Annotated in this window: 49 protein-coding genes and 3 pseudogenes (1 of these 52 cut by a window edge); 22 read left to right on the plus strand and 30 right to left on the minus strand. The window is 73.2% G+C overall.

All coding sequences use genetic code 11. The features are described from left to right. Window positions 1-88, minus strand: a pseudogene (locus ACZ6C6_RS33385) (IS5/IS1182 family transposase); the annotation flags it as partial. Between the two features lie 129 nt (window positions 89-217). Then, on the minus strand, window positions 218-688 hold the full coding sequence (locus ACZ6C6_RS33390; protein WP_469208389.1) for a hypothetical protein: 471 nt from the start codon (window positions 686-688) through the stop codon (window positions 218-220). A 147-nt stretch (window positions 689-835) separates the two neighbouring features. Between ACZ6C6_RS33390 and ACZ6C6_RS33395 the strand changes: the two are divergent. Further along, window positions 836-2,037, plus strand: a pseudogene (locus ACZ6C6_RS33395) (IS701 family transposase). 161 nt (window positions 2,038-2,198) lie between these two features. Here ACZ6C6_RS33395 and ACZ6C6_RS33400 read toward each other — a convergent pair. From ACZ6C6_RS33400 to ACZ6C6_RS33425, 6 genes are all read right to left on the minus strand, one after another. Continuing rightward, window positions 2,199-3,476 carry a cytochrome P450 gene (locus ACZ6C6_RS33400; RefSeq protein ID WP_469208391.1) on the minus strand — a complete coding sequence of 426 codons (1,278 nt, stop codon included), beginning with the start codon at window positions 3,474-3,476 and terminating at the stop codon, window positions 2,199-2,201. Beyond that, the gene (locus ACZ6C6_RS33405) at window positions 3,473-4,273 is read right to left on the minus strand and encodes an alpha/beta fold hydrolase (RefSeq protein ID WP_469208523.1); all 801 of its coding nucleotides are present in this window, start codon (window positions 4,271-4,273) and stop codon (window positions 3,473-3,475) included. The genes ACZ6C6_RS33400 and ACZ6C6_RS33405 overlap by 4 nt, the downstream gene beginning before the upstream one ends. 138 nt (window positions 4,274-4,411) lie before the next feature. Further along, window positions 4,412-6,466 carry an ATP-binding protein gene (locus ACZ6C6_RS33410; RefSeq protein ID WP_469208392.1) on the minus strand — a complete coding sequence of 685 codons (2,055 nt, stop codon included), beginning with the start codon at window positions 6,464-6,466 and terminating at the stop codon, window positions 4,412-4,414. Next, window positions 6,463-7,212, minus strand: a complete 750-nt coding sequence (locus ACZ6C6_RS33415; protein WP_469208394.1) for a Pvc16 family protein — start codon at window positions 7,210-7,212, stop codon at window positions 6,463-6,465. Before ACZ6C6_RS33415 ends, ACZ6C6_RS33410 begins: the two co-directional genes overlap by 4 nt. Before the next feature lie 16 nt (window positions 7,213-7,228). Then, window positions 7,229-9,289 (minus strand): HYR domain-containing protein, encoded by a 2,061-nt coding sequence (locus tag ACZ6C6_RS33420; RefSeq protein WP_469208396.1) that lies wholly within the window; start codon window positions 9,287-9,289, stop codon window positions 7,229-7,231. Between the two features lie 155 nt (window positions 9,290-9,444). Then, window positions 9,445-10,071 (minus strand): helix-turn-helix transcriptional regulator, encoded by a 627-nt coding sequence (locus ACZ6C6_RS33425; RefSeq protein ID WP_469208398.1) that lies wholly within the window; start codon window positions 10,069-10,071, stop codon window positions 9,445-9,447. A gap of 207 nt (window positions 10,072-10,278) precedes the next feature. Here ACZ6C6_RS33425 and ACZ6C6_RS33430 point away from each other — a divergent pair, with 207 nt between their 5' ends. Beyond that, window positions 10,279-11,610, plus strand: coding sequence for a COG1470 family protein (locus ACZ6C6_RS33430; RefSeq protein WP_469208400.1), 1,332 nt, complete (start codon window positions 10,279-10,281; stop codon window positions 11,608-11,610). Window positions 11,611-11,640: 30 nt separating this feature from the next. On the opposite strand, the gene ACZ6C6_RS33435 is transcribed toward ACZ6C6_RS33430, so the two are convergent. Further along, window positions 11,641-12,483 carry an eCIS core domain-containing protein gene (locus ACZ6C6_RS33435; RefSeq protein WP_469208402.1) on the minus strand — a complete coding sequence of 281 codons (843 nt, stop codon included), beginning with the start codon at window positions 12,481-12,483 and terminating at the stop codon, window positions 11,641-11,643. A gap of 225 nt (window positions 12,484-12,708) precedes the next feature. Here ACZ6C6_RS33435 and ACZ6C6_RS33440 point away from each other — a divergent pair, with 225 nt between their 5' ends. After that, window positions 12,709-13,119, plus strand: a complete 411-nt coding sequence (locus ACZ6C6_RS33440) for a VOC family protein (protein WP_469208404.1) — start codon at window positions 12,709-12,711, stop codon at window positions 13,117-13,119. An 81-nt stretch (window positions 13,120-13,200) separates the two neighbouring features. Next, window positions 13,201-14,310, plus strand: a complete 1,110-nt coding sequence (locus ACZ6C6_RS33445) for an NAD-dependent epimerase/dehydratase family protein (protein WP_469208406.1) — start codon at window positions 13,201-13,203, stop codon at window positions 14,308-14,310. Here the strand turns inward: ACZ6C6_RS33445 and ACZ6C6_RS33450 are convergent. Then, window positions 14,267-15,373 carry a sensor histidine kinase gene (locus tag ACZ6C6_RS33450; protein WP_469208408.1) on the minus strand — a complete coding sequence of 369 codons (1,107 nt, stop codon included), beginning with the start codon at window positions 15,371-15,373 and terminating at the stop codon, window positions 14,267-14,269. The genes ACZ6C6_RS33445 and ACZ6C6_RS33450 overlap by 44 nt on opposite strands. Beyond that, window positions 15,370-16,143 (minus strand): response regulator transcription factor, encoded by a 774-nt coding sequence (locus ACZ6C6_RS33455; RefSeq protein ID WP_469208410.1) that lies wholly within the window; start codon window positions 16,141-16,143, stop codon window positions 15,370-15,372. The genes ACZ6C6_RS33450 and ACZ6C6_RS33455 overlap by 4 nt, the downstream gene beginning before the upstream one ends. 124 nt (window positions 16,144-16,267) lie before the next feature. Here ACZ6C6_RS33455 and ACZ6C6_RS33460 point away from each other — a divergent pair, with 124 nt between their 5' ends. Genes ACZ6C6_RS33460 through ACZ6C6_RS33470 form a run of 3 tightly spaced genes read left to right on the plus strand, consistent with a single transcriptional unit; the run spans window position 16,268 to window position 18,554 of the window. Continuing rightward, window positions 16,268-16,972: a glycosyltransferase family 2 protein gene (locus ACZ6C6_RS33460; RefSeq protein WP_469208412.1), complete on the plus strand. Its 705-nt coding sequence runs from the start codon at window positions 16,268-16,270 to the stop codon at window positions 16,970-16,972. Next, a complete protein-coding gene (locus tag ACZ6C6_RS33465; protein WP_469208413.1) occupies window positions 16,969-17,637 on the plus strand; it encodes a TIGR04282 family arsenosugar biosynthesis glycosyltransferase in 669 nt (222 codons plus the stop codon). Before ACZ6C6_RS33460 ends, ACZ6C6_RS33465 begins: the two co-directional genes overlap by 4 nt. Next, window positions 17,634-18,554: a class I SAM-dependent DNA methyltransferase gene (locus ACZ6C6_RS33470; RefSeq protein ID WP_469208415.1), complete on the plus strand. Its 921-nt coding sequence runs from the start codon at window positions 17,634-17,636 to the stop codon at window positions 18,552-18,554. Before ACZ6C6_RS33465 ends, ACZ6C6_RS33470 begins: the two co-directional genes overlap by 4 nt. Before the next feature lie 325 nt (window positions 18,555-18,879). Here ACZ6C6_RS33470 and ACZ6C6_RS33475 read toward each other — a convergent pair whose 3' ends face one another. Continuing rightward, complete coding sequence (locus ACZ6C6_RS33475) at window positions 18,880-20,181, minus strand: molybdopterin-dependent oxidoreductase (protein WP_469208417.1); 1,302 nt, start codon at window positions 20,179-20,181, stop codon at window positions 18,880-18,882. Window positions 20,182-20,346: 165 nt separating this feature from the next. On the opposite strand from ACZ6C6_RS33475, the gene ACZ6C6_RS33480 reads away from it, so the two are divergent. Next, window positions 20,347-21,741, plus strand: a complete 1,395-nt coding sequence (locus ACZ6C6_RS33480; RefSeq protein ID WP_469208419.1) for a hypothetical protein — start codon at window positions 20,347-20,349, stop codon at window positions 21,739-21,741. A gap of 12 nt (window positions 21,742-21,753) precedes the next feature. Here ACZ6C6_RS33480 and ACZ6C6_RS33485 read toward each other — a convergent pair whose 3' ends face one another. From ACZ6C6_RS33485 to ACZ6C6_RS33515, 7 genes and pseudogenes are all read right to left on the minus strand, one after another. Then, window positions 21,754-22,362 (minus strand): endonuclease, encoded by a 609-nt coding sequence (locus ACZ6C6_RS33485; RefSeq protein WP_469208421.1) that lies wholly within the window; start codon window positions 22,360-22,362, stop codon window positions 21,754-21,756. 19 nt (window positions 22,363-22,381) lie between these two features. Then, window positions 22,382-22,732 (minus strand): annotated as a pseudogene (gene ligD, locus ACZ6C6_RS33490) (non-homologous end-joining DNA ligase LigD); the annotation flags it as partial. A gap of 18 nt (window positions 22,733-22,750) precedes the next feature. Further along, the gene (locus tag ACZ6C6_RS33495; RefSeq protein WP_469208423.1) at window positions 22,751-23,755 is read right to left on the minus strand and encodes an SDR family oxidoreductase; all 1,005 of its coding nucleotides are present in this window, start codon (window positions 23,753-23,755) and stop codon (window positions 22,751-22,753) included. After that, window positions 23,752-25,542, minus strand: coding sequence for a glycoside hydrolase family 15 protein (locus ACZ6C6_RS33500; RefSeq protein ID WP_469208425.1), 1,791 nt, complete (start codon window positions 25,540-25,542; stop codon window positions 23,752-23,754). The genes ACZ6C6_RS33495 and ACZ6C6_RS33500 overlap by 4 nt, the downstream gene beginning before the upstream one ends. A gap of 25 nt (window positions 25,543-25,567) precedes the next feature. After that, window positions 25,568-26,695: an enolase C-terminal domain-like protein gene (locus ACZ6C6_RS33505; RefSeq protein WP_469208427.1), complete on the minus strand. Its 1,128-nt coding sequence runs from the start codon at window positions 26,693-26,695 to the stop codon at window positions 25,568-25,570. Beyond that, window positions 26,692-28,497, minus strand: coding sequence for a thiamine pyrophosphate-requiring protein (locus ACZ6C6_RS33510; RefSeq protein ID WP_469208428.1), 1,806 nt, complete (start codon window positions 28,495-28,497; stop codon window positions 26,692-26,694). The genes ACZ6C6_RS33505 and ACZ6C6_RS33510 overlap by 4 nt, the downstream gene beginning before the upstream one ends. 11 nt (window positions 28,498-28,508) lie before the next feature. Continuing rightward, window positions 28,509-31,622, minus strand: a complete 3,114-nt coding sequence (locus tag ACZ6C6_RS33515; RefSeq protein ID WP_469208430.1) for an FAD-binding and (Fe-S)-binding domain-containing protein — start codon at window positions 31,620-31,622, stop codon at window positions 28,509-28,511. Between the two features lie 295 nt (window positions 31,623-31,917). Between ACZ6C6_RS33515 and ACZ6C6_RS33520 the strand changes: the two genes are divergently transcribed. Together ACZ6C6_RS33520 and ACZ6C6_RS33525 are read left to right on the plus strand one after the other, a co-directional pair. Beyond that, window positions 31,918-32,244: a plasmid stabilization protein gene (locus ACZ6C6_RS33520; RefSeq protein ID WP_469208525.1), complete on the plus strand. Its 327-nt coding sequence runs from the start codon at window positions 31,918-31,920 to the stop codon at window positions 32,242-32,244. 84 nt (window positions 32,245-32,328) lie between these two features. Continuing rightward, window positions 32,329-32,862 carry a DUF6328 family protein gene (locus ACZ6C6_RS33525; protein WP_469208432.1) on the plus strand — a complete coding sequence of 178 codons (534 nt, stop codon included), beginning with the start codon at window positions 32,329-32,331 and terminating at the stop codon, window positions 32,860-32,862. 13 nt (window positions 32,863-32,875) lie between these two features. On the opposite strand, the gene ACZ6C6_RS33530 is transcribed toward ACZ6C6_RS33525, so the two are convergent. Continuing rightward, window positions 32,876-33,841: an LLM class F420-dependent oxidoreductase gene (locus ACZ6C6_RS33530; RefSeq protein WP_469208434.1), complete on the minus strand. Its 966-nt coding sequence runs from the start codon at window positions 33,839-33,841 to the stop codon at window positions 32,876-32,878. A 128-nt stretch (window positions 33,842-33,969) separates the two neighbouring features. Here ACZ6C6_RS33530 and ACZ6C6_RS33535 point away from each other — a divergent pair, with 128 nt between their 5' ends. After that, complete coding sequence (locus ACZ6C6_RS33535) at window positions 33,970-34,344, plus strand: VOC family protein (protein WP_469208435.1); 375 nt, start codon at window positions 33,970-33,972, stop codon at window positions 34,342-34,344. Here the strand turns inward: ACZ6C6_RS33535 and ACZ6C6_RS33540 are convergent. From ACZ6C6_RS33540 to ACZ6C6_RS33560, 5 genes are read right to left on the minus strand one after another with little or no spacing between them, the layout of a single operon-like run. Further along, window positions 34,341-35,045, minus strand: a complete 705-nt coding sequence (locus tag ACZ6C6_RS33540; RefSeq protein WP_469208436.1) for an HAD family hydrolase — start codon at window positions 35,043-35,045, stop codon at window positions 34,341-34,343. The genes ACZ6C6_RS33535 and ACZ6C6_RS33540 overlap by 4 nt on opposite strands. A 34-nt stretch (window positions 35,046-35,079) precedes the next feature. Beyond that, entirely contained in the window at window positions 35,080-35,616 is a 537-nt protein-coding gene (locus ACZ6C6_RS33545) for a cysteine hydrolase family protein (protein WP_469208527.1), read from the minus strand. 48 nt (window positions 35,617-35,664) lie between these two features. Further along, window positions 35,665-36,702, minus strand: coding sequence for an NAD-dependent epimerase/dehydratase family protein (locus tag ACZ6C6_RS33550; RefSeq protein WP_469208438.1), 1,038 nt, complete (start codon window positions 36,700-36,702; stop codon window positions 35,665-35,667). Window positions 36,703-36,724: 22 nt separating this feature from the next. Continuing rightward, entirely contained in the window at window positions 36,725-37,915 is a 1,191-nt protein-coding gene (locus ACZ6C6_RS33555; protein ID WP_469208440.1) for an alcohol dehydrogenase catalytic domain-containing protein, read from the minus strand. Window positions 37,916-37,955: 40 nt separating this feature from the next. Next, window positions 37,956-38,135, minus strand: a complete 180-nt coding sequence (locus tag ACZ6C6_RS33560; RefSeq protein ID WP_469208442.1) for a hypothetical protein — start codon at window positions 38,133-38,135, stop codon at window positions 37,956-37,958. A 442-nt stretch (window positions 38,136-38,577) separates the two neighbouring features. Between ACZ6C6_RS33560 and ACZ6C6_RS33565 the strand changes: the two genes are divergently transcribed. Continuing rightward, window positions 38,578-39,459: an SDR family oxidoreductase gene (locus tag ACZ6C6_RS33565; RefSeq protein WP_469208444.1), complete on the plus strand. Its 882-nt coding sequence runs from the start codon at window positions 38,578-38,580 to the stop codon at window positions 39,457-39,459. A 51-nt stretch (window positions 39,460-39,510) separates the two neighbouring features. Then, window positions 39,511-40,983 carry an aminotransferase class I/II-fold pyridoxal phosphate-dependent enzyme gene (locus ACZ6C6_RS33570; protein WP_469208446.1) on the plus strand — a complete coding sequence of 491 codons (1,473 nt, stop codon included), beginning with the start codon at window positions 39,511-39,513 and terminating at the stop codon, window positions 40,981-40,983. Window positions 40,984-41,005: 22 nt separating this feature from the next. On the opposite strand, the gene ACZ6C6_RS33575 is transcribed toward ACZ6C6_RS33570, so the two are convergent. Together ACZ6C6_RS33575 and ACZ6C6_RS33580 are read right to left on the minus strand one after the other, a co-directional pair. Then, entirely contained in the window at window positions 41,006-42,097 is a 1,092-nt protein-coding gene (locus tag ACZ6C6_RS33575; protein WP_469208529.1) for a glutamate--cysteine ligase, read from the minus strand. Window positions 42,098-42,244: 147 nt separating this feature from the next. After that, window positions 42,245-43,375, minus strand: a complete 1,131-nt coding sequence (locus ACZ6C6_RS33580; protein ID WP_469208448.1) for a PAS domain-containing protein — start codon at window positions 43,373-43,375, stop codon at window positions 42,245-42,247. A gap of 111 nt (window positions 43,376-43,486) precedes the next feature. Between ACZ6C6_RS33580 and ACZ6C6_RS33585 the strand changes: the two genes are divergently transcribed. Beyond that, the gene (locus tag ACZ6C6_RS33585; RefSeq protein ID WP_469208449.1) at window positions 43,487-44,194 is read left to right on the plus strand and encodes a GAF and ANTAR domain-containing protein; all 708 of its coding nucleotides are present in this window, start codon (window positions 43,487-43,489) and stop codon (window positions 44,192-44,194) included. 57 nt (window positions 44,195-44,251) lie between these two features. Here ACZ6C6_RS33585 and ACZ6C6_RS33590 read toward each other — a convergent pair whose 3' ends face one another. After that, window positions 44,252-45,223 (minus strand): iron-containing redox enzyme family protein, encoded by a 972-nt coding sequence (locus ACZ6C6_RS33590; RefSeq protein ID WP_469208451.1) that lies wholly within the window; start codon window positions 45,221-45,223, stop codon window positions 44,252-44,254. Between the two features lie 161 nt (window positions 45,224-45,384). Here ACZ6C6_RS33590 and ACZ6C6_RS33595 point away from each other — a divergent pair, with 161 nt between their 5' ends. Continuing rightward, the gene (locus ACZ6C6_RS33595; RefSeq protein WP_469208453.1) at window positions 45,385-45,942 is read left to right on the plus strand and encodes a type 1 glutamine amidotransferase domain-containing protein; all 558 of its coding nucleotides are present in this window, start codon (window positions 45,385-45,387) and stop codon (window positions 45,940-45,942) included. A gap of 45 nt (window positions 45,943-45,987) precedes the next feature. Here ACZ6C6_RS33595 and ACZ6C6_RS33600 read toward each other — a convergent pair whose 3' ends face one another. Next, window positions 45,988-46,821, minus strand: a complete 834-nt coding sequence (locus ACZ6C6_RS33600) for a class II glutamine amidotransferase (protein ID WP_469208455.1) — start codon at window positions 46,819-46,821, stop codon at window positions 45,988-45,990. A 177-nt stretch (window positions 46,822-46,998) separates the two neighbouring features. After that, window positions 46,999-47,361, minus strand: coding sequence for a YrdB family protein (locus tag ACZ6C6_RS33605; protein ID WP_469208530.1), 363 nt, complete (start codon window positions 47,359-47,361; stop codon window positions 46,999-47,001). 318 nt (window positions 47,362-47,679) lie between these two features. Between ACZ6C6_RS33605 and ACZ6C6_RS33610 the strand changes: the two genes are divergently transcribed. The 7 genes from ACZ6C6_RS33610 to ACZ6C6_RS33640 all read left to right on the plus strand — a co-directional run. Further along, window positions 47,680-49,956, plus strand: coding sequence for a catalase (locus ACZ6C6_RS33610; RefSeq protein WP_469208457.1), 2,277 nt, complete (start codon window positions 47,680-47,682; stop codon window positions 49,954-49,956). Between the two features lie 86 nt (window positions 49,957-50,042). Continuing rightward, window positions 50,043-50,231: a hypothetical protein gene (locus ACZ6C6_RS33615; protein WP_469208459.1), complete on the plus strand. Its 189-nt coding sequence runs from the start codon at window positions 50,043-50,045 to the stop codon at window positions 50,229-50,231. Window positions 50,232-50,342: 111 nt separating this feature from the next. Continuing rightward, the gene (locus ACZ6C6_RS33620) at window positions 50,343-50,813 is read left to right on the plus strand and encodes a DUF5709 domain-containing protein (protein ID WP_469208460.1); all 471 of its coding nucleotides are present in this window, start codon (window positions 50,343-50,345) and stop codon (window positions 50,811-50,813) included. Window positions 50,814-50,855: 42 nt separating this feature from the next. Beyond that, entirely contained in the window at window positions 50,856-52,028 is a 1,173-nt protein-coding gene (locus tag ACZ6C6_RS33625; protein WP_469208462.1) for an aromatic acid exporter family protein, read from the plus strand. Window positions 52,029-52,037: 9 nt separating this feature from the next. Further along, entirely contained in the window at window positions 52,038-54,476 is a 2,439-nt protein-coding gene (locus tag ACZ6C6_RS33630; protein WP_469208464.1) for a molybdopterin oxidoreductase family protein, read from the plus strand. Beyond that, window positions 54,473-54,955, plus strand: coding sequence for a hypothetical protein (locus ACZ6C6_RS33635; protein WP_469208465.1), 483 nt, complete (start codon window positions 54,473-54,475; stop codon window positions 54,953-54,955). Before ACZ6C6_RS33630 ends, ACZ6C6_RS33635 begins: the two co-directional genes overlap by 4 nt. A 116-nt stretch (window positions 54,956-55,071) precedes the next feature. Next, window positions 55,072-55,153, plus strand: the 5' end (the start) of a protein-coding gene (locus ACZ6C6_RS33640) for a VOC family protein (RefSeq protein WP_469208467.1). 680 nt of this gene lie beyond the right edge of the window; the window shows 82 of its 762 coding nt (coding positions 1-82); its start codon is at window positions 55,072-55,074; the stop codon falls past the right edge of the window.

Below are 55,153 nucleotides of genomic sequence, written 5' to 3' on the forward strand. Positions count from 1 at the left end.
CCACTTTCACGAGCTTCGCGAACCGGTCGATCCGCAAGCCTGTGAACGTCTCGACCCACACCGGCTCAGCCCGCAACACCCCACCCATACAAGGGGAATACCCGGAACCGAGCCTTCTGCAACACCCTTTAGTACTCCAGCTGTAGATCGTGATCTTCATGCCTGCATGCCGTCGGCATAGAGCAAGTCACGTCGGGCGGGCAGGGCCGCGGCACTGTCAAGTGTTGGCCCTGAAGTATGCAGCGGCAGCGTCGATGAAGCGGTCGTGTGCGGCACGTGCGGCGTCCTGCGCTGCGGTGAGCTCCTCAATGCTCGTGGCGGCATCGACCATGTTGTATGTGACGACGACCATTGCCTGGGCGGTGGCGTGGACAGCCGGGTCAGGCACGAGGAGCCGCAGCGCAACCAGGGGTCGGGTGATGGCGGCGCGGGTGACATGAGACTTGGCTCGTAGTTCTTCGAGCTCATCGTTGCCGGCGCCGCGCAGCCGAGCCTCTCCGCGCATCCACAGGGCCCGGCGGTGGTCGGAGCCGGCGGAGGCGAGTGTGGTCACCGCGTCGAGCCGGTCGCGGCGCAACTGCTCAGCGGCCGCTGCGCGCTCGGCGCGGCCGGCCGCGAGGTGTTGGAACGTGCCGGTGACAATCGATCCGAGGAGCGTCCCGATGACGGCAAGGACAGTGGCGATCATGATCTGCTTCCTGGTCGGGTCCCGGCCCGGTGCGGAGACGGGCGCGACCACCGTTGATCATCGTGACTTGTGTGGAGTAACGATGAGACGGTGGCCGCAGGTCACAGCATAGATCCCGTCCGTTGGCGTGAGGCGTTCGAGATGGCCATGGGCCGGATCGCGGGCCGGTTCACCCGGGTCGAACCACGGCTGCGGGCCGGGCGGTTGGTGCTGGGTCTGCTGTCGGACCTGCCGCGGAAGAACTGCTGGACGATCGCGGAGTGGGCCGGGGAGGCCAGCCCGCACGGCATGCAGCATCTGCTGTGCCGGGCCGTATGGGATGCCGACGGCGTCCGTGATGACGTGCGCGAATACGTCGTTGAGCACCTCTATGACGATGCCGCGGTCCTGGTGGTCGACGAGACCGGCGACGTGAAGAAGGGCACCCACACGGTCGGGGTCAGCGCCAGTACACCGGAACGGCCGGCAGGATCGAGAACTCCCAGGTCGCGGTCTACCTCGTCTACGCCGGGAGGCGCGGGCACGCGGCAGTGGACCGGGAGCTGTGCATCCCGCGTTCCTGGACGTGCGACCCGGACCGCTGCCGGGCAGCAGGACTCGGCCAGGACACCGTCTTCGCGACCAAGCCGGACCTGGCCCGCACGATGATCGAACGGTTCCTGGACGCCGGACACCACGTCGGCTGGGTCACTGGGGACGAGGTCTATGGCGGCAACCCAGGACTCCGTACGGCTCTGGAGGAACGCGGCATTGGCTATGTCCTCGCGGTGGCCTGCTCGGCCGAACTGCCCACCCAGGCAGGCAAGTTCCGCGCCGATAACTTGGCGCGGAAGGTGCCGAAGCGGGCCTGGCAGAAGCTCTCGGCCGGGCCTGGCGCGAAGGGGCAGCGGTTCTACGACTGGGCCGTCATCGACCTCGCCGAGCCAGCCCCGGGCTGCCACCAGCTGCTGATCCGCTGTCACTCCACCACGCCGGCATCCCTGGCCACCCTGGTCAGGGTCGCAGGTTCCAGATGGCGGGTGGAGGAGACCTTCCAGACCGAGAAGGGACTGGCCGGGCTGGATGAGCACCAGGTCCGCCGCTACCCCTCGTGGGCCCGCTGGGCCACTGTCGCGATGCTGGCCCACGCCTTCCTCGCCGTCGTCCGCGCCGACGAACACGCACACCGACCCACCCCGGACGATCTGATCCCGCTGTCCTGCAGCGAGATCTGCCGCCTGTTCATCGCGCTCGTCGTCCGACCCGTCCGCGACGCGGCCCACCGGCTTGCCTGGTCCGACTGGCGCCGCCGTCACCAGGCACGATCATGCACCAGTCACTACCGGCGGCAAGCCGCACCCCAGACATGAAGATCACGATCTACAGCTGGAGTACTAGTTTCTGGTACCCCCGCTGCACCGCGTGGATCAGCGTCGCCATCGTCACCGCGCCCCGTGTCCGCCGCCAGGTACGCCGCCGTCACCGCTATCGAGCGGATGTTGCAATGGCTTCTCCGCTCGTCTCGGGGCCTTCAGACGTCCGTCACCCGCACCGGGAGCGACTTCAGTCCGTTGATGAAGTTCGACAGCAGGCGACTCGGTGGGGTTGCGAGCGAGAGGGTGGCCGGAGGCAGGGCGTGGGCCAGTTCCTCGTACAGAGTTCGTAGTTGCAGACGGGCGAAGTGGGCGCCCAGGCATACGTGCGGGCCGTCGCCGAAGGAGACGTGGGGGTTGGGGGAACGGCTGAGGTCCAGGGTGAAGGGGTCGCGGAAGGCCCGTTCGTCGTGGTTGGCCGAGGCGTGGAAGACGACGACCTTGTCACCGGCGCGGATGCGCGTACCCGAGAGGGTCGTGTCCTGGGTGGCCGTGCGCCGGAAGGTGAGGACCGGCGGGTGGCGGCGGAGGAGTTCATCGACGGCGGTCTCCATGGCCACCTCGTTGGCGTGCAGTCGGCGGTACTCCTCCGGGTGCGTGGCCAGAAGCTGGATTCCGCCGGGTGCCGCACTGCGTACCGTGTCGTTTCCCGCGACGACCAGCAGGAAGAAGAACATCTCCAGTTCCGGCGCGGTCAGTTCGGGGTCCGTGGCCAGGGCCGTCATCACGTCGTCGGCGGGGTTCCGCCGCTTGTGGGCCGCCAGCGCGTGCGCGTAGTCGAACATGTCGCGCAGGGCCGCCGGGGAGCGCGGGTTGACCGCTTCGCCCGCGAGGCCGCGCTGCGGTGTGCCCGCTTCGTCCGGGTCCTGGTAGCCGATGACACGACGCGTCCAGTGCAGGAGCAGCCCGCGGTCCGAGTCCGGGATGCCCAGCAGGTCCGTCAGATTGAGCAGCGCGTATTCGTCCGTGACCTCGCCGACGAGGTCGCAGGTGCCGTCACCCTCCCGTGCCGAGCCCACGGCGCGGCTCAGCAGCGCGCGGGCGCGTTCGCGGACGACGGTCTCGAAACGGCCGATGCGCTTCGGGGTGAAGGCGCGGCTCACCAGGACGCGCAGCCGCCGGTGGTGCGGCGGGTCCTGGTTCAGCATCATGCGGCGGATGAACGGCAGGTCGTCCGGGTCGGGGTCGCGGATCTGGGTGGCCCCGAGGTACGACGAGTACGCCGAGGAGTCGCGCAGGACCCGGACCACGTCCGCGTGCCGGGTGACCGCCCAGAAGCCGGGGCCCGCCGGCCAGCCCAGCACCTCGTGCTCCTCCTGCCACGCGACGGGCCGGTGGTCGCGCAGCCGGCGGTAGCGGTCGTGCGGGACGCCGAGAGCGTACTGCCGGGGATCGAACACGTCGGGCACGGGCCCGGGCAAGGCGGGCTCGCTCACGCCGTCGCCCCGCCGTCGGGCGCGTCCGCCCGCAGGAAGTCCTCCACCACCCGGATCAGGTCGAGCGGGGCCTCGTCCATCGCGTAGTGGCCGCAGGACGGCAGTTCGACCAGCGCGCCACGCGGGAACCAGCGCATCCAGGTCGCCCGCTGCACCTCGGCGGAGAGCGCCGGATCGAGGGCTCCCACGATCGCCAGGGCCTCGACAGGTGATCCGTCGATCCGCTCGTGGAACGCCTCGCGCGCCCAGGAGTCCAGCCAGGCCCGGAACGCCCTCTCGTCACTGCACCGGACCGAGCGCCGGACCATGCGGTCCAGCCAGGCCGCCGGACGCCGGCCTCCCGTGGTGAAGTCCAGGATGATCCGCCGGTTCTCGGGGCTCGCCGCCGCACCCGAGAACAGCTCCCACTGCTCGGGCGACAGCGGCAGTCCGGACGCGGGGACCGGCGAGATGCCCACGAGCCGGCGCACCCGGTGCGGTGCGGCGGCCAGCACCCGCTGGATGACGGAGCCGCCCATCGAGTGGCCGATCAGCGAGAAGCGCTCCCAGCCCAGCCGGTCGGCAAGCGCGAGCACGTCCGCCGCACCCTCGGCCGTCGTGTACGAGCCGTCCACACCTCTGGCCTCGCCGTACCCCCGCAGGTCCGCCACCGCGTACTGGAACGCGCCGGGGTCGAGGTCGCGCACCACCGGGTCGTAGGCCGAACGGTCGGCGAGCCAGCCGTGCACCGCGATCACCTTGTGCGGGCCCTCGCCGTACAGGGTGTGGGGCAGAACTCCCTCGGGCAGAACAGACAATGCGGTCACGCCAACTCCCGTCGCCGTAGGCCTCGGCCCAGCCGGGCATCGGTGGCCCGGCCCCGACCACGGTGGCTCCCCGGCCCCTTCCGCGCAAGGGTGACACCCGTGTCCGGGTTCCGGGCCCGCCTCCTCGGGTCAGGAGGTCAGCAGCCCCAGGTACGGCCCGAACTCCGAGGCCAGCGTAAGCCGGCCCAGCTTCTGGTACTCCCGCTGCACCGCGTGGATCAGCGTCGCCATCGTCACCGCGCCCCCCGTGTCCGCCGCCAGATACGCCGCCGTCACCGCGATCGACCGGATGTTGCCGCCCGCGAGCTCGAAGTTCTCGGCGCAGAAGGCGAGGTCGAGGTCCGCGCCCCGGGGGAGCACCGTTCCCAGGCAGCGGTCCCACAGCACCCGGCGCTGGGCCGGGTCCGGGACCGGGAAGTCGATGACCAGGTCCAGGCGGCGGGTGAAGGCGTCGTCGAGGTTGGCGCGGAGGTTGGTGGCCAGGATCGCCAGGCCGTCGAAGGACTCCATGCGCTGGAGGAGGTACGCGCTCTCCACGTTCGCGTAACGGTCGTGCGCGTCCTTCACGTCCGAGCGCTTCCCGAAGATCGCGTCCGCCTCGTCGAAGAGCAGGACCCCGTTGACCCCCGCGGCCTCCGTGAAGATGCGTTCCAGGTTCTTCTCGGTCTCGCCGACGTACTTGTCGATCACCGTCGCCAGGTCGACCGTGTAGAGGTCGAGTCCGAGGTCGGCCGCGATCACTTCCGCCGACATGGTCTTGCCCGTGCCGGAGTCCCCCGCGAACAGCGCCGAGACCCCGCGCCCCCGGCCCCCGCCCGGCCGCATCGCCCACTCCCCCAGTACCCGGTCACGGTGCCGGGCGCGGGCGGTCAGTTCGCGGAGCTGGGCGTGTGCGTCGGGCGGGAGGACCAGGTCGTCCCAGGTCACCGCGGGTTCGATGCGGCGGGCCAGGCGGTCGAGCCCCGCCGCGTTCTGGGCGCGGGCCCCCTGGCGTACGTGGTCCGAGGTGAGGGTCCCGCCGTCGAGCCGGGCCGTCTGGGCGGCGCTGCGGGCGGCAGCCGTGACCTGCTCCGGCGTCAGGAGGAACGGGGCGAGGAGGTGGTCCGGGTCGACACCGGCAGGCACCGGGCCCGACCCGGTACGCCGGTACGCCTCGCTCCACAGCGCCCCGCGCGCCGACGGCTCGACCCTCGGGGCGTGCACGAGCAGCGGCGGCACCGCGGACCAGGAGGCGTCCCACGGCACCCGGCCCACCATCACCGTCGGCACCGGTGTCGCCGTCAGCAGACGCAACAGGTGCGGGTGTTCGCGGGACACCGCGTCCAGCGGTGCGCAGACCAGGCCCGCCCCGGTCAGCCGCGCCTCGCGGACGAGGGCCCGTACGGCGTCGGCGGGGGCCGGGTCAGCCGCCAGCCGGGTGAGGTCCACGCCCAGGACCCTCCGGCCCGCTCGTTCCAGCGCCGCCGCGGCCAGGGCCGTGCCCGCACCGCCCTGGTCCTCGCCGAGATAGACCAGGGGGACGCCGCCGGACAGGACCCGGGCCAGAGCCGCGGGGTCGCCGACTCCTTCGACCGCCTCCCACGGCGCCGTGACGTCCGCGAGGCGCGGATCCCTCGTGTCGTCGCCGAGCAGATGCGCCGTGACCCGGTCCGGCACGCGCAGCGCCCGGCTGAGGAAGGGGCGGTCCAGGTCCTCGGCCAGCAGCAGCCCGGCGTCCCGCAGCGGGGCGGCCGCCGCCAGCCGGCCGCGCGCCACGGCGTCCGCCGGGGACACCCCGCACAGGCCGAGGGCCAGGCCGATGGACGGGCGCCGCCGGGTCACGTCGTCGTTGAGGTAGCCGTAGAACGCCTCGAAGCGGTCGTCCAGGTCCGGTACGAGGGCGATGAGCAGGATCTCGGTGTCGAGCGGGGTCAGCCCGAAGGCGGTCTCCAGGGCGGTGAGCCGGGAGGGTCCGGCGGGCCCCTCCTCCCCCACCGGGTCGGGAAACGCCCGAGCCCCTTCCTCGTCCAGCAGCCGCGCGATGTTCTCGTCCGTCAGATACAGGCCCCGGAACGCATCCTCCGGGTCCGGGTCCGTGCGCTGCCGGGCCTCCACCGCGCGGCGGACACGCTGTTCGACGGCGGTCGCCCGGGCGAGGAGGTGGCGCAGGTTCAGGTCGTCGTCGGGGCGGCCCGGGGACGTCATGCGGTGGGGCCCTCCTCGGCGGCGGGAGCGGCATCACCGGTCGGGTACCGCTCGGTGATCCGCAGCCCCAGACCGCGGCGCGCCGGGGAGGCCGTGGGCTCCTCCCGTTCCGGGCGGCCGGGACGGCTTCCGTACACCGGCAGACCGCCCCGTACCGGCTCCGGGGCACCAGGCATACCGCCGAACCGCGCGTGCAGGCCCTCGTCGCCGACCAGCGGCCCCGCCGGATAGGTCGGCGAGGCGGTCACGGGCACGCTCACCACCAGGTCGAGCGACGGCTTCAGCTCGCCGCCGAGCGCGCTCCACACGTCGGCGAAGGAGCGGTCCTCCGGCGGGGGCAGGGCGATCGACATCGGGACGGCGGCCCCGATCTCGGCGAGGGATCCGGCGAGCCGTTCGGGCGGCAGCGCCTCGTACGCGAGGAGGCAGGCGAGCAGGGAGGAGAGCAGCCGGTGCTCGTCCTCGGGGCGCTTGGTCCACGCGGTGATCAGGTACGAGAGCTTGAAGTAGCGCGGTGGACGGCGCCGGGCGACGACGACGCCGCGTTCGTCGTACTCGTTGTGCAGACCGCGCTCGCGCCGCCGCATGTCCTCGCGGATGTCGTACAGGTAGAGGTTGACCATGGGGGCGTTGACCTTGGCGGCCCACTCCCGGGTGGGGGCGTCGAAGACGACCGTGATCTGGCCGCCGCCGAGCACCTCCGCCCGGATCAGGGCCCGGAGCACGTCGTCCACCTCGTGGATCACCTGGTGCCCGCCCCTCTCACGTGCGGCCCTTGAAGTCCGGTGGCTGGAGGTTGCGCTGGACCACCAGGACGGGCTTCTGGAGCCGGGGAAGCCCGGCGATGTCCGCGCGCAGGACGCGGGGGCCGAGAGTGTCCTTGCGCAGGACCAGCACCTGGACCTCGAAGGTGCCGTCGCGGCCCACGCGTACGCCGGTGCGGTCCGCCGTGATGCCGGTGTTCCAGGTGAGGCGTACGGTCTCGCCCGGCGGGTAGTCCTTGCCGCGCGCCACTACGGGCTGCCCGGGTTTGGCGACCTGCGGGGTGACGGTGAGGGAGGGCCTCAGGACGCGCAGCCGTTCCGTGTCCTGGTTGTTGACGGGGTGCAGGTCGCCCAGCATGCCGCTCACGGTGGCGCGTACGTCCCCGGTGATCGCCTCGCGGTAGGTGCCGGTCTGGGCCACCTCGATCCGGCCGCCGGGCGGGATGGTGCAGGGGGCGGCGGCCGTGCAGCGCCCGAGGGAGGTCAGCGTGCGGTCCTTCGCCTTGCCGGGCTTCGGCCAGCTGGTGGCGATGACGACGTCCCTGGCGGTGTCCGGGCCCGCGTTGGTCACGGTGAAGCGGGCGCGGGTCCGGCGGCCGATGTACGTACGGCCGGGGCTGAGGTCGGTCTTGACGGCGACGTCCGTCGCGGGGGGCGGGGGCAGCGGCGCCGGTGGTGGGGGCAGCACCTCGAATACGGCGGTGTCGGTGGCGGTGTTGCCCGCCGAGTCGGTGGCGGTGCAGGTGACCGTGGTCGAGCCGATCGGGAAGAGGGACCCCGACGCGGGGGTGCAGCGGACGGGGAGGCGGCCGTCCTGGGCGTCCCTGGCGGTCGCCCAGTAGCTGATCCTCGTACCGTCCTCGTCGTCCGCCCTGGCGATGCGGTCGTCCACGGCGACGAGGGGCGCGTCGACGTCGTTCACGTCGATGGTGATCTTCTGCTGGAAGTCGGGGTCGGGTGCGGCTGTGGGGGCGAGCCTGTCCGTGCCCGGGATCTGCGGGCCGAGCAGGAACTGGACGGTGCAGGTGAGCCGGGCGCCCTGGGGGGCGTCGGCCGCGACGTCGATGGTCTCGGCGAAGTGGGCGGTGTCGCCGCTGGTCACCCGGCGGGTGGGCGGGTCGAGGGCGACGGTCAGGTAGGGGCTGCAGCCGCTGAGCTGGTGGCCGACGGAGGTGGGGAGGTTGTCCATGCCGTCGACGATGGCCTGGGCGACCTGGTCGCCCTGGATGCCTTCGAGCAGCCGGCCCTGGGTGGCCTGGATGATGCGGGTCGCCTGATCCGCCTTGGTCCGCGGTTTCTCGATCTGGCCGGGGACGCCCGCGTAGCCGGTGCCGTTGAGCCCGTCGCCGAGCTCGCTGTCCACGTCGACGCCGACCACCCGGACGCCCTTGTCCTGGAGGGCGAAGATCGTGTCGTCAATGGTGTGGCCGTTGCTCGGTGCGTGGCTGGACGCGTCGCTGACCAGCACGATCACCGGGGTTGAGCCCTCGCGGAAGACCGTCTCGCCGCCCGCTCCGTTGGCGATCTGCCAGAGTCCGTTGATCCAGTCCTCGGAGGGGCCCATGCTGTAGGCCCCCAGATCCGTCTTCAGCTTGTTGACGCCTTGCTGCACCTCGGCGAGGTCGTCCGTGAGCCCTTGGAGGACCTTGAAACCGGCGCCCGGGTCGACTTGCTGGTCCCCGAAGGTGGCGACGGCGAACCTGGACTCGGGCTGCTCGGCGAGAACCTTCTTGGTGATGGCGGGCAGGTTCTGCTGGACGCTGGCGATGGGGTCGTCCATGCTGCCCGTGCCGTCCACCAGCAGGACGACCTCCGGTTTCGGCGGGATCGCCGGCGTACGCACCGACTTGTCGACACTCGTGGAGCCGCCCGGGTCGAGTGCTTCGTGCACGGTCGCCGGGGTGACCCACGGGTCCGGCGGAACGGGCACGGCGGGGGCGGCTCCGGCCGAGCCCGGCCCCGGGACGAACGCGGTGGCCAGCAGGAGCAGGGCGAGCGCCGCCGAACGGCGCGCGCCAGCCGGTCCGGGTGGGCGTCCCGACGGCCGAATCCACCGCACAGCTTCTCTCCCCCGCACCCGGACCTCCCACCGAAGAACAGCGCCCACACGGTCCCCCGTGCGCGCCGTGCGCACAGGGGTAAGTCAGCCCTTTCGGCGGGTAGCTCTCGCTGCCCTTTGGGGCAGCCGCCCGGACCGTATGGGTCCGGGCGGCGTCAGATCAGGCCCTGGCGCATCGCGTACGCCACCGCGTGGGACCGGTTGCGCAGTTGCAGCCGGGTCATCACGGAGTGCAGGACGTTCTTGATGGTGCGTTCGGAGTAGGCGAGCTTCGTGGCGATGTCGGCGGTGTCGTAGCCCTCGGCGACAAGGCGGAGGACGTCCACCTCACGGGCGGCGAGCCCAGTGAAGTGCAGTCCGCGCGGCGCGAGGACCTGGCCCTGGAGCCGGCCCACCTCCGCGAGGAGCCGGCCGAGCAGGTCGGACGGAAGGTGCCCCTCGCCCCGGGCGACCGTCTCGATGACGTGCACCAGGTGCTCGGGGGTGGACTCGGCCCGCCTGATGACCCCGACGACCCCGCATTCCGCGGCGCTCACCAGCTTCTGTTCGTCTATGTCCGTGGTGACGAGAACGGCACGGGAGTCGGTGGTGCGCTGGATGTGGCGCAGTGTCGTCAGCACGTTTTCTTCGACGGCGTCCACGACCATGACGACGACGTCGGGCCAGGGCCCCTCTTCGCTCCAGTCCACGACGTTGACTTCGGGTCGCGCCCTCAACTGGCTGGCCACCCCGGCTTGCGAGATCGGGTCCTGGGCCCGTAACGCGACAGTGGTGCGCTCCATATGTGCTCCCCCTGTGTGACGGCCGGAAGCACTTCTGGCACACGCCTCGCAGCCGTGTTCGTGCGCCTCATTGGTGAGGAGGCGCACGGAAGATGCCCTGGTTCATTGAGGAGGAAACCACATAGCTTGGCCGGGGCATCGAATGTGCCCGAAAGTGTTCCTTCACGGCCGATGTACGGTCTGGGCGGCCACCTTACGGTCCGCCGTATGAGTCTCACCGCAAGCCTCGACGCGTCCACCGTCAGCGCCGCACCGGGCGCGGAGACGGCTGTCCCCCTTCAGGTCCGCAACTCCGGTCAGACCGTCGAGGAGTACCGCTTCGAGGTGGTCGGTGCGTGTGCCGCCTGGGCGGCGGTGGAGCCGGCCGTGCTGTCGCTCTACCCGGGCGACTCGGGCACCGTATCGCTCATGCTGCGTCCGCCCCGCGACGCGACGGTACCGGCGGGCGAGACGCCGTTCGGGGTCCGGGTGGTGCCGACCGGTGAGCAGGGCGAGACGGTGGTGCCCGAGGGCCGGGTGACCGTGCTGCCGTTCACCGAGACGACGGCCGAACTGGTCCCGCGCGGTTCGCACGGCGCGCTCGCCGGGCGCCACCAGCTGGCGGTCGACAACCGGGGCAACACCCCGGTCACGGTGCGCCTCGGCGCCCAGCCCGGGACCGAGCGGGCCCGCGTCGTGTTCACCGCGCCGGAGCTCCGAGTAGCGCCGGGCAAGGCGGAGTTCGCGAAGCTGCGGGTGCGTCCCGTCAAGCGGATGTGGCGCGGCACACCGGTCACGCACCCCTTCCAGGTGTTCGCCGCGACCCAGGTCGCCGAGGGGCAGGACCCGGTGGAGCCGGTCCTCGTGGACGGCAGTTACGAGCAGGAGCCGCTGCTCCCCCGCTGGCTGCCCCGCGCCCTGATCACCGCGGCCGTGCTGGTGCTCGCCCTGGTCGGCCTCTGGTACGCGCTGCTGCGCCCGGCGGTGAAGTCGGCGGCGCGCGAGGCGGTCACTCCGGAAGCGGTGCGGTCCGCCGCCGCGGCGGACAAGAGCAAGGCGCCGGAGCAGGGCGGCTCGGGCGGTTCCGGGGGAAGCGGTGGCGATTCGGCCGGGAGCGGCTCGGGCGGGGGCGGCGAGTCGAAGCCCACTCCGAGCCCGAGCCCGTCGGCGGCGGCCGACGCGGGAGCGGCCGCACCGACCAGTGCGCAGGTCAGGGTGCAGGACGCGCTGGGCGGCGGGACGAACACGGGGACGGCGCTCACCGTACCGGCCGGGAAGACGTTCCAGCTGACCGACATCGTGGTCCAGAACCCGCAGGGCGACGCCGGGACGCTGGTCGTCTCCGCGGGCCGGGAGACCCGGGTGCTGAGCCTGGGTCTGGAGAACTTCCGCGACTCCGACTACCACTTCGTGACACCGATCGTGGTCCCGGCGGGCGGCAAGGTCACCATGACGATCGACTGCCGCAAGGTGGGCAAGCCGGTGGGCGCGCAGGCTCCCGCACGGTGCGCGGAGTCGATGTTCCTGGGCGGCACGATGCGGAACGCCGAGGGCGGCTGACCGGGCGTCAACTTCCGTCGCGGCAGCGCTTCAGGCCGGGGTCTCCTCTTCCTCCTCCGGGTTCTTCTCCTCCGCACGTTGCACGAACGATCCCTGGACGTCGGCCGGTTGCTCGTCCTCGTCCTCCGTGGCGGCCCGCTGGACGGCGGGCGCCGCCGCGGAGGGCGCGGCGGTGGGGGCCGCCAGGGGGGCCGGGGCCGGGTCGGAGAGCACCCGGTCGGCGTTGGCCACGGCCTCGCGTTCGAAGCGGTCGGAGGGGTCGCTGACCCGGATGCCGCCGGGCGCCTCGGTACCCTCGACGGGCCCGTTCCGCTGCTGGATGACGTGGGTCAGCTCGTGCGCCAGAGTCGTCCGGCCCTGGGGCGAGGACGGGTCGTAGGCGTCGCGCTGGAAGACGACGTTGTTGCCCACGGTGTAGGCGTGCGCGCCGACGCCCTTCGCCGATTCGTGCGCGGCCGAGTCGTGGTGGACGCGTACGTCGGAGAAGTCGGCGCCCATCCGGTTCTCCAGGTCGACCCGGGTCTCGGTGTCGAGCGGGGTTCCGCCGCCGGAGGAGATGACGTCGTGCACGGGCGAGCGCTGCTCCGCCTCCTCGGCCTGCCCGGGGGCCGCGGCCCGGGCGCGCTGGATCACGGGGCCGAGCGCGGCGTTGCCGACGGTGCGCTGGAGGGCGCCCATGCCGGACGTGCCCACCACATCGGTCCGGCCGGTGGCGGCGGCCCGGAAGAGGTGGTGGGCGCCGGAGGCGGCGGGCTCCTCGGCTCTGCCGTCGTGCAGGTGGCCGGCCGGCAGCCGCTCGTGGTCCTCCCCGGTCTCCAGGGGCTGCACGTGATGTTCGTGCTCGTGTTCGTGGTCCTGTGCGTTCACCGTCATCTCCCCTGACCGCACCGGGGCGGTCGCGGCGGACCGCCCGCTCCTGCCGGCCTTCCACCCTGGGGGAGCTGCCGCCGGCCCGTCCAGCCCGGCCCTGTCCGGTGCGGGGCACGGCGGGGTGCCTCTTCGGGCAGCGGGGCGGTCCGGAAGGCCCCCGGCCCGGGGGCGGGGAACCGGTCAGGATTCGAGAAGCGCCGCGGTGGCCCACTGCCTAGCATGATCTTCATGGACATCACCATTCACACCAGCTTCCTCCCGCACGACGACCCGGAGGAGTCCCTCGCGTTCTACCGCGACACGCTCGGCTTCGAGGTCCGCAACGATGTCGGCCAGGGCAAGATGCGCTGGATCACCGTCGGCCCGAAGGACCAGCCGAGCACGTCGATCCTGCTGGCGCCGCCGGCCGCGGACCCGGGGGTCACGGACGACGAGCGCCGCACCATCACGGAGATGATGGCGAAGGGCACCTACGGCTGGATCCTGCTCGCCACCCACGACCTGGACGCCACCTTCGAGAAGGTGCAGGCCGGTGACGCGGAGGTGGTCCAGGAGCCGACCGAGCAGCCGTACGGCATCCGCGACTGCGCGTTCCGCGACCCGGCGGGCAACCTGGTCCGGATCCAGGAGCTCCGCTAGGTCCTGCCGAAGGCTTACGGTCCCGTGACGTGCGGCCGCCAAAGCGCGTGACGGGGCCGTGCGCGTCCTAGCGTGGCCCGCATGCGCGTACTTGTCACCGGCGGTGCCGGGTTCATCGGTTCGGAAATCGTCCGCGGTCTCACCTCGGCCGGGCACGAGGCGGTGGTGCTCGACGCACTGCTCGCCTCGGCGCACGGCCCTTCCGCGCACCGCCCCGCCGGAGGTGACGACGGGCGGCTGATCGTCGGGGACGTACGGGACCGCGCGGTGGTGGACCGGGCGCTGCGCGGAGTCGACGCGGTGTGCCACCAGGCGGCGATGGTCGGCCTGGGCAAGGACTTCGCGGACGCCCCGGAATACGTGGGGTGCAATGACCTGGGCACCGCCGTCCTGCTCGCGGCGATGGCCGGGGCCGGGGTGCGGAGCCTGGTGCTCGCCGGGTCGATGGTCGTGTACGGCGAGGGCCGTTACGCGTGCCCGCGCCACGGGACCGTCCGCCCCGGCCCCCGGGACCCGGCGGACCTGGCGGCGGGCCGCTTCGAGCCGCGCTGTCCCGACTGCGGGGCGGCGCTGGTGCCCGGGCTCGTCGGGGAGGACGCGCCGGCCGACCCGCGCAACGTGTACGCGGCGACCAAGCTGGCGCAGGAGCACCTTGCCGCGTCCTGGGCGCGGGCGACGGGAGGGAGCGCGATCGCGCTGCGCTACCACAACGTGTACGGCCCCGGCATGCCCCGGGACACGCCGTACGCGGGTGTCGCGTCGTTCTTCCGGTCGGCGCTGGCCCGGGGCGAGGCGCCGCGCGTCTTCGAGGACGGCGGGCAGCGGCGCGACTTCGTCCATGTACGGGATGTGGCCGCCGCGAACACGGTGGCGCTGGAGGCCGTCGGCGCCCGCGCTCCCGGGAGCTTCGCGGCGTACAACACCGGCAGCGGCGAGCCGCACACGATCGGCGAGATGGCCGGGGCGCTCGCGGTGGCCCACGGCGGGCCGGCCCCGGTGGTGACCGGCGAGTTCCGGCTCGGGGACGTACGCCATGTGACGGCGGACTCGCGGCGGCTGCGCGAGGAGCTGGGCTGGCGGCCGGAGGTGGGGTTCGCCGAGGGCATGGCCGACTTCGCGGCGGCGCCGCTGCGGGAGGCCCTGGTGCTCACGCCAGGGGCAGGGTCACCTCGAAGCAGCAGCCGCCGGTGACGTTGCGGACCTCCGCCCGCCCGGCGTGGGCCTCGACGATGCCGCGCACGATGGCGAGACCGAGGCCCGCGCCCGCCGGTGGGGTACGGGCATGGCTGCCGCGCCAGCCGGTGTCGAACACCCTCGGCAGGTCCTCCTCCGGGATGCCGCCGCAGCCGTCGGTCACCGAGAGGACGACCCCGTCCGGCGCGCGGTGTGCCGCGACGGCGACCGTGCCGTCGGCAGGCGTCCGGCGGATCGCGTTGATCAGGAGGTTGCCCAGGACGCGGCTCATCTCCTTGCCGTCCACCTCCACGGGCACCTCCTCGATCCGTCCGCCGACCAGCCGCACCCCGTGCTCGCGGGCGAGCGGGTCGGCTCCGGCGAGGGCGTCGCCCACCAGGTCGTAGACGGAGACGCGGGTCGGGGTCAGCGCGAGTGAGCCCGCGTGGATGCGGGAGAGCTCGAAGAGGTCGCCGACCATGTCGTTCATCCGCTCGACCTCGGTACGGATCTGGCGCAGGTAGCGCGGCGAGTCGACGGCCACGCCGTCCTCCAGCGCCTCGGACATGGCGCGCAGCCCGGCGAGGGGGGTGCGCAGGTCGTGGGAGATCCAGGCGACGAGTTCGCGACGCGAGGTCTCCAGGGCGCGTTCCCGCATCCGTGAGCTGTCCAGCTTCGCGCTGGTGGCGGCGAGTTCGCGGGTGAGCGCGGCGAGTTCGGCGGTGGCCGGGGCCTCGGGCGCGGCGAAGGTGCCGCCGTCGCCGAAGGAGCGTGCGGCGAGGGTCAGTTCACGGCTGCGGGCGGCGACCCAGCGGCCGAGCAGCATCGCCGTGACGAGGGAGACGACGGCGGCCATGGCGACGACGGTCGTGACCACGGACAGGTCGTGCGGTGAGAGGAACATCGCCCAGGCGACGGCCAGGGTCCCGGCGAGCATCGCGGTGACGGCCACGGCGGCCACGATGCTCAGCGAGACGACGAGCGGGCGGTGCCGGGCGAGCCGCAGCGCGAACGCCCCGAGGAGTCCCGCTGCGGCGGCGCCGAGGAAGGCGAAGAGGGCGATGAGGAGCGTGTCGGTCATGACGCGGCTCCGGCAGCGGCAGGCAGGTCGAGGCGGTAGCCGACGCCCCAGACCGTACGGATCAGCTCGGGGTGGGCCGGGTCGGCCTCGACCTTGCCGCGCAGCCGGCGCACGTGCACGGTGACGGTGGACAGATCCCCGAAGTCCCAGCCCCAGACCTCGCGCATCAGCTCCTCCCGGGTGAAGACCTGGCCCGGGTGGCGCAGGAGGAAGGCGAGCAGATCGAACTCGCGGAGCGTGAGGGCCAGCCCGGCGCCCCGGCAGGTCGCGCTCCGGGCCGCGGGGTCGAGCACCAGCCCCGCGCCCTCCAGCAGCCGGGGCTGTCCCGCGGGTACCGCCGTCGCTCTGGCGCGCCGCAGCACGGAGTCGACCCGCAGGACGAGTTCGCGCGGGCTGAACGGTTTGGTGACGTAGTCGTCCGCGCCGGTTTCGAGGCCGAGGATGCGGTCGTCCTCGTCGCCGCGGGCGGTGAGCATGATGACCGGGACCGGGCCGTGCGCCCGCATGCGGCGGCAGACCTCGAACCCGTCCATGCCGGGGAGCATGAGGTCGAGGACGGCCAGGTCCGGCCGCCGGGCGGCGTACAGGGCGAGAGCGGCCGGTCCGTCCGCCGCCCGGGCGACGTCGTAACCGGCGCCGGTCAGGTATCCCGCGACGACTTCGGCGACGGTCGGGTCGTCGTCCACGACGAGGACATGACCGCGCGCCGGGGCGGCGGAGGGTGTCCCGCCGGCGGGGACGGGTGGCGGTGTGTCCGGGGGCGTCTGCATGGAACCACCCTGGCACCTGGGGCGGCACGGCCGGAAACGCCGTCGGGCCGGTGGCGGGCGACGTCCACGTTTCGTAAGAATCCAAAGCCCGAAATGCCGGTTTTCGCTCCGTAGGGTGAGCCGGGTGATCCTTCCTTCCGATGACTCAGGCCCCCGCGCCGACATCGTCCTTCCCTGTCTTGACGAGGCCGCGGCCCTGCCCGGTGTGCTGGCCCGGGTGCCCCGGGGCTGGCGGGCGATCGTGGTGGACAACGGCTCGACCGACGGCTCCGCGGACGTGGCCCGCGCGCTGGGCGCGACCGTGGTGCACGAGCCCCGGCGCGGCTTCGGCTCCGCCTGTCATGCCGGGCTGCTCGCCAGTGAGGCGGAGTTCGTCTGCTTCTGCGACTGCGACGGCTCGCTGGACCCCGCGCTCCTCGCCGGCTTCGTACGCCGGGTGGCCGACGGCGAGTGCGATCTGCTGCTCGGGCGGCGGCGCCCCCGGGAGCGCGGCGCCTGGCCGCTGCACGCGCGGGCGGGCAATACGGCCCTGTCCCACATGCTGCGGCGCCGGACCGGGCTGCGGCTGCGCGATCTGGGCCCCCTGCGCGCCGGACGCCGCGCGGATCTGCTGGCGCTCGGGCTCACGGACCGGCGCAGCGGCTATCCGTTGCAGATGGTGGTGCGGGCGGCCGACGCGGGGCTGAAGGTGGCCGAGACGGACGTGCCGTACCTGGCCCGTACCGGAAAGTCGAAGGTCACCGGCACCTGGCTCGGCACCTGGCACGCCGTCCGCGACATGCGGGCCGTGCTGGCCGAGCCGCCGGTCCCGGCGGCGGTGCCGCGGTGAGCGCGGGAACGCCCGGACCCGGGCCGGCCGGCGCGACGACGGTGCTGGTCATCGCGAAGGAGCCGCTGCCCGGGCGGGTCAAGACCCGGCTCACCCCGCCCTTCTCCTCCGCCGAGGCCGCGCGCCTCGCACAGGCGTCACTCGCCGACACCCTGCACACCGTCCTGGCCCTGCCCGCCGCCCGGCGCGTCGTCGTCCTGGAGGGGGCGCCCGGGCCGTGGCTGCCGCCGGGCATCGAGGTCGTGAAGCAGGGGGCGGGCGGGCTGGACGAGCGGCTGGCCACCGCCTTCGGGGCGTGGACCGGACCGACCCTGCTGATCGGGATGGACACCCCGCAGATCACGGCGGCCGATCTGGCGCCCGCGCTGGGCCCCGGGGCCTGGGACGGGTGCGATGCGTGGTTCGGCCCGGCGGAGGACGGCGGGTTCTGGGCGCTGGGCTTGGCGGAGCCGGACCCGGGGCTGCTGCGCGGGGTGCCGATGTCCGTGCCGGAGACGGGTGCGGTGCAGCGGGCCCGGCTGACCGCCGCCGGGCTGACCGTGCGCGACCTGCCCCGGCTGCGGGACGTGGACACGGCGGCCGACGCGGCGGAGGTCGCCGCGCTCGCCCCGGACGGCCGGTTCGCCGCCGAGCTGGCCCGGACTCGCGGGACGGCCGTCCGATGAGCCGCGCCGACCAGGGGCGGAACGTGCTGGTCCACCCGCCCACGGACCTGGAAGCCGGGCGCCTGGGCGCGGAGCCCGGGCTCACGGACCCGGACGCCGGGCTCACGCCCCGCGCCACCGCGCCCCAGTCCGCGCCACCCCGGGCCCCCGGCCGTGCGGACACCGACGCGTGGGGCACCGACCCGTACGCCAACGCCCTGCGCAACGGGCGCGGACCGCTGTTCCTGCGCCGTACGGACGGCTGGCTGCTGCCGCTGGACGTGGAGCGCTGGTGCGCCGGGGCCGACGCGGCGGACCTGTCGGCGCTGCGCCGCTGCGAGGGGCCGGTCCTGGACGTCGGGTGCGGGCCCGGGCGGCTGGTCGCCGCACTGGCGGCGCGCGGACACCGCGCCCTCGGTATCGACGTCAGCGAGGCGGCCGTCGCCCGGACCGTCCGGCTCGGCGGGTACGCCCTGCGCCGGTCCGTCTTCGACCCGCTGCCCGGCGAGGGCCGCTGGGGCACCGTGCTGCTCGCCGACGGCAACATCGGCATCGGCGGCGACCCGGACCGGCTGCTGCGACGGGCGGCGGAGCTCCTCGCGCCCGGCGGCCTCCTCGTCGCCGAGACCGTGCCGCACGACCTGGACGAGCGGGTCCGGGTGCGGCTGGACGACGGGCGCGGACCGGACGGTGGCGCGGCGGACGGGCTCTTCCCGTGGGCGCGGCTCGGCTCCTCCGCCCTCCTTCGGTACGCCCGACCGCACGGGTTGCGGGCCGACGGTCAGTGGGAGGCGGACGGCCGCACCTTCGTCGCCCTGCGGCGGAGCCGGAAGGTCCGGACCGCGAACCAGAGCGCCGACAGCAGGAACAGCGCGGCCGTGGTCAGCAGCCAGTTCCCCAGGAACACGTCGGGGGACAGCCCGCTCGCCGGCTCGTAGCGCTTCGGCCGCGTGATGAGCGGGAACCACACGAGGAGCAGCAGCCCCGACAGGAAGGCCGGCACCCGCACGTAGTTGACGGAGGCCGGCCGCCGCCGTCCGAGGGCCCTGCGCAGCACCAGGTCCACCGAGGCGTACAGCGGAACGAGCACCAGGTCGTGGACGAGGGCCGCGCCCACGAACCACAGGGTGACGCCGAGCCAGTCGCCGGCGAGCAGGCGCACGCCCGCGTATCCGGCCAGTGCGAAGGAGGCGGCCAGGAGTACGAGGTGCAGCGGCCCCGCTCCGTAGCGGCGGCGCAGGAGGGCCCGGGGGCCGGTGTTGTTCACAGTGCTCCGAAGGTCAGCCGGGCCACCCATTTGGTGTTGAGCACCCCGGGGGCGGCGGGGACGATGATCCGGGCCGGGTACCCGTGGTCCGGCGACAGGTCCTCGCCGTTGACCTGGAGCGCCAGCAGCGAGCGCGGGTCGCGCACCTGGTTGTCCCGGAGCGCGGCCCGGCGGAAGGGGCCGCTGCGCTGAAGGGATTCCACCAGCACCCCGGGCGGCCGGTCCGGGTAGCCGGCGAGGGCCGCGAGGTCGCTCAGCCGTACGCCCCGCCACCACTGGTCCGAGGTGGACCAGCCCTCCACGCAGGCGATGGGCAGGGCCGCGCTGTGCTGTTCCATGGCCAGCAGCTGTTCCCGGCTGAGCCGCAGGTCGCCGGCCGGGCCGCTGACGGTGAGCCACCAGCCCTCGCCGGTGTCGGCGGTGGTGATCCCGACGGCCGCGGCGGTCTTGTTGATCTGGAAGCCGTTCGGGCCGGACCCCGGTTCGGCGGCGCCGCGCGGGGTGAGGACGGCGAGGCGGCGCAGCGGCCCGTCGAAGCTCCGGCCGGCCGAGGTGACCAGCAGGAGCAGCGAGCCCGCGCCCACCATGGCGAGGGCGCCGCGCCGGGACAGGGTCGGCGGGGCCGGGGCGGGTGATTCCAGCGCGTCGCCGGGGACCGGCCCGTTCAGTCCGCCTGTCCGCAGCACCCGTACGGCCTGCGGTGTGCGGAGTCCGGCGTGGGCGAGGAAGGCGGCGAAGAAGACCCACGCCCCGTAGAAGTGCAGCGGGTAGAAGGAGCCGGGGAACAGGTACTCCAGCTGGATGTTGAGCAGTCCGGTCACGAACTCGAAGAGCGCCCCGCCCACCAGCAGGAGCAGCGAGATCCGCTCCAGCGCGTGCGCGAGGGACCGGGCCGGCGGCAGGGCGAAGAGCCTGGGCACCACGGACCAGAGCTTGGCCAGCAGCACGGGGACGAGGACGATGCCGACGGTGACGTGGAGTCCCTGGGTCAGCCGGTAGAGCCAGTGCGGCGAGGTGGGCCAGGGGAAGAGGTAGAAGCCGAGCAGCCCCTTGTCCGGCGTCTTGTCGTTGACCGGGGCGAGATCCGGGTTGTACGCGGCGTACGACAGCAGGCCGGTCACGAAGAGCAGCGTGATCCCGGCGAGCAGGACCAGCCCGAGCACGGCGGTGAACGGCACCCCGCGCACGGGGCTGCGCCAGAAGCCGGGTGCCGACGGCAGCCGTTCGAGGAGCGCGGCGGCGCGGGGCCGGGAAGAGGTCGTGGAGGGTGTCGGAGCGTTCCGACGGCTGTCGCCCATGGGCCCGACGCTATGCCCGTGGCCTGCGCGACCGGCGCGTACGACTCCTGACGAAACGGTGACATCACCCCGGCGAACGTACGGCGGCGGCCATGAATCTGACGGTTGTGTGACGCGCCCGGCCGGTACCCGCCTTCGTGGTGTCCCGGTGCGTACGGTGCCTGCGTGAAGACCGAGGACCGTATCGAGCCCCGCACCGAGCGGGCCACCGCCCGGAGCTCCGGACAGCGCTGGGACCTCGTGGCCGCCGGGGCGGGCGTCGTGCTCGTGGTGGCCGCCGCCCTGGGCGGGCGGGCCATCGAGGACTACGCGCGGACGCTGTACGTGCACTGGCCGCCGCTCCTCGCGTCCTGGTACCCGCACACGGGCCCGGGGACGGTGGCCGCTCCGGCCGTGGCCGCCGCCGTCATCGCGTACGGGCCGCTGCTCGCCCGTCGCCTGCGCTGGCGGGCCCTGCTCCTGGCGGTCTACGCCGGCTCGCTGGCGTGGATCTTCTCGCTCGCCCTGATCGACGGCTGGGGCCGCGGGATCGCCGAGCGGCTGACCACCAAGCACGAGTACCTGCGGGTCATCGACCGCTTCGAGGACATCGGCGCCGCGCTGCGCACGTTCGACGCGCACATCCTGCTCGACGCGCCGGACAACTGGCCCGCCCATGTCGCCGGTCATCCGCCGGGCGCCACGCTCACTTTCGTGCTCCTGGACCGGGCCGGTCTCGGCGGCGGCGCCTGGGCCGGCGTCTGGTGCATCCTCACCGGCGCGTCCGCCCTGCTCGCCGTGCTGGTCACGGTGCGGGCCCTGGCCGGTGAGGACATCGCCCGGCGGGCGGCGCCGTTCCTCGTCCTGGCCCCGGTCGCGGTCTGGGCCGGGACCTCGGCGGACGGCTACTTCGCGGCGGTGGCCGCCTGGTCCGTCGCCCTGCTGGCGCTGGCGGCGACGCGCACGGTGCGCGCTCCGGGGGTCGCCGCGCTGGGCGCGGGACTCCTCTACGGCTGGGTCTGCTACCTGAGTTACGGGCTGACGCTGATCGCGCTGCTGCTCCTGGCCGTTCCAGTCCTCGCCCGCACCCTGCGGCCGCTGCCCCTCGCGCTGCTCGGGGCCCTGGTGGCGCCGGTCGCCTTCACGGCGGCGGGTTTCAACTGGTGGGAGGCGTACCACGTCCTCGTGGAGCGCTACCACCAGGGTGCGGGCGGGTTCCGGCCGTACGGGTACTGGGTGTGGGCGAACCTGGCGTGCACCGTGATCGCGGTGGGCCCGGCGACGGTCGCGGGGCTCCGCCGCACCTTCGCCGGTGCGCCGGGTGCCGTGCGCGGGCTGCGCGGCGGGGAGGCGAGCGCGACGGACCGGCTGGTTCCGCTGGTGCTGGTGGCGCTGCTCCTGCTGCTGGCGGCCGATCTGTCGGGCATGAGCAAGGCGGAGACCGAACGGATCTGGCAGCCGTTCATGGTCTGGCTGCTCCCTGCGGCGGCCCTGCTGCCCGACCGGGGACGAAGAGGCTGGCTCGCCACCCAGGCGGTGGTGGCCCTCGCCGTCAACCACCTTCTCTGGACGGGCTGGTGACGTCGGGTCCGGTCAGTCGAGCCCGGACCGGACCAGGGCGGCGGCCAGCCGGGGCAGATCCTCGTCGGCGACGAGACCGGCCAGCTTCTCCGGATCGCGCGGCAGCCCGAGCCCTTCGGCAGCGTCCTGGGCGCGCTTGTCGAAGGCGGGGCGCAGCTCGGGCCACAGCCCCTGGGCCTCGCGGCTGAAGATGTCGGCGCCCACGGGGCCGATCCGGGGGAACTCCGTGAGCAGTTCGCGGAGTTTCGCCGGGTCGCCGCCGGCTTCCTCGCGGAGTTTTCGCAGGTCGCCGCGGTACCGGTCGAGGACGAGTCGGGCGCCCTCGCCGAGCGCGGTGGCGGTGCTCTCGTCGTAGCGCCGGTAGTGCGCGCGGACCAGGGCGTCCACGCGGTCCTGCCAGGACGCCTCCACCATGGCGCGCGGGGTGCGCAGCCCCGCGGCGAAGAGTTCCCGGGCGGCGGCCACCGCCATGCCGGCCTTGATGGGGACCGAGAACAGGGCGCACAGGGTCAGCAGCTGGTACAGCGGCATGGGCGTGTCGCGGAGCCGGATGCCGGCTTCGTCGGCGTAGGTCTGCCCGTGCTCGTCCAGCAGGTTCCGCACGGTCGTGGCTCTGGACATGGTCGTTCTCCGTTCGGTGCTACGCGTTCGGCGCGTCGAGCAGGGTCCGGGCCCGGCGGAGGGAGCGGGGCCGTGGGGGGTGGTGCCAGGGGTTCCGGTCCGCGAGCTCCTCGGCGTCGCGCAGGGTCCAGCGACGGGCGTCGAGCGCCGGGTCGTCGACGTCCTCCCAGGCCAGCGGCGCGGCGACGGGGGCTTTGGGGCGGGCCCGGACCGCGTAGGGCGTGACGGCGGTCTGGGCGTACGCGTTGCGCTGGACGTCCAGGTAGAGGCGGCCGCCGCGGGCCTGCTTGCGGGCCTCGGTGGTGAAGCGGTCGGGGTGCCGGGTAACGAGCACGTCGGCGACCGCGCGGGCGAACGCCCGTACCGCGTCCGGTGTGCCGTCACATGCTCACCGGCCCCGGACCGCACGCCTGCCGAGGGCCGTGGCGCCCCAGGCGGCCCCCGCCGCCATCACCGCGGCGAGTGCGCGGTGCCGGAGGGCCCACAGCTGCGGATCGCGGGTGTGGGACTCCTGGTCGAAGGTGCCGTGCGCGCCGTGGTCGGTACTGTCGTCCTCCGGCTGCCACAGGTTGTTCTCGCGGGTGGTGTCGGAGGCGCCGCCGGACTGCTGGGAGTCGAAGCCGGTCCGTGCGAGGTAACGGTCGAGGAGGCCCGCCGCGAACTTGTTGGCGACGACGGTGGCGACGGTGCTGGAGCCCACGTAGTACTGCTTGCGGCCGGGGTGGTCGGCGGCGTACAGCACGGCTTCTGCGGCGACCTCCGGCTGGTAGATCGGCGGTACGGGCTGCGGATTGCCACGCACGCGGGAGAGGACCCAGGAGAACTGCGGGGTGTTGACGGCGGGCATCTGGACCACGGTCACCCGGATGCCGCTGCCCTGGTGCATGAGCTCGGTGCGCAGGGAGGAGGTGAAGCCGTTGATGGCGTGCTTGGCCCCGCAGTATGCCGACTGGAGCGGGATGGACCGCTCGCCGAGCGCCGAGCCGACCTGGATGATCGTTCCGGCGTCGCGCGGGGTCATGTGCGTGAGGGCGGCCCTGGTGCCGTTGACGAAGCCGAGGTACGTGACCTGGGTGACCCGCTCGTATTCCTCCGGTTCGATCTCGGTGAAGGGCGCGAAGACCGAGGTGAAGCCGCAGTTGACCCAGACGTCGATCCGGCCGAAGGCGTGCACGGCCTCGGCCGCCGCGGCCTCGACCGCGCGGTGGTCGGCCACGTCCACGGGAACGGCCAGCGCACGCCCCCCGGCCGCCTCGACCTCGCGGGCGGCCGCGTCGAGTCCGGCCCGGCCCCGGGCGAGCAGGGCCACGTCGGCCCCGCGCGCCCCGAAGGCCCGGGCCACCGCCCGGCCGATTCCGGCGCTCGCTCCTGTGATGACGACGCTCTGGCTCACGGTGCTTCTCCTTCGGTGGGGGGCGGTGCGGCGAGGCGGACGGAGGTTTCGAGCAGCAGCGCGTGGACGAACGCCTGCGGGAGGTTGCCGCGCAGCTGCCGCTGGCCGATGTCGTACTCCTCGGTGAACAGACCCGGCGGCCCGCACGCCGCCCGGTTGCGTTCGAACCAGCGCACGGCCTCCCGCTCGTTGCCCTGCTGGTGCTCGGCGAGCGACATCAGGTAGCCGCACAGCAGGAACGCTCCCTCGGCCTCGGCCAGCGGGCGTTCGTCGTGCCGGAAGCGGTACGCGTAGTGGTCGTGGGTCAGCTCGGCGCGGTAGGCGTCGAGGGTGCGGACGGTCCGGGGGTCGCGGGCGCCGACTCCGCCCCGGATCGCGGGCATCAGCAGGGCCGCGTCGAGTCCGGGATCGTCGGGCGCGCGCTGCCAGCGCCCGGTGGGGTGGGTGCTGGTGGCCGCCGTCCGGGCGAGGAGCGTGTCGGCCAGCCCGGCCCAGGAGGCCGCCTGCGCACAGGGGACGTCGGCGGCCATGGCGCGCAGGCCCGCCGCGCAGATGAGCCTGCTGTGCGTCCAGGCCCGGTCGTCCAGCTCCCAGATGCCGGCGTCCGGCTCGTGGTGGCGCCGTTCGATGGCCGCGACCGCGATGTCCGCGGCGCGACGCCCGTCCGGGCCGAGCCGCCCGGTCCGGGCCGCGGCGGCGAACAGGAGCAGCGCCTCGCCGAACGCGTCGAGCTGGAACTGCCCGTTGACGTGGTTGCCGATCCGGTCGCCGCCGCCCGGATAGCCGGGGAGGGGCAGAGCCTCCTGGTCCGGCACGGGCGCGCCGGTGACGGTGTAGGCCGGGGCGAGTCGGGGACCGTCCTCGTGGAGGCGGGCGGCGACGAAGCGGACGGCGTCGTCGGTCAGCCGGTGCGCACCGGCCGCCGCCGCGGCCTGCCCGGCGTAGCACTGGTCGCGGATCCAGACGTACCGGTAGTCGTAGTTGCGGCCTGCCTCGGCGCGTTCGGGGAGGCTCGTGGTGGCGGCGGCGACCATGCCGCCGGAGGCGCTGGTGAGGCCGCGCAGCACGGTGTGGGCGTGGCGTGCGTCGTCGGGGGCGAGGCAGTCGGGCAGCGGCTCGGCGGCACGGGCCCAGGCGTCCTGGGTGGCGTGCCAGGCCCGGTCCGGGTCCACCGGCCCGGCGAGCCGTTCGGCGTCCTCGGACAGTTCGAGGACGAGGTCGTGGTGGCCGCCCGCCGGTACGGTCAGTTCCGCCGCCAGGCCCGTGCGGTGGCCGTCGCGGACGGGGCGTGCCGCTTCGGCGCCGGTCCACCGCCAGTGCAGGGGGCCGGTGTGCCCGGTCCACACCCCGGACCGCGCGCGCCGTACGTCCCGCGACCGGTGCGTGCCGAAGTCCGCGTGCGGTTCGAGGCGTACGGTGACCCGGGCGTCGCCCTCCACCGCGTGGATGCGGCGCAGGAGGACGGCGCGTCGCGGGTCGCCGGGGAACGCCAGGGCCTCGCGGCACTCGATGACCCCGCCGGTGGTGACCCAGCGGTTGCGCCAGATCAGCGTCCCGGCCTCGTAGAAACCGCCCCATGCGAAGCGCTCGGTGGGCGTGACGGTGTAGTGGCCGGGGCCGCCGATGAGGGCGGCGAAGACGGCGCCGGAGTCCCAGCGCGGCGCGCACAGCCAGGCGATGTCGCCCTGGGGGCCGATGAGCGCGCCGCGCTCCCCGTCGGCGATCAGGGCGTACTCGCGCAGTACGTGGGGCGGCGGGTTGTCGTGCGGTGGGGCCGGGCGGGTCATGCGCCTCCTCGTGGGGTCCGGGCGGTCACCGGACGCGGTGGGGTTCCGCGGCCCGGGTGCGGAATTCCAGGCCGTGGCCGGGGGCTCCGGAGGCTCCGGGGCGTACGGTGCCGCCCGCCGGGTCGAGCGTCCCGTCGAAGAACAGCTCCTCGATGCGGACGTGGTCGTGGAACCACTCCAGGTGGCGGAGGTTCGGCACGGTCGCCGCGGCGTGGGCGTGGACGTGCGGGGCGCAGTGCCCGGAGAGGCCGAGACCGGCGGCCTCGGCGAGCGCGGCGGCGCGGAGCCAGACGGTGATGCCGCCGCAGCGGGTGACGTCCGCCTGGAGGCAGTCCACGGATCCGGCGGTGATCAGCTGCCAGAAGTACGGCAGTGCGTAACCGTACTCACCGGCCGTCACATCGGCCGTCGTGGCCGCCCTGATCCGGGCGAGCCCGGCGGGGTCGTCCGAGGAGACGGGCTCCTCGTACCAGGTCACGCCGTACTCCTCGAAGCAACGCGCCACGCGGACGGCCTGTTTGCGGGTGTAGGCCCCGTTGGCGTCGACGTACAGCTCGGTGCCGTCCCCGACGCTGCGGCGGGCCTTCGCGATCCGGTCCAGGTCGCGCGCCTCCTCGCGCCCCCAGGACTCCCCGATCTTGATCTTGACGCGGGGGATGCCCCGGGCCTCCGCCCAGCCGCGCAGCTGCCGGTCCTGCTGCGCGTCGTCGTACGGGGTGAAACCGCCGCTGCCGTAGACGGGGACCTCGTGGGCGGTGGCACCGAGGAGCCGGGTCAGGGGCAGGTCCAGGAGGCGGGCCTTCAGGTCCCAGAGGGCGATGTCCACGGCGGACAGTGCCTGGGCGACGAGACCGGGACGCCCGGCGTTGCGGACGGCCCGGCTCATGGCCTCGTTGGCGGCGGGCACGTCCCAGGCGCTGCGGCCCGTGACGACCCCGGCGAGCAGCTGGTCGACGGCCGCGGCGGTGGCGGGCGCCCCGTAGGTGTAGCCGAGGCCGCTCGTCGGGCCCGCGCCCACCCGGACCAGGACGAGCGTGGTCTCGTCCCAGGTCAGGGTGCCGTCGCCCTCGGGGGCGTCGGTGGGCACGGTGTAGGCGGCGGTCTCCACCCGGTCGATCAGGGGGGCGTCCGCGCCGCCGGGGCGGGGGGTCACTTGTCCGACGGCCCGTCGTGGTGGCCGGGCAGCATCTCCTGGACCTTGGCCTTGAAGCCCTGTCGCACCATGCCGGCACGGTCGCTGTCGCCCTTGACGATGGCGGACGCGGCGGCCTCGATCTGGTCCAGGCCGGCGTGCGGCGGGATCGGCGGAACGGCCGGGTCGGTCCGGAAGTCGATGACGAACGGCCGGTCGCAGGCGAGGGCCCGGTGCCAGGCGTCCTCGACCTGGTCGGGCTTCTCGACGCGTACGCCGTCCAGGCCGACCGAGCGGGCGAAGTCGGCGTAGCGCACGTCGGGCAGGGACTGGGAGGGCAGGAACTGCGGGGCGCCGGACATGGCGCGCATCTCCCACGTGACCTGGTTCAGGTCCTCGTTGTTGAGGACGGCGACGACCAGACGCGGGTCGTCCCACTCGCGCCAGTACTTGGCGACGGTGATGAGCTCCGCCATGCCGTTCATCTGCATCGCCCCGTCGCCCACGATCGCGATGGCGGGCCTATCCGGGTGGGCGAACTTGGCGCCGATGACATAGGGCACACCGGGGCCCATGGTGGCGAGCGTGCCGGAGAGGGAGCCGCGCATGTTGCCCCGGAAGCGCAGGTGCCGGGCGTACCAGTTGGCGGCGGACCCGGAGTCGGCGGCCACGACGGCGTCGTCCGGCAGGAGGGCGTCGAGCGCGTGCACGACGTACTCGGGGTTGACGGGGTCGGCCTCGACCTTGGCGCGGCGCCGCATGACCTCCCACCACTTGGCGGTGTCCTTCTCGATCTTCTTGCGCCAGGAGCCGTGCTTCTTGCGCTTGAGGCGCGGCAGCAGGGCGTCGAGGGTGGCACGGGCGTCACCGATCAAGTTGACCTCGAAGGGGTAGCGCAGACCGATCATGAAGGGGTCGATGTCGATCTGGACCGCACGCGCCTGGTCGAGTTCGGGCAGGAACTGGGTGTACGGGAAACTGGAGCCGATCACGAGCAGGGTGTCGCACTCCTGCATCAGCTCGTAGCTGGGCCGGGTGCCGAGCAGCCCGATGGACCCGGTGACGTAGGGCAGGTCGTCGGGGAGGACGTCCTTGCCGAGCAGTGCCTTGGCGACGCCCGCGCCCAGCACCTCGGCCAGCCGCTCGACCTCGGCGCGTGCGCCCCGCGCGCCCTGCCCGATCAGGATGGCCACCTTCTCGCCCGCGTTCAGCACCTCGGCGGCCCGGGCGATGTCGTCCTCGGCGGGGACGGGCGCGTAGCTGCTCGCACCGAGGCTGGAGGGCACCATCTTGAACGCGTGGGTGGGCGGCGAGTAATCCAGTTCCTGGACGTCGGCCGGGATGATGACGGCGGTCACGGTGCGCTTGGCGTACGCGGTGCGCATGGCGCGGTCGATGACGTTGGGCAGCTGTTCGGGGACGGTGACCATCTCGCAGAACTCGGAGGCGACGTCCTTGTAGAGGCTGAGCAGGTCCACCTCCTGCTGGTAGGAGCCGCCCATGGCACTGCGGTTGGTCTGGCCGACGATCGCGACGACGGGTACGTGGTCCAGTTTGGCGTCGTACAGGCCGTTGAGCAGGTGGATCGCCCCGGGGCCCGAAGTGGCCGCGCAGACGCCGGCCCTGCCGGAGAACTTGGCGTAGCCGACGGCCTGGAAGGCGGCCATCTCCTCGTGCCGGGCCTGGACGAACTTGGGCTTGTTCTCCGCCCTCCCCCAGGCGGCGAGCAGTCCGTTGATCCCGTCGCCGGCGTAGGCGAAGACGTGGTCTACGTCCCATTCGCGCAGGCGCTGAAGGACGTAGTCGGAGACCTTGGTCGCCATGGTTTCCTCTCCTATCGGTGGTGCGGGGTGGACCGGTTCCGGCGCAGGACGGCGTACGCGGCCGTGCCGAGCGCGGTCAGTGCGGTGAGCGCGGCGCCCGTCACCAGCCGGCTCGCGACCGGGGCCGGGCGGTCGGGGCGGGCGGTGGCCTTCTCGGGGTGGTCGGCGGGCAGCGGCCCGTCGAGGCCGAGCGCGAGCGCTTCGGCCAGGTGCATGGCGAGGCGGCCCGTCCCGCCCTGCTCGATCTGCGTACGGCAGCTGAATCCGTCGGCGACGACCAGGGCATCGGGCGCGGCACCCCGGACGGCGGGCAGGACGCCCTGTTCGCCGATGTCCATGGACAGGCCGTAGTGGCCTCGTTCGAAGCCGAAGTTGCCGGCGAGGCCGCAGCAGCCCTCGTCCAGGACCTCGGCGTCGAGCCCGGCACGCCGCATGAGCTCGCGGTCGGCGTCGAACTTGGTGACGGCGTGCTGGTGGCAGTGCGTCTGCACGGTGGCCCGCCGGGTCAGGACGGGCGGCCGCCAGTCGTCGGGTGCGTCGTTGACCAGGAGTTCGGCGAAGGTGCGGAACTGCCCGGCGAGGCGCTGGATGTCCTGGTCGTGCGGCATCAGCTCCGGCGCGTCGGACCGGAAGACGGCCGTGCAGGACGGTTCCAGGCCGACGATCGGGGTGCCTGCCTCGATCCACGGCCGCAGCACCTCGGCGGTCCGGCGCAGCACCTTCTTGGCGGTGGCGGGCTGCCCGGTGGAGATCCAGGTGAGCCCGCAGCACACGGCCTGTTCGGGGACGGCGACCCGGAAACCCGCGTCCTCCAGCACCCGGACCGCCGACCGGGCGATGCCGGGGTGGAAGGAGGAGGTGAAGGTGTCCGGCCACAGCACCACGGTCCGGGCGTCCGCCGGGTCGGGCTCCGGCAGTCCGCGCGCCCGCCACCACTGGACGAACGACTCCTCGGCGAACGCGGGCGGCTGCCGCTCGTCGGCGACTCCGGCGACCCGCTTGGCCAGGCGTCGGAGCCCCGGGGCGTCGAGCGCGGCGTTGACCAGGCGGGGTGCGATGCGGGAGAGCCGGGCCCACAGGGGCAGCCAGCCCAGCGAGTAGTGGGCGGTGGGTCGCAGCCGGCCCGCGTAGTGGTGGGCCAGGAATTCGGACTTGTACGTGGCCATGTCGACGCCCACCGGGCAGTCGGACTTGCAGCCCTTGCAGGCGAGGCAGAGGTCGAGCGCGTCGCGGACCTCGGTGGAGCGCCAGCCGTCGGTGACGGGCGTGTCCTGGTGCCCGCCCAGCATCTCGAAGAGCAGCCGGGCCCGCCCCCGGGTGGAGTGCTCCTCCTCACCGGTCGCCCGGTAGGAGGGGCACATCACGCCGCCGCTGTGGGAGCGGCAGTTGCCGATGCCGACGCAGCGCATCACGGCCCGGTTGAAGGAGCCCTCGTCGTCCGGGTAGTGGAAGTGGCTCTCGTCGTTCGCGGGCCGCCAGTCCGGGCCGAGCCGCAGATTCTCGTCGGTGCGGTACGGGTCGGTGACCTTGCCGGGGTTCATCCGGTTGTCCGGGTCGAGGAGCGCCTTGACCTCGCCGAACGCGGCGACGAGCCGTTCACCGTACATCCGGGGCAGCAGTTCGCCGCGCGACTGCCCGTCCCCGTGCTCGCCGGAGAGCGAGCCGCCGTACGAGACGACGAGGTCGGCGGCCCGGAACAAGAACTCGCGGAAGGAGGCGACGCCCTCCGCGGTCTTGAGCCCGAAGGGGATGCGGGTGTGCACGCAGCCCTGCCCGAAGTGGCCGTAGAGAGAGGGGTGGTCGTAGTCGAACTCCGCGAAGAGCTTCTTCAGGTCGCGCAGGTAGTCGCCGAGCCGTTCGGGCGGGACGGCGGAGTCCTCCCAGCCCTCCCAGGTCTCGCGTCCGTCCGGCGGCCGGGCCGTCACGCCGAGCCCGGCCTCCCTGGCCTTGAGCATCCGGCGCTCGCGCGGCGGGTCGTCGGAGAAGGTCACCGCGGGGTCGTCCTCGTCGCGGCCGAGCGCCTTCAGCAGGTCGTGCGCCTGCCGGTCCACGTCCTCCTGGGTGTCCCCGCTGAACTGGAGCAGCAACCAGGTGTCCCCCTCCGGGAAGGTGTCCAGGGAGGCGACGTGGCTGTCCTCCTCGCGCATGAGCTGCGCCATCCGGCCGTCCAGCGCCTCCATCTGGGTCGGGGAGCTGTGTTCCAGCAGGCGCGGCACGTCGTCGGCCGCCGCGCAGATGTCGGGGTAACCGAGGACGAGCATCGCCTCGTGGGGCGGGACGGGGACCAGGTCGAGCTCGGCGCGCAGGACGGTGACGAGGGTGCCCTCGCTGCCGACGAGGGCACGCGCCAGGTCGAAGCCCTTCTCCGGCAGCAGCGAGTCGAGGTTGTAGCCGGAGACCCGGCGCGGGATGGCGGGGAAGCCCTGGCGGACGTCGGCCAGATGCGTGTCGATGATCCGGCGCAGCCCCTGGTACACCTCGGCGCGGCGACCGCCCGCTGCGACGATCTCCGCGAACTCCTCGTCGGAGGTGGGCCCCACCCAGCAGCGCAGTCCGTCGTAGGTCAGGATCTCCAGCCGTCGCACGTTGTCGACGGTCTTGCCGTACGCCTGCGCGGACGCGCCGCAGGAGTTGTTGCCGATCATTCCGCCCAGCGAGCAGTGGCTGTGCGTCGAGGGTTTCGGGCCGAACCGCAGGCCCCGGCCCGCCAGCTGCCGGTTCAGTTCGTCCAGCACGATGCCGGGCTCCACCACGCAGGTGCGGGCGGCCTCGTCCACGGAGACCAGGCTGTGGCAGTACTTCGTCCAGTCGATGACGACGGCGGCGTTGGTGCACTGCCCGGCGAGGCTGGTCCCGCCGCCCCTCGACAGCACCGGCACGCCGTGCCGGGCGCAGACGGCGACCGCTTCGGCGCCCGCGTCCACCGTGCGGGGGACGACGACACCGATGGGCACTTGCCGGTAGTTGGAGCCGTCGGTCGCGTAGGCGCCCCTGCTGCCCGCGTCGAAGCGGATCTCGCCGTCGACGCGCCGTTCCAGCTCGCGGCGGAGGGCCCTCGGGCTCGGCGCCGGGTCCGTTCCCGTGCCGTGCTGCCCGCCCGCCGGGGCGTTCCCTCCCGTGACCATCCGCTGCTCCTCCTCATCGTCGTCCGGCGTGGGCCCGGGTGGCCGGGCCCCGCAGAGACCCCGGTACCCGAAGTCGGCGGGTTCACTGGTAGGCGTCGCGGCGACTGACCCCGATCAGCCCTGCGGAACCGGTCGGCCGGGCGTACGGGCCGCGCGTGGCGTCACCCGAGCGCGCGGCCCGGTGGGCGGGTCCGTGGCGGCGGTGCCATGTTTCGGACGTGGCCTCCCGGCAACCCGGGTGGTGACCCCGGACCGGGCCCGAGTGGCCGAGGACGACAGCGAGGAGGACGACGTCATGCCGGCAGGATCGAGCCCCAAGCGGGAGCGGCAGTACGAGCACGTCAAGGAGAGCGCCGAGAAGCGCGGCACCTCCGAGAAGCGTGCCAAGGAGATCGCCGCCCGCACGGTGAACAAGGAGCGTGCCCGCTCCGGCGAGTCGAAGACGGCGAGCAGGACGTCCACGCGCGACCCCAAGTCGGCCTCGCAGCGCGGCGGCGAGCGCTCGCACAGGGGGGCGCAGGGCCGCACGAAGGACCAGCTGTACGAAGAGGCGAAGAAGAAGAACATCGAGGGCCGCTCCACGATGAACAAGGAGCAGCTGCTGAAGGCCGTCAGCCGCTGAATCAACGAGGTGCGGCCGAAACCTTTGTGCGCGGGCCGGGCGGCCCGCGCACAAAGGTTTCGGCACGAGGGAGGGACACCGCGCATGGACCACGGACGAGCGGGCCGGGACGGCCGCGAGGACGACCGCCGGGGGCGTGACGAGACGACCGAGGAGCGGGCGGACCGCCGGTGGACGGAACTGCTCCAGGAGCTGCGGGTGGCGCAGACCGGGGTGCAGATCCTCTTCGGCTTCCTGCTCGCGGTCGTCTTCCAGCCGCGCTTCACCACGCTCTCGGAAACCGACAGGACTATCTACGTCGTCACGGTGCTCCTGGGCTCCGCCACGGCGGCCGCACTGATCGGGCCCGTCAGCTACCACCGGCTGCTGACCGGCCGCCATCTGAAGCCGGAAACGGTGGTGTGGGCGTCGCGGCTCACCGTGCTCGGGCTCGTGCTGCTGTTCTGCACGATGTGTTCGGCGCTGCTGCTCATCATGCGGGTGGCGCTGCACAACACGCTCGCCCTGTGGCTGGTGGGCGGAATGGCACTCTGGTCGTTCATCTGCTGGTTCGTCTTCCCGGCCTGGGCGATGGCCCGCTCGTCCAACGGGCGCGACCGCTCCGGGCACGGGAAGTGACCCCGTACGCACGTCACATGGCGCGCAGCGCGGGGAGCAGCTTCTCCTCGGCCCAGTCGATGAACGGCTTCTGGTGGTCTCCGCCGATCTGTACGAGGGCCACCTCGGTGAACCCCGCCTCGGCGAAGGGGCGCACCGCTTCCACGAACTGCCCGACGTCGTCGCCGCAGGGGACCGCCTCGGCGACGTCGTCCGGCCGGACGTACTGCGTGGCCTGGTCGAATGCGGAGGGGCCGGGCAGCTCCGAGTTGACCTTCCAGCCGCCGACGGACCAGCGGAACTGGTCGTGGGCCCGCTTCACCGCCGCGTCGCGGTCGGGGTCGTAGCAGACGGGCAACTGGCCGACCCGGGGCTTCCCGCCGCCGCCGTGCCGGTCGAAGTCGGTGAGCAGCTCTTCCTTGGGCTCGGTGGCGATCACCAGGTCGGCGAGCCGGCCCGCGATCTCGCACGACCGGTCGCCGGAGACGGCGACACCGAGGGGCACGGCCACGTCGGGCACGTCCCACAGCTTGGCGTTCTCCACGTCGAAGTGGGGACCATGGTGGTTGACGTAGCCTCCGGCGAGGAGCGCCTTGATGATCTCCACCGCCTCTTCGAGCTTGTCGAGCCGCACCCGGGCGTCCGGCCAGCCGCCGCCGACGACGTGTTCGTTCAGGCTCTCGCCGGAGCCGAGCCCGAGCCGGAACCGCCCCTCGGAGAGCAGTTGCAGCGTCGCGGCCTTCTGCGCCACGACGGCCGGGTGGTAGCGGGTGGTCGGGCAGGTCACGTACGTCATCAGCGGGATGCGGGTGGTGGCCTGCGCGGCGGCGCCCAGCACGCTCCAGGCGTACGGGGCGTGGCCCTGGGACTTCAGCCAGGGGAAGTAGTGGTCGGAGGTCACGGAGAAGTCGAAGCCGGCCTGCTCGGCCGCCACCACGTCCTCCACGAGGGCCCGCGGTCCCGACTGCTCGGTCATCATCGTGTATCCGAATTGCACCATATCTACCGGGTTGCCCATCCCCGGCGGTCGAAACGTCCCGGCTTCCGGATCGTGTTTCCCCGGGGCCGGACGCGGAACCCGTAAGGACGACGCCCGCACATCCGCGTACACCGAGAGCGAGGAACGACATGGCTGTCGCGACCTACTGCCTGGTTGCCGTCGACTGCCCGGACCCGGCGGCGCTCGCCGGTTTCTACCAGAAGGTGCTGGGCGGGGAGGTGACGCACGACAACGATCGCTGGTACGAACTCCGCGTCCCCGGCGGAGCGCGCCTGGCCTTCCAGCTGGCCCCCGGCCACCGGCCGCCCGAGTGGCCGCGCCCCGACCGGAACTCCCAGCAGGAGCACCTGGACTTCGAGGTGGAGGACATGGAGGCCGCCCAGCGCGAGGTGCTCGCCCTGGGGGCCACGCCGCTCGACGTGGACGACGACGGCGGCAAGCGCGGCTTCCGCGTCTTCGCGGACCCGGCCGGGCACCCGTTCTGCCTGTGCAACGGCGGTTAGGGCCGGCCGTCCGGATCAGGGAAGGGCGGCGCCTGCGGGGTCATCCGGCCGATGACGCCGGAGTCGAGGCGGTCCAGGAGCGCGGCCGGGGATGCGTGGACCTCCACGGCCCCGGCCGCCTCCAGGTCCGCCCGGGGGATGCCGCCCGACAGCAGGCCCACGGCAGGGACCGACGCCTTGGTCGCCGCGGTCATGTCCCAGACCGAGTCGCCGACGTACACGGCCTCCTCGCTGGTGGCACCGGCGATGTCCAGCGCGTGGCGGATCGGGTCCGGCGCGGGCTTCCCCTCGTCCACGTCGTCGGCGCTGGCGGTGCCGGAAATGACGTCGTCGGCGTCGAGCGCCCGCCGCAGGGCCTTCAGCTCGGGCCCGGAGGCGGAGGTGGCGAGGACGATCGTCCAGCCCCGGCCGGCCAGCGCGCGCAGCAGGTCCGCCGCGCGCTCCAGTGGGGGCAGGCGTTCGAAGTAGGTCGCGTACAGCGCGGAGTGCGTCGCGCTGATACCGGCGTCCTGCTGCCTGTCCCGGCCGGGACCCAGCAGATGGGCGACGAGGTCGTCGGAGCCGAGGCCGACGGCGCGGTGGATCGCGGGCATCGGCACGGTGTGCCCGGCCTGGTGGAACGCCTCCCACCACGCGGTGACGTGCAGGTAGTTGGTGTCGACCAGGGTGCCGTCCACGTCGAACAGTGCGGCGCGCGTCATGGTGGTCCTTTCGTGGCGGCGTGGCCCGCCGGTGTCACAGGTCGATCTTTTCGGCGGCGCAGACCCTGGCGCCCATGTTCCGTTCGGTCATCCGCAGCGCGGCGTCGGCCAGGTCGGCGTGGATGTGTGCCACCCCGTCGCGCGGGATGGTCAGGTCCATGTGGCGGATGTGCGCGTCGAGCGCGGAGTACAGGATGCACTGCTCGGTCACCTGGCCGGTCAGGACGAGATGGCCGACATCCAGCTGGTGGAGCAGGTACGGCAGGGGCGTCTCGTAGAAGATCGAGTGCCGGGCCTTGACCACGAAGAGCGCGTCCTCGTCGGGCTTCAGCGGTTCCACGAGGTCGGGGCGGGCTCCTGCCATGGCCGCCTCCACGATCTCCCCGTGGTGGGAGCGCCAGTCCCCGAAGTTGTCGTTGGCGTAGATCACGCGTGTACCGCTGCCCCGGGCCGCCTTCAGCATGTCCGCGATGACGGGCACGGCGCGCTCGGCCGAGGGAAGGAGCTGGTCGGCGTCCTCGTGGTCGTACGGGTTGATCATGTCGATGACGATGAGCGCCTTGCGGGACATGCGTGCCATGGTGGCATCCGTGGGCCTTTGCGGCGAACCGGCACCCACTCAGCTCCACCGGCTGCCCGCCAGCGGCGCGGTCTCCTCGCCCGTGCCGCGCACGACGCCGCGCAGGAACGCCGTCAGCGCCTCGGACGCCGCATAGCGGGGCCGCCAGTCCAGCTCCTCGTGGGCCCGCGCACAGTCCATGACGGGCAGGCGGAGCACGGCGTCGAAGAGGTGGGGGGATGCCGGGACCGCCCGGGCGTGCCAGGCGGTGGCCAGCGCTCCGCGTACGAGCGGCACGGGCGCGCGTACCACCCGGGCGTCGAGGAGGGCGCCCAGGGACCGGGCGTCGGTGACGGTGTCGGCGGCCAGGTTGAAGGGGCCGCGTACGTCGCCGAGCACGGCGAGCCGGTACGCCTCGGCCGCGTCGTCCGTGTGCAGCACCTGGAACCTCAGCCCCTCCAGGTCGGGGACGAAGGGCAGCAGGTCGGGGCGGAGGAGCACGCCGGGCAGGTATTTCCCGCCGAAGATGCGCCGCTGCTCGGGAGCGGCCGTCTCCTTGAAGAGGAACCCGGGCCGCATCCGTACCACCCGGATCTGCGGGTGGCGCAGCTCGAAGGTGTCCAGGACGCGTTCCAGGTAGGCCTTCTCGCGGCAGTAGGCGGCGTCCGGCCAGCCGTGGGTCGGCCACTGTTCGTCCACTCCGGGCTCGCGCTTGGGCCCGGGCGAGTAGGCGCCCACGGACGAGGCGTGGACCAGCGCCGGGACGCCGGCCGTGCGCACCGCGTCGAAGACGCGCAGGGAGCCCTCGACGTTGCTGCGCCAGGTGACGACGGGGTCGTGAGTGGGCTGGAAGCGCCAGGCCAGATGGACGACGGCGTCCGCGCCCGTCAGCAGGGAACCGAGTGTCCGGGCGCTGTCCGGGCGGGAGAGGTCCACCCTCCCCCACTCGACGCCGGGCAGGGTGAGGCCGGGCAGCCGCCGGGCCAGGCCGACGACCGACCCGACGTCCGGGTCCCGCGCCAGGGACCTGACGAGGCTCGTGCCGACGTTGCCGGTGGCGCCCGTGACGACGACGCGCAGCCCTTGCGATGCGTTCACGGTGACTCCTTGCGTCGCGGTGTCAGGGACGCAGCAGCGTCTTGACCATGCCGTCGGCCTTCGCCTGGAAGGTCTCGTACGCCTTCGGGCCGTCCTCCAGCGGCAGGTGGTGCGTCGCGAAGCCGTCCACGCCCAGCGGGTCCTCGTCCACGAGCAGCGGCAGGATGTCGGGCACCCAGTGCCTGACGTTCGCCTGGCCCATCCGGAGCTGGATCTGCTTGTCGAACATGGTGAGCAGGGGCAGCGGATCGACGGAGCCCCCGTAGACGCCCGAGATGGAGACGGTGCCGCCCCGGCGTACCGCGTCGATGGCGGTGAGGAGGGCGGTGAGGCGGTCGATGCCGGCGCGTTCCATGAGCTTGCGGGCGGCCGCGTCCGGCAGCAGCCCGGTCGCCCACTGGCCGGCCTTGCCGATCGGCGCCCCGGTGGCGTGGGCCTCCATGCCGACGGCGTCGATGACCGCGTCGGTGCCCCGGCCGCCGGTGAGGTCCCGGACCGCGGCCGGCAGGTCCTTGCCGTAGCGGCTCAGGTCGAGGGTCTGGACACCGCGCGCGGCGGAGCGGGCGAGGCGTTCGGGGACCAGGTCGACGCCGATGACCAGGCCGGCGCCCCGGTGCAGGGCGATGCGGGCGGCCATGTCGCCGATCGGGCCGAGGCCGAGGACGGTGACGCTGCCGCCGGGCGGGATCGCGGCGTACTCGACGGCCTGCCAGGCGGTGGGCAGCACGTCGGACAGGTAGACGAACCGGTCGTCCGGCGGGCCTTCGGGGACCTTGATGGGCAGGGTGTTGCCGAAGGGCACCCTCAGCAGCTCGGCCTGCCCGCCGGGCACCTGCCCGTACAGCTTGGTGTACCCGAAGAGCGCGGCGCCGGTGCCGTACTCCCGGACCTGCGTCGTCTCGCACTGCGAGTGCAGGCCCTCACCGCACATGAAGCAGGTGCCGCAGGAGACGTTGAACGGGACGACGACCCGGTCCCCGCGCGACACGGCGGTCACCTCGGGGCCCGTCACCTCCACGACGCCCATCGGCTCGTGGCCCAGGATGTCGCCGGGATCGAGGTACGGGCCGAGCACTTCGTACAGATGGAGGTCCGATCCGCAGATGCCCGTGGAGGTGACCCGGATGATGATGTCGGTCGGGTCCTGGATGACCGGGTCGGGAACGGTCTCGACACGGACGTCTCGCTTTCCTTGCCAGGTCAGTGCACGCATGGGTGGTCTCCTCGCTGTCGGGTGACGGCCGCGCCGCCGGTCAGTGGCGGGCCTCGCGCCGGGCCGCCTTCGCCTCGGCCTGGGCTGTCCGTCCGGCGGCCTCCCGCCGGCGCCCCTCCGCCTTCAGGCTTTCGTCGCCCAGCGCGGAGCCGTCCGACTTGAGCTTCGCCGCCTTCGCCCTCATGGCCAGGGCGCGGACGATTTCCGCATGCCTTCCCATAACTCCTCGCTACCTCCCGGTTCGCCCCGCGGGGCGTGCCCGCACGGCCGTTCCGTGCGACGGGTTCCCACGTAATCCGGGTTCAACCGGAATGCCCGATTCAAACGGGGCGGCGGCGGGTCGAGGAGTACGAAAACACCCCGGCCGGTCCCGCATGTCCCCAGGCGGTACGGGTACCCGCCTGGCCAGGCTCCCGGCGTACGCGGGAGCAGGCGCTGCCGGTTGGGACCACAGCCGCAGCGCCGTCCAGCGGACTCCGAGTCGCGCGCCGGTCCCGGTGCGCCCAGGATCGACGGCGGGGCCCCGACGGACCCGCCCGCCGCCGCGCGCATCCCTCGTACCGCTGCACGGAGAGTGCATGGCCGACAGCACCCTGTCCCTCCTGCTCCGCTGCGCAGGGGGACCCGGTCCTGTCCTACGACCGGCTAGGAGGAAGAACCCCATGAGCACACCCGGCCAGGATCCCACCGAGCGTTTCCCCGGGCCCGACTTCCCGCAGCAGAAGCAGGAGTACCCCGGCTGGACGGGGCCCATGGACCCGCCGCCCGACCACGGCGAGGACTCCTACAGGGGCCACGGGCTCCTGAAGGACCGCAAGGCCGTCGTGACCGGGGGCGACTCCGGCATCGGCCGTGCCGTCGCGCTGGCCTTCGCCCGCGAGGGGGCGGATGTGCTGATCACCCACCTCGACACTGAGGAGGACGAGGCCCGGGAGACGGCCAGGCTGGTCGAGGAGGCGGGCCGGCAGGCGCTGACCGAGGCGTGCGACATCCGGGACGAGAAGCAGTGCCGGGCGCTGATCGGCAGCGCGGTGCAGGAGTTCGGCCGCATCGACGTACTCGTCAACAACGCCGCGTACCAGATGTCACAGCCCGACGGGATCTCCGCGATCTCCACGGAACAGTTCGACCGCGTGCTGCGCACCAATCTGTACGGGATGTTCTGGCTGTGCAAGATGGCCCTGCCGCACATCCCGGCCGGCGGGTCGATCATCAACACCACGTCGGTGCAGGCGTACAAGCCGAGTCCGAGTCTGCTGGACTACGCCATGACCAAGGGCGCCATCGTCACGTTCACCCAGGGGCTCGCGCAGATGCTGGCGTCCGACGGCATCCGCGTCAACGCCGTGGCGCCCGGACCGGTGTGGACGCCACTCATCCCGGCGACGCTGTCGGACACCCGGGAGTTCGGGAAGCAGAGCCCGCTGGGGCGGCCCGCGCAGCCCGCCGAGATGGCTCCGGCATACGTGTTCCTCGCCTCCGGCAACGCGAGTTACATCACCGGGGAAGTCCTGAACGCGACCGGCGGCACGCCACTGCCCTAGGGCGGACAGGTCGTACGGATTGACGGGGCGGAGCACGGGAAGGCGGCGGATATGCCGAAGAATCATCAGGAAGCACCCGTTCTCGACGCTCTGGCCGCCTACCGGCAGCGGGACGAGCTGGGGCTCTCGCCCCCCGGCCACAAGCAGGCCCGGGGCGCGGATCCGAAGGTCAGGGCCGTGCTGGGCGACGCCGTGTTCCTCGGCGACGTGCTGGCGAGCGGCGGGCTCGACGACCGGCGGATGAAGTCCGGGGTGCTGCAGCGCGCCGAGGCCCTGATGGCCGACGCCGTGCACGCGGAGCACGCGTTCTTCTCGACGTGCGGCAGCTCCCTGTCGGTCAAGGCGGCGATGCTGAGCGTCGCCGCGCACGGCCAGAAACTGCTGGTCGGGCGGGACGCGCACAAGGCGGTGATCTCCGGGCTCATCCTCTCGGGCATCCGGCCGGTGTGGGTCGAACCCCAGTGGGACACCGAACGCCGTCTCGCGCACCCGCCGTCCCCGGAGGCGTACGAACGGGCCTTCGCGGAGCACCCGGACGCGAAGGGCGCCCTGGTCACCAGCCCCACGCCGTACGGGGTGGCGGCGGACCTGCGGGCCATCGCCGACGTGTGTCACCGGCGCTCCCGCCCGCTCGTCGTGGACGAGGCGTGGGGCGCGCATCTGCCGTTCCATCCGGACCTGCCGACCTGGGCGATGGACGCCGGTGCCGACGTCTGCGTGACCAGCATCCACAAGATGGGCAGCGGTCTGGAGCAGGGGTCGGTGTTCCATTTGCGGGGCGGCCTCATCGACCACGACACGCTGGCTTCCCGGGCCGATCTGCTGGGTACGACGAGCCCTTCCGTCCTGCTGTACGCGGGCATGGACGGCTGGCGGCGCCAGATGGTGCTGGAGGGGCACAGGCTGATGTCGCACGCCCTCACCCTCGCCGCGTCGGTCCGTGAGGAGATCGAGTCGATCGACGGAATGCACGTCAACGACGCCGACGACTTCTGCGGTCCGGGTGCCGGCTCCGCGTTCGACCCGCTGCCGGTGGTGATCGACATCGCGGACCTCGGTGTCTCCGGCTATCTGGCCGCGGACTGGCTGCGCGAACACCACCACGTGGACGCGCATCTGATGGACCACCGGCGCGTCAGCGCCCAGCTGACCCATGCCGACGACACCGGGACGGCGCGGCGGCTGCTGACGGCGCTGCGCGACTTCGCCCGGCACGCCCCCTCACTGCCCCGGGGGCCCGAGGTGGCGGTTCCGGCCCCGGCGGAGCTGCGGATGGAGCAGGCGAGGCTGCCGCGCGACGCCTACTTCCACGCGGTCGAGGATGTTCCGGTGGAGCAGGCCGTGGGGCGCGTCGCCGCCGAGATGATCACGCCGTATCCCCCGGGCATCCCGGTGGTGCTGCCCGGCGAGCGGCTGACGGAGCCGGTGCTGCGCTACCTCCTGACCGGCCTGGAGGCGGGGATGAACCTGCCGGACCCGGCGGACCCGCGGCTGCACACCGTACGGGTCTGCGCGGACGGCTGAGGCGCCCGGCACCTCGCGCGCCTCAGCCGCGAGTGCGGCCGACGCATTCCGCGACCGCGTCGCGGAGGCTGCCCGTACGGGCGAGCGCGTCGCGCTGGATACGCGCCCCGGTGCCCCGCTTGAGCACCTGCTCGATCCCCGTCTCCGCCGCGGCCAGGTCCCCGGTGTCCTCCAACGCGTCGCGCACATGGGCGAGCAGGGCGTGCACCACGGCCGGCGCGGGGGCGGGGCGCATGGAGGCGGGGTGCAGCAGTTCGCCCTCCAGGCCCGAGCGGCCGGCCTGCCAGGCGGCCATGCGCAGCAGGCCCACCCCGTACGGCTCCGGCGCCTCGCCCGCCCGCCAGGCCCGGGACGCCGTTTCGACCAGGCCGCGCACCAGCGTGGCGAGCAGCACGGCGTCGGCGGGGTCGAGACAGACGTCGGCGACCCTGACCTCGACGGTGGGATAGCGGTGCGAGAGCCGGGCGTCGAAGTAGATCATGCCCTTGTCGCGCAGGACGCCCGTGCCGACGAGGGCTTCGACCTCGTCGTGGTAACGGCGCGCGGAGCCGAACAGTTCCATCGGCCCGGCCGAGGGCCAGCGGCCCCAGACCCGGCTGCGGTAGCTGCTGTACGCGGTGTCCTGGCCCTGCCAGAAGGGCGAGTTGGTGCTGAGCGCGAGCAGCACCGCGAGCCACGGCCGCATGCGGTCCAGGACCGCGACGCCCTCCTCGTCCGAATCCACGGAGACGTGCACATGGCATCCGCAGGTCAGCTGCTCCTGCGTGGTCAGCCCGAACCTGTCGGCCAGCCAGCGGTAGCGTTCGCCCTCGCCGATGGACGGGCTGACGGGCAGTGGGGAGGTGGCGAGCGCGGCGACCGCTCCCCCGGCCTCGGCGGCGCTGCGGGCCGCCTCCGCCCGCCAGCGCAGGATCTCGTCCGCGAGTTCCCGCATGTCCGCGCGTGGCTCCGTGGCGAACTCCAGCTGCTGGCGGTGCAGCTCCGCTTCGAAGGCCGAGTCGCCCTCGGCGCGTCGTTCGGCCAGGGCCAGGACGGCCGTCGACAGCGCCCTCGGCTCGCCACCCTGCTCGTCGACGAGCAGCAGCTCCTCCTCGACACCCACCGTTCGCACCATCATGTCCTCCATGCTCGATCGGCCGGGGGCGGCTCCTCTCGCGCCGAGGCGCTTTCCACCCTCCCCCACTCCGCCGTATGCCACCTCATGGCGCGGGCACCCGTGACCCGCAGGCCTTTCTCCGCACCGGACCGCCACACCCGCCGCTCAGCGCACGCCGCCGCGCCGCACCACCAGGGCCATGTGCCCCGCCGCGATCTCCGCGGCGCCGGCCTCCAGCAGCGAGAACGGCGGCCCGGCCGCGCCCCGGAGCAGCGTCAGCGCCCCCAGCGCCGTCGTGCCGCCGGGCGCGGTCAGCGCCACGGAGAGCAGGGCGGTGACATCGGCCCGGGCCAGGAGCGGGGCCCCGTCCTCGTCCGCCCCCAGCCGGTCCAGGTCGTCGGTCAGCTGTTCCACCGCCGTCGCGCCGGAGGCCATGACCTCGACGGACACGGGGCACGCGCGCGGGTCCTGCCGGAGGAACGCCTTCTCCAGCCCCGCGTCGTCCGGTGCCGGAGGGCCGTGGACCGCGATCCGGACCGGCTCGCCCGGGAGCCCCAGGTCGAGCAGCGCCCAGTCCGCGAGGCCGTCGCGCAGGAGCCCCGTGACGGTGACGAGGGCGGCCGCTGAGGGCTCGCGGTCCAGGAGCGCCCGGGCCGTGCGGTCCAGAAGGACGGTGAGCTCGGCATGGCGTACGACCGCCGAGGGCTCGGCCCGGTCGGCGGCGCGGCCGGCGGGGCTGGGGCCCGGTGCCGGTGCCGGTGCCGGTGCGAGCACCACGAGCACGTCCCGCCCCCGTCCGTCCGGCGCGTCGATGCCGGTGAGCGTGGCGTACAGGGGCCCGTCCGGCAGCCCGGGGAGGCGGACCGGGAGGCTGCGGCCGCCCCCGCCGTCGGCCACGGCCGCCGCGTGGGCGCGGAGGGCGGCCCGGTCGGCGGGGCGCAGGAGCGCGACGAGGGGGCGGCCTGCGGCGTGCCCCGGATGGAGCCCGGTCAGGTCGGCGGCGGCCCGGTTGAGGCGGCGCACCACCGTCTGCCCGTCGGTCAGGACGACGGGCCACGGCAGGTGGTCGAAGATGGCCTTGAACGGGTACGGCGCCGCCTTCGCGCCCGGTGTCCGCTGCGGCCCCGGTGGGTCCTCCGCCAGGCGCAGGGCCTCGATGGCGTGGTCCAGCTCCGCGAGGGCCGCATCGAGCAGAACCGGGTATTCGGCGGGAGGATGGTCCCGGGCCGCGCGCAGTTCCCGTGCGCGGGCGACGAGGGCCTGAAAGCCGCTCTCGCCCGCCGGTGGCCCGTCCATACGACGAAGCTAACCGATCACCGGTGCCCCGGCACCGAGCGGCGCGGCGGGTCCCGTTCCGTTCACGGTGGGGGCCGGGAGTTTCCAGGGAGGCTGAGGGTGACGCGGCCGATGGATGCGGTGACCGACGACGCGGCCGTGGCGCCGTGGCTCGTCCGGCTCGGTGTGCGGGCGATGCGCTGCTCGGACGGGTGCCGGGGCGCGACGGTGTTTCTGCGGTGCCGCGGCGGGGAAAGCCGCAGCTCTTCCACCCACCCGGATCTCGCGGTCCTGGCCGCGCTCCAGGAGGACTACGGCGAGGGCCCCTGCGTCGAGGCCACTCGCTCCCTGCGCCCCGTCGAGACGGTCGATCTGGTCGCCGACGCGCGGTGGCCGCGCTTCCGGGTGGCGGCGCTGGAACGGGGTCTGCGCGCCTGTACGGCGGTGCCGGCCACGGCGGAGGGGGTCACGGCGACGGTGACCCTGTACGCGTTCCGCCCGTGGCGGCCGACGACGGGGGCCCGGGAGGCGGTCGGGATGCTGGCCGAGGAGACGGTCGGCGGGCTTCTCCGCGAGCATGCCCGCAAGGGAGCGGCGGCGGAGGCGGAGCAGCTGCGGACGGCGATGGTGTCGCGAGCCGTGATCGACCAGGCCATCGGCATCGTGACGCACCTGCTGGACTGCGCCCCGGACCGGGCGTTCGACGTCCTGCGCGTGCTCTCGCAGCGCACGAACCGCAAGCTGAGCGCCGTCGCGGCGCAGATCGTACGGGCGAGGGGCCGGGGCAGCACGCGTGAGCTGCGCCGGCTGCTGGGCGATGTGCTGGCGGACGGAGCCTGAGGGCTGTCCCGTCAGTTGGAGGGCGTGGTGTATTCGGCTGTGTGGCACGACGTGGCATCACCCCGCAGCGGCGCCCCAGTCCCTCAGGAGCCGGTCGCCGAGGCGGTCCTCCAGGAAGCCGGTGGCGTCGATTCCGAAGACGATGTCCGGCTCCAGGCCGGGTTCCTCGTCCAGCAGCCCGCGTACGACGTCGTGCCGCACCACCTGCTCGTGGACGGCGTCCGCCTCCACGTGTTCGGTGTAGAAGAACTCGGCGGCGGCTCCGGCGCCCGCCCGCTTCATGGCGAGGGCGAGGCGACGTGAGGCGGGCGACGAGGTGATCTCCACGGCGGCGAAGTGGCCGACCAGGGCGCCGCGCAGCCGCCGGTGCAGGCCGCACAGGGACATGAGGTTGACGAGCGCCAGCATCTCGGCGTGACCCTCGTCCAGATAGTGGCCGTACGCCGTCTCCAGGCCCAGGTCCGCCATGAGGTCGGCGAAGAGCCGGGCGTGGACGCGGTCGGCGCGGCCGGCGCCGAACTCGTCGTACTCGATCGCCGCCATCCCCGCCTTGGCACGCCCGCTGAGCCGGGGCAGCACCCAGGCGTGCGGGTCGGCCTCCTTCAGGTGGTACAGGGAGCGCTGGACGGCGTAGGCCCGCAGCCGCTCCGGCGTGGCGTGTTCCTGGAGGAAGTGCGACACGCCCGTGCCGTCGACCGGCTCGACGAGCAGCGCGTCCAGGGTGTCGTCCAGAGCGGCCCCGGGCGGGACGTCCCGGCGCAGCGCGGTTTCGAAGCGGCGTTCCAGGGCCGCCCTGACCGCCAGCAGCGCGGGGTCCCATTCCCGGGCCGGGTCCACGCCGTCGAAGCCCCGGTAGTGGAGCTCGTAACAGACGTACAGAGCGAGCTGGAGGTCCTCGCCGTAGGGCTCGGCCGCTTCCGCCAGGGGCGGCGCGGGCAGGGGGCCGCTCCCCCGGAGATGGGCGACGACCGCCGCCGAAAGCTCGCCACGGGCCCGGGGAAGTCCGGGCCCGCCCCTCTGACCGGCCATGATGTCTGTCCTCCTTTGTCTGCCGGGGCCCTCTCCCACCATGTGGGCCCGCCGCCGATGGCGCTACATGAATGAGCGCGTCCGTGCGGGGAACCCAGAGGCTGCGACCCGGAAGCCACGTCACCGGGCGTGTTCCCCGTAGGACGGAAGGACGGCAGAAGATGAGCGACAACGGCAGCAAGCGCAAGGTGCTGGCCATCGTCACCAACTACGGCGTGGAGCAGGACGAACTCGTCGTACCGCTCGGCCATCTGCGCGAGCGCGGTGTGCGGGTCGATGTCGCGGCTCTGAAGAAGGACGCCATCGAGACGCTGGTCGGCGACAAGGACCCCGGCACGTCCGTGACCCCCGACCTGACGCTGGACGAGGTCGACCCGGCCGGCTACGACCTGCTGCTCGTGCCGGGCGGCACCCTGAACGCGGACACCCTGCGGCTGCAGGGCCCGGCCTGTGACATCGTGCGGTCGTTCACCGGCTCCGGGCGCCCCGTCGCGGCCATCTGCCACGGACCGTGGGTGCTGGTGGAGACCGGCAGCGTCAAGGGCAAGCGGCTCACCTCGTACGCCTCGTTGCGGACCGACGTGAGCAATGCGGGCGGGGACTGGGTGGACGAGCCGGTCGTGACGGACGAGTCCGGCGGCTGGAAGCTCATCACCTCGCGCAACCCGGGCGACCTGGACCCCTTCCTGAAGGAGGTCGACGCCGCGCTCGGCGGCTGAGGCTCCCCGGTACGAAGGCCGCCCGGCGATCCGTACGGGCGGCCTTCACACGGGTTCGGGCGTGAACGGCCGGAACTCGTCCTCGCCCGGCTGCACGACCCCGTAACTGCTCTCCGGCACCTCTTTCCACACGCCGGGCAGCCCGCCCAGCGGTTCCGACACCACCAGGCGGGTGCTGTCGGAGACGCCCCTCAGGAAGTCCGAGTCGGGGTGCAGGGCGCGCACGGTCTCGGCCTTGCTGCTGTAGAACAGCGAGCGGGACTTGCCGAGACTCGAATAGCGGAACGACCAGAGCCGTTCGCCGTCGGACACCGCGACGGTCATCTGGAGGGGGTTCTCCACCCCTTCGTCGCGGCCCACGCGTTCGATCAGCCCGGCCATCCTGGCCACGGCACCCGGCACGTCCTGGTCGAGCCCGAAGGTCAGCGCGAGGTAGAACATCACCTCGGAGTCCGTGGACCCCTCCAGGGCCGAGAACAGCGCCGGGTCGAGCGCCAGGGAGAGATCGCGCCGCAGCCGGTGGAAGTCGGCGATCGCGCCGTTGTGCATCCACATCCAGCGGCCGTGCCGGAAGGGGTGGCAGTTGGTCTCCTGGATGGCCGTCCCCGTGGACGCCCGCACATGCGCGAAGAACAGCGGGGAGCGGATGTGGCTCGCGATCTCCCGCAGATTGCGGTTGTTCCAGGCGGGTCCGGTGTCGCGGATGACCGCGGGCATCTCCTGCTCGGGTCCGTACCAGCCGACCCCGAATCCGTCCCCGTTGGTCGTCTCCACGCCCATGGTGGAGTGCAGGCTCTGGTCGATGAGCGAGTGCTCCGGTTTGTAGAGGAGATCGCTGAGCACGACACTCGTGCCGGAATAGGCCAGCCATCGGCACATGTGCGGCCGTCCCTTCCCGGGCGGCGGGCAGGAACCGGTGCGGACGCGCCGGTGGTGCTTCCGCGGGCCTCGGTCCCTGGGGCGCCCGGTCGTCGTCGTTATGTCCACGCTACCGACTTCACGGGTCGGCTGCCCGGCCGCGCCCGCCGGAAACCGCCCGGTACGCCGGGCCTCCGGTCAGGCGGCGGGGGCCGGCCCGCGCCGGAAGGTCTCCGCCAGGCCCGTATTGATCACGGCGACGGCACCCAGGACTGCCGCGGCGGCCGGGTGCCCGACCCCGTACAGCGCGAGGGCTCCCCCGCCGAGCACCAGGGCCTTGACCGCCAGGACTCCTGCGAGCGGAGGGCGGAACCGGGCGCGCGGCGCGGCGAACAGTGCCCACAGCACGACGGCCGCGACGACGACGGCGGAGCCGGTGAACAGTCCGACCGCCAGGGCGCCGGCCAAGGAGAACCCCCACCAGAAGAGGCAGGCCAGCGCCGCCACCTCAAGGAGGAACGCGATCAGTTCGTTGGCCGCCCACCAGGGCCGCCCGGCCACCGAAGGAATGACCTGGCCGTCCGTGGCTCTGTCGTGCACCGTGCCCCCCATGTCGCTCGCGTGTACGAAGTCAGCGTACTCGCAGCCCAGTTCAGCGGGCGCGGCGCAACCGCAGAGCGGCTGCGGCAGCCGGCACGGCGCCAGGACGGCCGGACGGCGGTGTGTCGCCCGTTGGAACGGGACACCGGAGCGGATGGCTCAACCGATGTGTCCGGTCGCGGAGCGGGGGGTACGCGTGGTCGGGCGATGCCGTCCCCAGCGCGTGCCGGACACTCCGCGCACGGCACTGCCCCTCCCCCCCCACGAGATTGGAATCCAGTGAGCGAGAAGAAGAACCCGGTGTCGGCTGCCGCGGAGAAGATCGCCGGAAAGGTCCAGGACGCCGTCAGCTCCGGCAACGAGATCCCCGGCGCGCCCTCTCCCGAGCCCGCCCAGGTGGACGAGCCCACGAAGCCGCGCGGCCCGCTGCCGCCCAAGCACGACCAGCGCGGCCCCGAGACCGTGAGCCCCACCGGGCAGCCGACCGGTGCCGGTCAGGACAAGGTGGCCCAGGGCGGCGCCCACCTCACCACCGCGCAGGGTGCCCGGCTGTACGACACCGACCACTCGCTGAAGGCGGGCCCCCGGGGTCCGGTGCTGCTTCAGGACCACCATCTGCGGGAGAAGATCACCCACTTCGACCACGAGCGCATCCCGGAGCGGGTGGTGCACGCCCGCGGTGCCGCCGCCCACGGTGTCTTCCGCGCGTACGGCGCGGCGGCGGGCATCACGAAGGCCGCGTTCCTCGCCGAGGGCGCCGAGACGCCGGTCTTCGTGCGCTTCTCGACCGTGCTCGGCTCGCGCGGTTCCGCCGACACGGTGCGCGACACCCGGGGCTTCGCGACGAAGTTCTACACCGACGAGGGTGTGTTCGACCTGGTCGGCAACAACATGCCGGTGTTCTTCATCCAGGACGCGATCAAGTTCCCCGACATCATCCACGCGGGGAAGCCGCACCCGGACCGGGAGATCCCGCAGGCGCAGAGCGCCCACGACACGTTCTGGGACTTCGTCACCCTGCACACCGAGGCGACCCACCACACCCTGTGGAACATGTCGGACCGGGGCATCCCGCGTTCGTACCGGATGATGGAGGGCTTCGGCGTCCACACCTTCCGGCTGGTCAACGCCGAGGGCGCGACCACGCTGGTGAAGTTCCACTGGAAGCCGAAGCTGGGCGTGCACTCGCAGGTGTGGGAGGAGGCCCAGATCACCGCGGGCATGGACCCGGACTTCCACCGCCGGGATCTGGCCGACGCGATCGAGGCGGGTGCCTTCCCCCAGTGGGAGCTGGGGGTGCAGACGTTCCCGGACACCGAGGACCAGATGTTCGAGGGCATCGACCTGCTCGACCCGACGAAGATCGTGCCGGAGGAGCTGGCGCCGGTCCGCCCGATCGGGCTGATGACGCTGAACGCCAACCCGTCGAACTACTTCGCCGAGACGGAGCAGGTCGCCTTCCACGTCGGCCACCTGGTGCCCGGCATCGACGTCACCAACGACGCGCTGATGCAGGGGCGCCTCTTCTCGTACATCGACACCCAGATCACCCGGCTCGGCGGCCCGAACTTCGCGCAGCTGCCGATCAACCGGACGCACGCGCCCGTCAACGACATGCTGCGTGACGGGATGCACCAGACGGCCGTGCACCGGGGCGTGGCGCCGTACCGGCCCAACTCCCTGGACGGTGGCTGCCCGTTCACCGCCGGCGCGGACACGGGCGCCTACATCGAGGTGCCCGTCGAGGTCCCGGCGGCCCGGAAGGTGCGGGACGCGGCGGCTTCGTTCGACGACCACTTCAGCCAGGCCCGGCTGTTCTGGCTGAGCATGACGCCCACGGAGCGGGAGCACATCACGGCCGCGTACACCTTCGAGCTCGGCAAGTGCTGGGACCAGGCCGTCAAGGAGCGGGGCCTCAAGGTGCTGGCCAACATCGACCCCGAGCTGTGCGCGCACGTCGCCGAGGGACTGGGGCTGCCGGTGCCCGGGGCGACCGAGGACCTGGCCTCGCCCGAGCCCAGTCCCGCCCTGTCCCAGCTGGGCCAGACCTGGCCGGTCGACGGCCGCGTCGTCGGCATCGTCACCGACGGGGAGAACGGTCTGGACGCCGTGCGCGAGGCACGCGGCGCCGTCCTCGACGCCGGGATGGTCCCGTTGGTGATCGCGCCCTCCGGCGGAAAGCTGGGCTCCGGCAGCGACCCGGTCACCGTGCAGCGCACCTTCACCACGGCCCGGTCGATCGAGTTCGACGCCATCGTGCTGGCGGGAGCACCCGTCCCCGCCCCCGACGCCTACGGGGCCCGGGACGCGAAGACCGACGACGCGGCCACGGCCACCGGGGTGGACCCGCGCGTCCTGCTGCTGGTCACCGAGGCGTTCCGGCACGGTAAGGCCATCGGGGCCTGCGGCGACGGAACGGCGGTGCTGGAGAAGGCCGGCCTGGCTTCGGACGCCCCGGGCATCGTGGCGGGCGGGGCCGCGTCCACGGTGCTGGACGGCGTCGCGGAACTCCTGGCGGGTCACCGCGCCTGGGACCGCTTCACGCCCGCGCTCTGACACCGCCCCGGGCCGGCGCGCGTAGCGGGCCAGGTCCAGGGCACGCGCGGAGGTACGCCGCGGAAGGCATCGATACGAGGAGACGCATGAACCACCGGGACCGAGAGCACGAGGAGCCGCCCAGGACCGCCGCCGAGGAGGTCGTCCGGGAAGCGGAGGAGGCCGGGACCGGCGTGGCGGACCAGGGTGAGCGGCACGGCGGGGACAGCGAGGCCGGCGATGCGCTGACCCCGAACGAAGAGGCCCAGGAGGACGCGGACCGGCCGCACCCATAGGGTGACAAAAGGTGTGTTTTCCCCGTGCCCGGCAGGGCACGCGCAGGATGCGAAGGGCGGCTGCCCCGCAGCCGCCCGGCATCCGTGACGCCTCCGACGGAAGGACGAATCATGCCGACAGAGGCACGTGGCGACGACGTCTACCAGCCGCAGGGCGACGGACAGGACCCGCCGAACGACGACCTCGATCTGGAGAACGCGCTCGGTGAGCGCGGTCTGGACGACCAGATGGATGAGGGCTACTCGCCCCCCGAGCGCCCCCTCGCCGTCGACAAGTACGGGACGACGGGCGAGGAGGAACGCCGCGGCGAATCCCTCGACCAGCGCCTGGCCCAGGAGGTGGAGGACGTCGAGCCGCCGGACGGCGACGGCATCGGGGACCTGGACGACGGCGAAGGCGAACCGCTGGAGCCGGAGGAGGGCGGGACCCGCTCGGGCCGGCTGAGCGCGGCGGACGACGTGCCGGGCCGCCGGACCGACGTCTACGCCGACGACGTGGGCATCGACGGCGGCGCGGCCTCGGCCGAGGAGGCCGCCGTGCACACCACGGACGCGGAGGAGGACCAGGGGCGGGAGGGCTGACCTCGCGGCCGCCCTTTCGGCCCTGCGGAGGGAGGGTTGTCGGTGCTGGGATCCGGGAAGACCGCCGGCCGGCGGGTGCCGGCCGCACGGGTGCGGCCGGGGGCACTGACCCCCGACGTGCGCTTCCCCGACCGGTGTCAGCTGGTGCAGTCGCTGAAGGCCGCCGCCGCTGCCGCCCTCGCGTGGGCGCTCACGGGGTGGTGGCTGGAGGCGCCGATGGCGCTGATGGCCCCCTGGGCCGCCGTCGCGCTCGTGCAGGGGACGGTCTACCGGTCGCTGCGCTCGGCGGTCGAACTGCTCGCCATGATGGCCTCCGGTACCTTGCTCGCGGCGGGCGCCGCGGCGGTCACCGGGAACACCATGGCGGCCATGCTCATCGCCCTGCCGCTCACCGTGCTCCTCGGCAACTGGCTGCCGGTCGGCGAGCAGGGCCTGTACGCGCCCACCACCGCCCTGTTCGTCCTGGCCTACGGGACCTACTCGCTGCCCGCCGTGGGTCACAGGCTGCTGGAAACGGTGGTGGGCGCCGTCGTCGGGGTCGCGGTGAACGCGGTCGTCCTGCCGCCGGTGCACTCGCTGCACGTGAGGATCCTGGCCTGCGCGCTGCCCCGCGAGTGTTCCCGGCTGCTGCGCGAGCTGGGAGAGGGCATGGCCGGGGAGTACGACGAGGAGCGGGCGGAGCGCTGGCACCGGGCCGCCGGGGAACTGCCCGGGGCCCTCTCGGACCTGCGCGCGGCGCGCGGGTGGGCGACCGAGAGCTTCCGCTTCAACCCCGGGCACCGGATGCGCCGCAGCACCCCGTCGCCCTCCGAGCGCTGGGACGTGGTCTGGGCGCAGGTGGTGAACCGGCTGCTGACCCTGACGCTCACGCTCTGGGAGACCGCCTCGGAGCGGCGCGGACTGCCGCGCCCCCCTGGCCCCTCCCTGGAGGCCCTGAGCCCCGTCGTGTGCGCCGCGTCGGAGGTCTGCGCGGCCGACGCGACGGTCATGGAGCAAGGGCCGGACGACGACTGCCTGGAACGGCGCGCGGTCCGTCTCGCCGAGGCGCGGCGTGCCCTCGTCGAGGCCAAACGGCATCTGCGCGGGCCCGGCCCCGACGCCGGTGCCTCGCTCGGCAGCCTGGTGGCCGGCTGCCAGGCGCTGCTGGACGACCTGACACCCGGCGAGGACGGCTCGGCGCTCTCCGCCGGCGGCGCCCGCACCGGCCGGACCTGAGGAGCACGCATGGCACACACCGACCGCATCGCCCGGCCCTGGGGCACCCGCACCCCGTACGGTCCCGGGGAGCCCTGGCCCGTACGGGTCGACACCCGGCTCGCCGAGGGGGTGACGCCGGACCAGGTCGAGCGGTGGGTGCAGTCGGCGGCGATCCTGCACTCCAACGGGGACGGGCTCGACATCGCGGTGAAGGACGGCCGGATCGTCGGAGTGCGCGGCCGGGCCCAGGACCGCGTCAACCACGGCCGGCTCGACCCGAAGGACCTCTTCGGCTGGCAGGCCAACGGCTCCCCCGACCGGCTGACCCGCCCGCTGGTGCGCGACGGGGGCGGCCGGCTCGTCGAGAGCGACTGGGACACCGCGATGGACAGGGTGGTGCGGCGCACGAAGGAACTCCTGGATGAGCAGGGGCCGTCGGCGGTGGGGTTCTACACCTCCGGCCAGCTCTTCGCGGAGGAGTACTACACGCTGACGCTGATCGCCCGGGGCGGCATCGGCACCAACCACCTGGACGGCAACACCCGGCTGTGCACCTCGACCGCGGCGGAGGCCCTGAAGGAGTCGTTCGGCAGCGACGGCCAGCCCGGCTCGTACACCGACATCGACCACGCGGACACGATCGCACTGTTCGGGCACAACATGGCGGAGACCCAGACCGTGCTGTGGACGCGCGTGCTGGACCGGCTGGCCGGACCGAACCCGCCCGCCCTGGTCTGCGTGGACCCGCGCCCCACCCCCGTGGCGCGGGCGGCGACCGTGCATCTGGCGCCCCGGCCGGGGACCAACGTGGCGCTGATGAACGGCCTGCTGCGGGAGATCGTGGAGAACGGCTGGACCGACCGGGACTACCTGGACCGCCACGTCGTCGGCTTCGACGAGCTGAAGCAGCGGCTGGACGGCTACACGCCCGAACACGTGGCGGGCATCTGCGGGGTCCCGGCCGAACGGATCCGGGAGGCGGCCCGTCTGCTGGGCACGGCCGAGCGGCTGCTCTCGACGGTCCTGCAGGGCTTCTACCAGTCCCACCAGGCCACCGCGGCCTCGGTCCAGGTCAACAACCTCCACCTGGTGCGCGGGATGCTCGGCAAACCGGGCTGCGGCATCCTCCAGATGAACGGTCAGCCCACCGCGCAGAACACCCGGGAGTGCGGCGCCAACGGCGACATGCCGGGGTTCCGCAACTGGGAGAACGACGCGCACATGGCGGAGCTGGCCCGCCTGTGGAACCTGGACCCGCTCCAGGTGCCGCACTACGGTCCGCCCACGCACGCGATGCAGATGTTCCGGTACGTGGAGGAGGGATCCATCCGGATGCTGTGGGTCAGCGGCACCAACCCGGCGGTGTCGCTGCCTGAGCTGCGGCGCATCCGCTCGGTGCTCGCGCAGGAGCGGCTGTTCCTCGTGGTGCAGGACGCCTTCCTGACCGAGACGGCGCAGCTCGCCGACGTGGTCCTGCCGGCGGCGGTCTGGGGCGAGAAGACGGGCACCTTCACCAACGCGGACCGCACGGTGCACCTGTCGGAGAAGGCGGTCGAGCCGCCCGGCCAGGCCAGGCCGGACCTGGACATCTTCTGCGACTTCGCGCGCCGGCTGGGCCTGCGGGACAAGGACGGCGGCCCGCTGGTGCCGTGGAGCGGCCCGGAGGCCGCGTTCGAGGGCTGGAAGGAGTGCAGCCGGGGCCGTCCGTGCGACTACACGGGCATCACGTACGCGAAGCTGCGCGGCGGGAGCGGCATCCAGTGGCCGTGCAACGAGCGGCACCCCTACGGTACGGAGCGGCTGTACGCGGACGGCGCGTTCTGGAGCGCCCCTGATTACTGCGAGAGCTACGGGCGCGATCTGGTGACCGGGGCGCCGCTGGAGGAGACCGAGTACCGGGCGATGAACCCGTCGGGGAAGGCGGTCATCAAGGCGGCCGAGTTTCTGCCGCCGCACGAGCCGCCCGGCGAGGAGTATCCGTTCTCCCTGATCACCGGCCGGACGCTCTACCACTTCCACACCCGGACCAAGACCGCGCGGGCGCCCCAGCTCCAGGCCGCCGCCCCCCAGGTGTGGGTGGAGGTCTCCGCCGGTGACGCTGCCTCGTACGGCATCGAGGAGGGCGACCTGGTGGAGGTCGCGACGCCGCGCGGCACGGTCCGTGCGGCTGCGCGGGTCAGCGGTATCCGGGACGGCGTGCTCTTCCTGCCGTTCCACTACGGCTACTGGGACACCGAAGGCGGGTTCGAACCGAAGGGCGACGGGCGGGCCGGCAACGAGCTGACGCCCACCGAGTGGGATCCGGTCTCCAAGCAGCCGCTGTTCAAGACGGCGGCCGCCCGGCTGCGCCGCCTCGGCCCCTCCGGCTCCGCCGCCCCGGCGCCCACCACCACGGCGTCCGCCCCGGTCGCGGGCGCGGGCGGGGCGGACGAGGAGCCGCGCACACACCCGGAGGAGATCCGATGAAACTGGGCCTGGTCCTCAAAGAGGTCCACCACGGGGAGAACGCCCTCGCGGTGCGGCTGATGCGGCTCTCCAGCACGCATGCGACCGACCACGAGGTGCACCACGTCGCCCGCGACCTGGCCGCCTGGTCGCGGCAGCACGTACGGGAGCTGGCGGAGGCGGCCGCAAGGCGCGGGCTGGACCTCTCCCCGGAGCCCAAGGAGGAGTCCCCGGCCGCGGCGTGGCTGCGGGAGAAGGGCGGCGAGCTCGTGGGGCGGCGTCCCGAGACCGGGCTGCTGCTCCTGCGGGACCTGCGCGACACGTATCTGAAAGCTGCCGCCGTGTCCGTGGACTGGGAGCTGCTGGCCCAGACCGCCCAGGCCGCCCGCGATCAGGACCTGCTCGGCCTGGCCGAGCGCTGCCACCCGCAGACCCTGCGCCAGCAGCGCTGGACCAACGCGATGATCAAGGTCGTCTCGCCGCAGGTCCTGACGAGCTGACCGGGTCCCCCGGCAGCCGCCCGGTGCGGAATCGGGTGCGGGTGGCCGAGTGAGCGCGTGCGCGGGCCGGGGCGCGGGCGCATCGTTCTAGAGGGTCCCCGGCGAAGGAGCGCCGTATGCCGAGTCTGGACTGGAACACGCCCGTCGCGGGCGCGCCCTGCTGGGTGAGTCTCGCGACCCACGATCTCCGTGCCGCAC

Source organism: Streptomyces sp. NPDC041814, from assembly GCF_055590565.1.

What these genes read in the sequence shown, in the direction of transcription:
- ACZ6C6_RS33615 (WP_469208459.1), top strand. Translation starts at nt 50,043, where the DNA reads ATGAACCACCGGGACCGAGAGCACGAGGAGCCGCCCAGGACCGCCGCC.
- ACZ6C6_RS33580 (WP_469208448.1), bottom strand. Translation starts at nt 43,375, where the DNA reads ATGGACGGGCCACCGGCGGGCGAGAGCGGCTTTCAGGCCCTCGTCGCC.
- ACZ6C6_RS33430 (WP_469208400.1), top strand. Translation starts at nt 10,279, where the DNA reads ATGAGTCTCACCGCAAGCCTCGACGCGTCCACCGTCAGCGCCGCACCG.
- ACZ6C6_RS33535 (WP_469208435.1), top strand. Translation starts at nt 33,970, where the DNA reads ATGGCTGTCGCGACCTACTGCCTGGTTGCCGTCGACTGCCCGGACCCG.
- ACZ6C6_RS33635 (WP_469208465.1), top strand. Translation starts at nt 54,473, where the DNA reads ATGAAACTGGGCCTGGTCCTCAAAGAGGTCCACCACGGGGAGAACGCC.
- ACZ6C6_RS33425 (WP_469208398.1), bottom strand. Translation starts at nt 10,071, where the DNA reads ATGGAGCGCACCACTGTCGCGTTACGGGCCCAGGACCCGATCTCGCAA.
- ACZ6C6_RS33585 (WP_469208449.1), top strand. Translation starts at nt 43,487, where the DNA reads ATGGATGCGGTGACCGACGACGCGGCCGTGGCGCCGTGGCTCGTCCGG.
- ACZ6C6_RS33555 (WP_469208440.1), bottom strand. Translation starts at nt 37,915, where the DNA reads ATGCGTGCACTGACCTGGCAAGGAAAGCGAGACGTCCGTGTCGAGACC.
- ACZ6C6_RS33570 (WP_469208446.1), top strand. Translation starts at nt 39,511, where the DNA reads ATGCCGAAGAATCATCAGGAAGCACCCGTTCTCGACGCTCTGGCCGCC.
- ACZ6C6_RS33390 (WP_469208389.1), bottom strand. Translation starts at nt 688, where the DNA reads ATGATCGCCACTGTCCTTGCCGTCATCGGGACGCTCCTCGGATCGATT.
- ACZ6C6_RS33575 (WP_469208529.1), bottom strand. Translation starts at nt 42,097, where the DNA reads ATGGTGCGAACGGTGGGTGTCGAGGAGGAGCTGCTGCTCGTCGACGAG.
- ACZ6C6_RS33565 (WP_469208444.1), top strand. Translation starts at nt 38,578, where the DNA reads ATGAGCACACCCGGCCAGGATCCCACCGAGCGTTTCCCCGGGCCCGAC.
- ACZ6C6_RS33470 (WP_469208415.1), top strand. Translation starts at nt 17,634, where the DNA reads ATGAGCCGCGCCGACCAGGGGCGGAACGTGCTGGTCCACCCGCCCACG.
- ACZ6C6_RS33630 (WP_469208464.1), top strand. Translation starts at nt 52,038, where the DNA reads ATGGCACACACCGACCGCATCGCCCGGCCCTGGGGCACCCGCACCCCG.
- ACZ6C6_RS33620 (WP_469208460.1), top strand. Translation starts at nt 50,343, where the DNA reads ATGCCGACAGAGGCACGTGGCGACGACGTCTACCAGCCGCAGGGCGAC.
- ACZ6C6_RS33515 (WP_469208430.1), bottom strand. Translation starts at nt 31,622, where the DNA reads ATGGTCACGGGAGGGAACGCCCCGGCGGGCGGGCAGCACGGCACGGGA.
- ACZ6C6_RS33475 (WP_469208417.1), bottom strand. Translation starts at nt 20,181, where the DNA reads ATGGGCGACAGCCGTCGGAACGCTCCGACACCCTCCACGACCTCTTCC.
- ACZ6C6_RS33530 (WP_469208434.1), bottom strand. Translation starts at nt 33,841, where the DNA reads ATGGTGCAATTCGGATACACGATGATGACCGAGCAGTCGGGACCGCGG.
- ACZ6C6_RS33595 (WP_469208453.1), top strand. Translation starts at nt 45,385, where the DNA reads ATGAGCGACAACGGCAGCAAGCGCAAGGTGCTGGCCATCGTCACCAAC.
- ACZ6C6_RS33500 (WP_469208425.1), bottom strand. Translation starts at nt 25,542, where the DNA reads ATGACCCGCCCGGCCCCACCGCACGACAACCCGCCGCCCCACGTACTG.
- ACZ6C6_RS33440 (WP_469208404.1), top strand. Translation starts at nt 12,709, where the DNA reads ATGGACATCACCATTCACACCAGCTTCCTCCCGCACGACGACCCGGAG.
- ACZ6C6_RS33510 (WP_469208428.1), bottom strand. Translation starts at nt 28,497, where the DNA reads ATGGCGACCAAGGTCTCCGACTACGTCCTTCAGCGCCTGCGCGAATGG.
- ACZ6C6_RS33435 (WP_469208402.1), bottom strand. Translation starts at nt 12,483, where the DNA reads ATGACGGTGAACGCACAGGACCACGAACACGAGCACGAACATCACGTG.
- ACZ6C6_RS33545 (WP_469208527.1), bottom strand. Translation starts at nt 35,616, where the DNA reads ATGTCCCGCAAGGCGCTCATCGTCATCGACATGATCAACCCGTACGAC.
- ACZ6C6_RS33445 (WP_469208406.1), top strand. Translation starts at nt 13,201, where the DNA reads ATGCGCGTACTTGTCACCGGCGGTGCCGGGTTCATCGGTTCGGAAATC.
- ACZ6C6_RS33520 (WP_469208525.1), top strand. Translation starts at nt 31,918, where the DNA reads ATGCCGGCAGGATCGAGCCCCAAGCGGGAGCGGCAGTACGAGCACGTC.
- ACZ6C6_RS33450 (WP_469208408.1), bottom strand. Translation starts at nt 15,373, where the DNA reads ATGACCGACACGCTCCTCATCGCCCTCTTCGCCTTCCTCGGCGCCGCC.
- ACZ6C6_RS33540 (WP_469208436.1), bottom strand. Translation starts at nt 35,045, where the DNA reads ATGACGCGCGCCGCACTGTTCGACGTGGACGGCACCCTGGTCGACACC.
- ACZ6C6_RS33455 (WP_469208410.1), bottom strand. Translation starts at nt 16,143, where the DNA reads ATGCAGACGCCCCCGGACACACCGCCACCCGTCCCCGCCGGCGGGACA.
- ACZ6C6_RS33590 (WP_469208451.1), bottom strand. Translation starts at nt 45,223, where the DNA reads ATGGCCGGTCAGAGGGGCGGGCCCGGACTTCCCCGGGCCCGTGGCGAG.
- ACZ6C6_RS33485 (WP_469208421.1), bottom strand. Translation starts at nt 22,362, where the DNA reads ATGTCCAGAGCCACGACCGTGCGGAACCTGCTGGACGAGCACGGGCAG.
- ACZ6C6_RS33525 (WP_469208432.1), top strand. Translation starts at nt 32,329, where the DNA reads ATGGACCACGGACGAGCGGGCCGGGACGGCCGCGAGGACGACCGCCGG.
- ACZ6C6_RS33410 (WP_469208392.1), bottom strand. Translation starts at nt 6,466, where the DNA reads ATGACGTCCCCGGGCCGCCCCGACGACGACCTGAACCTGCGCCACCTC.
- ACZ6C6_RS33560 (WP_469208442.1), bottom strand. Translation starts at nt 38,135, where the DNA reads ATGGGAAGGCATGCGGAAATCGTCCGCGCCCTGGCCATGAGGGCGAAG.
- ACZ6C6_RS33600 (WP_469208455.1), bottom strand. Translation starts at nt 46,821, where the DNA reads ATGTGCCGATGGCTGGCCTATTCCGGCACGAGTGTCGTGCTCAGCGAT.